The sequence below is a fragment of the Streptomyces sp. MS06 genome (assembly GCF_047200655.1).
Classification (GTDB): Bacteria; Actinomycetota; Actinomycetes; order Streptomycetales; family Streptomycetaceae; genus Streptomyces.
On sequence record NZ_JBJZOJ010000060.1, the window covers coordinates 1 to 48070 of the forward strand.

General features: G+C 73.9%; 42 protein-coding genes. 20 read left to right on the forward strand and 22 right to left on the reverse strand.

Annotated elements, in window-relative coordinates:
* Window positions 1-94: 94 nt before the first annotated feature.
* The 3 genes from opcA to tal are packed head-to-tail and all read right to left on the reverse strand — an operon-like array spanning window position 95 to window position 3725.
* Complete coding sequence (opcA, locus tag ACL02U_RS26335) at window positions 95-1021, reverse strand: glucose-6-phosphate dehydrogenase assembly protein OpcA (protein ID WP_412793432.1); 927 nt, start codon at window positions 1019-1021, stop codon at window positions 95-97.
* Window positions 1018-2580: a glucose-6-phosphate dehydrogenase gene (gene zwf / locus ACL02U_RS26340; RefSeq protein WP_412793433.1), complete on the reverse strand. Its 1563-nt coding sequence runs from the start codon at window positions 2578-2580 to the stop codon at window positions 1018-1020. The genes opcA and zwf overlap by 4 nt, the downstream gene beginning before the upstream one ends.
* Entirely contained in the window at window positions 2577-3725 is a 1149-nt protein-coding gene (gene tal, locus ACL02U_RS26345) for a transaldolase (protein ID WP_412793434.1), read from the reverse strand. The genes zwf and tal overlap by 4 nt, the downstream gene beginning before the upstream one ends.
* A gap of 1029 nt (window positions 3726-4754) precedes the next feature.
* Here tal and ACL02U_RS26350 point away from each other — a divergent pair.
* The 6 genes from ACL02U_RS26350 (at window position 4755) to ACL02U_RS26375 (ending at window position 9122) form a co-directional block, all read left to right on the forward strand.
* Window positions 4755-5660 carry a helix-turn-helix domain-containing protein gene (locus ACL02U_RS26350; protein ID WP_412793435.1) on the forward strand — a complete coding sequence of 302 codons (906 nt, stop codon included), beginning with the start codon at window positions 4755-4757 and terminating at the stop codon, window positions 5658-5660.
* A 151-nt stretch (window positions 5661-5811) separates the two neighbouring features.
* Entirely contained in the window at window positions 5812-6624 is an 813-nt protein-coding gene (locus ACL02U_RS26355) for an amidohydrolase family protein (protein WP_412793436.1), read from the forward strand.
* A 137-nt stretch (window positions 6625-6761) separates the two neighbouring features.
* On the forward strand, window positions 6762-7172 hold the full coding sequence (locus ACL02U_RS26360; protein ID WP_412793437.1) for a VOC family protein: 411 nt from the start codon (window positions 6762-6764) through the stop codon (window positions 7170-7172).
* A 143-nt stretch (window positions 7173-7315) separates the two neighbouring features.
* The gene (locus ACL02U_RS26365) at window positions 7316-7909 is read left to right on the forward strand and encodes a helix-turn-helix transcriptional regulator (protein WP_412793438.1); all 594 of its coding nucleotides are present in this window, start codon (window positions 7316-7318) and stop codon (window positions 7907-7909) included.
* A complete protein-coding gene (locus tag ACL02U_RS26370) occupies window positions 7909-8601 on the forward strand; it encodes a glyoxalase (protein WP_412793439.1) in 693 nt (230 codons plus the stop codon). The genes ACL02U_RS26365 and ACL02U_RS26370 overlap by 1 nt, the downstream gene beginning before the upstream one ends.
* A gap of 59 nt (window positions 8602-8660) precedes the next feature.
* Window positions 8661-9122 (forward strand): iron chaperone, encoded by a 462-nt coding sequence (locus tag ACL02U_RS26375; RefSeq protein ID WP_412793440.1) that lies wholly within the window; start codon window positions 8661-8663, stop codon window positions 9120-9122.
* A gap of 216 nt (window positions 9123-9338) precedes the next feature.
* Here ACL02U_RS26375 and ACL02U_RS26380 read toward each other — a convergent pair whose 3' ends face one another.
* The gene (locus ACL02U_RS26380) at window positions 9339-10736 is read right to left on the reverse strand and encodes a glycoside hydrolase family 16 protein (protein WP_412793441.1); all 1398 of its coding nucleotides are present in this window, start codon (window positions 10734-10736) and stop codon (window positions 9339-9341) included.
* Window positions 10737-11257: 521 nt separating this feature from the next.
* On the opposite strand from ACL02U_RS26380, the gene ACL02U_RS26385 reads away from it, so the two are divergent.
* Window positions 11258-12595, forward strand: a complete 1338-nt coding sequence (locus tag ACL02U_RS26385) for a 6-phospho-beta-glucosidase (protein ID WP_412793442.1) — start codon at window positions 11258-11260, stop codon at window positions 12593-12595.
* A 128-nt stretch (window positions 12596-12723) separates the two neighbouring features.
* Here ACL02U_RS26385 and ACL02U_RS26390 read toward each other — a convergent pair whose 3' ends face one another.
* Window positions 12724-14421: a carbohydrate binding domain-containing protein gene (locus ACL02U_RS26390; RefSeq protein ID WP_412793443.1), complete on the reverse strand. Its 1698-nt coding sequence runs from the start codon at window positions 14419-14421 to the stop codon at window positions 12724-12726.
* 180 nt (window positions 14422-14601) lie between these two features.
* On the reverse strand, window positions 14602-15744 hold the full coding sequence (locus ACL02U_RS26395; RefSeq protein ID WP_412793444.1) for an ATP-grasp domain-containing protein: 1143 nt from the start codon (window positions 15742-15744) through the stop codon (window positions 14602-14604).
* A gap of 266 nt (window positions 15745-16010) precedes the next feature.
* Here ACL02U_RS26395 and ACL02U_RS26400 point away from each other — a divergent pair, with 266 nt between their 5' ends.
* Together ACL02U_RS26400 and ACL02U_RS26405 are read left to right on the forward strand one after the other, a co-directional pair.
* Window positions 16011-16871: a metallophosphoesterase family protein gene (locus ACL02U_RS26400; protein ID WP_412793472.1), complete on the forward strand. Its 861-nt coding sequence runs from the start codon at window positions 16011-16013 to the stop codon at window positions 16869-16871.
* Window positions 16868-17557, forward strand: coding sequence for a 4'-phosphopantetheinyl transferase family protein (locus ACL02U_RS26405; protein ID WP_412793445.1), 690 nt, complete (start codon window positions 16868-16870; stop codon window positions 17555-17557). The genes ACL02U_RS26400 and ACL02U_RS26405 overlap by 4 nt, the downstream gene beginning before the upstream one ends.
* A 22-nt stretch (window positions 17558-17579) precedes the next feature.
* Here ACL02U_RS26405 and ACL02U_RS26410 read toward each other — a convergent pair whose 3' ends face one another.
* From ACL02U_RS26410 to ACL02U_RS26420, 3 genes are all read right to left on the reverse strand, one after another.
* Window positions 17580-17816 (reverse strand): hypothetical protein, encoded by a 237-nt coding sequence (locus tag ACL02U_RS26410; protein ID WP_412793446.1) that lies wholly within the window; start codon window positions 17814-17816, stop codon window positions 17580-17582.
* A gap of 226 nt (window positions 17817-18042) precedes the next feature.
* Complete coding sequence (locus ACL02U_RS26415; RefSeq protein ID WP_412793473.1) at window positions 18043-18570, reverse strand: toxin-antitoxin system, toxin component; 528 nt, start codon at window positions 18568-18570, stop codon at window positions 18043-18045.
* Between the two features lie 31 nt (window positions 18571-18601).
* Window positions 18602-19258 (reverse strand): helix-turn-helix domain-containing protein, encoded by a 657-nt coding sequence (locus ACL02U_RS26420; RefSeq protein WP_412793447.1) that lies wholly within the window; start codon window positions 19256-19258, stop codon window positions 18602-18604.
* 242 nt (window positions 19259-19500) lie between these two features.
* Between ACL02U_RS26420 and ACL02U_RS26425 the strand changes: the two genes are divergently transcribed.
* Window positions 19501-20166, forward strand: coding sequence for a hypothetical protein (locus ACL02U_RS26425; RefSeq protein WP_412793448.1), 666 nt, complete (start codon window positions 19501-19503; stop codon window positions 20164-20166).
* Between the two features lie 268 nt (window positions 20167-20434).
* Complete coding sequence (locus ACL02U_RS26430) at window positions 20435-21283, forward strand: phospholipid scramblase-related protein (protein WP_412793449.1); 849 nt, start codon at window positions 20435-20437, stop codon at window positions 21281-21283.
* Window positions 21284-21289: 6 nt separating this feature from the next.
* Here the strand turns inward: ACL02U_RS26430 and ACL02U_RS26435 are convergent, their stop codons facing one another.
* Together ACL02U_RS26435 and ACL02U_RS26440 are read right to left on the reverse strand one after the other, a co-directional pair.
* Window positions 21290-22297, reverse strand: a complete 1008-nt coding sequence (locus ACL02U_RS26435) for a DMT family transporter (RefSeq protein WP_412793450.1) — start codon at window positions 22295-22297, stop codon at window positions 21290-21292.
* Entirely contained in the window at window positions 22294-23121 is an 828-nt protein-coding gene (locus ACL02U_RS26440) for a phosphatase PAP2 family protein (protein ID WP_412793451.1), read from the reverse strand. The genes ACL02U_RS26435 and ACL02U_RS26440 overlap by 4 nt, the downstream gene beginning before the upstream one ends.
* 230 nt (window positions 23122-23351) lie before the next feature.
* On the opposite strand from ACL02U_RS26440, the gene ACL02U_RS26445 reads away from it, so the two are divergent.
* A complete protein-coding gene (locus ACL02U_RS26445; RefSeq protein ID WP_412793452.1) occupies window positions 23352-23966 on the forward strand; it encodes a TetR/AcrR family transcriptional regulator C-terminal ligand-binding domain-containing protein in 615 nt (204 codons plus the stop codon).
* A gap of 162 nt (window positions 23967-24128) precedes the next feature.
* Here the strand turns inward: ACL02U_RS26445 and ACL02U_RS26450 are convergent, their stop codons facing one another.
* Window positions 24129-25283 (reverse strand): DUF2510 domain-containing protein, encoded by a 1155-nt coding sequence (locus ACL02U_RS26450; protein WP_412793453.1) that lies wholly within the window; start codon window positions 25281-25283, stop codon window positions 24129-24131.
* A gap of 575 nt (window positions 25284-25858) precedes the next feature.
* On the opposite strand from ACL02U_RS26450, the gene ACL02U_RS26455 reads away from it, so the two are divergent.
* Window positions 25859-28534: an ATP-binding protein gene (locus ACL02U_RS26455; protein ID WP_412793454.1), complete on the forward strand. Its 2676-nt coding sequence runs from the start codon at window positions 25859-25861 to the stop codon at window positions 28532-28534.
* An 81-nt stretch (window positions 28535-28615) separates the two neighbouring features.
* Here ACL02U_RS26455 and ACL02U_RS26460 read toward each other — a convergent pair whose 3' ends face one another.
* Both ACL02U_RS26460 and ACL02U_RS26465 read right to left on the reverse strand, forming a co-directional pair.
* The gene (locus ACL02U_RS26460; RefSeq protein WP_412793455.1) at window positions 28616-29590 is read right to left on the reverse strand and encodes a DUF3048 domain-containing protein; all 975 of its coding nucleotides are present in this window, start codon (window positions 29588-29590) and stop codon (window positions 28616-28618) included.
* 443 nt (window positions 29591-30033) lie between these two features.
* Complete coding sequence (locus tag ACL02U_RS26465; RefSeq protein ID WP_412793456.1) at window positions 30034-31098, reverse strand: ATP-dependent DNA ligase; 1065 nt, start codon at window positions 31096-31098, stop codon at window positions 30034-30036.
* Window positions 31099-31208: 110 nt separating this feature from the next.
* Here ACL02U_RS26465 and ligD point away from each other — a divergent pair, with 110 nt between their 5' ends.
* Both ligD and ACL02U_RS26475 read left to right on the forward strand, forming a co-directional pair.
* A complete protein-coding gene (gene ligD / locus ACL02U_RS26470) occupies window positions 31209-32240 on the forward strand; it encodes a non-homologous end-joining DNA ligase (RefSeq protein WP_412793457.1) in 1032 nt (343 codons plus the stop codon).
* Between the two features lie 199 nt (window positions 32241-32439).
* The gene (locus tag ACL02U_RS26475; RefSeq protein WP_412793458.1) at window positions 32440-33477 is read left to right on the forward strand and encodes a LacI family DNA-binding transcriptional regulator; all 1038 of its coding nucleotides are present in this window, start codon (window positions 32440-32442) and stop codon (window positions 33475-33477) included.
* 151 nt (window positions 33478-33628) lie between these two features.
* Here ACL02U_RS26475 and ACL02U_RS26480 read toward each other — a convergent pair whose 3' ends face one another.
* Window positions 33629-34417, reverse strand: a complete 789-nt coding sequence (locus tag ACL02U_RS26480; protein ID WP_412793459.1) for a VOC family protein — start codon at window positions 34415-34417, stop codon at window positions 33629-33631.
* Between the two features lie 228 nt (window positions 34418-34645).
* On the opposite strand from ACL02U_RS26480, the gene ACL02U_RS26485 reads away from it, so the two are divergent.
* Window positions 34646-34891, forward strand: coding sequence for a WhiB family transcriptional regulator (locus ACL02U_RS26485; RefSeq protein ID WP_412793460.1), 246 nt, complete (start codon window positions 34646-34648; stop codon window positions 34889-34891).
* Between the two features lie 24 nt (window positions 34892-34915).
* Here the strand turns inward: ACL02U_RS26485 and ACL02U_RS26490 are convergent, their stop codons facing one another.
* The 5 genes from ACL02U_RS26490 to ACL02U_RS26510 all read right to left on the reverse strand — a co-directional run bounded on the left by ACL02U_RS26490 (window position 34916) and on the right by ACL02U_RS26510 (window position 40256).
* Window positions 34916-35890 (reverse strand): acyl-ACP desaturase, encoded by a 975-nt coding sequence (locus ACL02U_RS26490; protein WP_412793461.1) that lies wholly within the window; start codon window positions 35888-35890, stop codon window positions 34916-34918.
* A gap of 218 nt (window positions 35891-36108) precedes the next feature.
* Window positions 36109-36885, reverse strand: coding sequence for a dimethylargininase (gene ddaH, locus ACL02U_RS26495; RefSeq protein ID WP_412793462.1), 777 nt, complete (start codon window positions 36883-36885; stop codon window positions 36109-36111).
* Window positions 36886-36982: 97 nt separating this feature from the next.
* Window positions 36983-38638, reverse strand: a complete 1656-nt coding sequence (locus tag ACL02U_RS26500; protein ID WP_412793463.1) for an ABC-F family ATP-binding cassette domain-containing protein — start codon at window positions 38636-38638, stop codon at window positions 36983-36985.
* A 311-nt stretch (window positions 38639-38949) separates the two neighbouring features.
* Window positions 38950-39366 (reverse strand): SsgA family sporulation/cell division regulator, encoded by a 417-nt coding sequence (locus ACL02U_RS26505; RefSeq protein ID WP_412793464.1) that lies wholly within the window; start codon window positions 39364-39366, stop codon window positions 38950-38952.
* Window positions 39367-39959: 593 nt separating this feature from the next.
* A complete protein-coding gene (locus ACL02U_RS26510) occupies window positions 39960-40256 on the reverse strand; it encodes a YciI family protein (RefSeq protein WP_412793465.1) in 297 nt (98 codons plus the stop codon).
* A 51-nt stretch (window positions 40257-40307) separates the two neighbouring features.
* On the opposite strand from ACL02U_RS26510, the gene ACL02U_RS26515 reads away from it, so the two are divergent.
* Window positions 40308-41051 (forward strand): endonuclease V, encoded by a 744-nt coding sequence (locus tag ACL02U_RS26515; RefSeq protein WP_412793466.1) that lies wholly within the window; start codon window positions 40308-40310, stop codon window positions 41049-41051.
* Window positions 41052-41254: 203 nt separating this feature from the next.
* On the opposite strand, the gene ACL02U_RS26520 is transcribed toward ACL02U_RS26515, so the two are convergent.
* Entirely contained in the window at window positions 41255-42433 is a 1179-nt protein-coding gene (locus ACL02U_RS26520; RefSeq protein WP_412793467.1) for a saccharopine dehydrogenase family protein, read from the reverse strand.
* A gap of 217 nt (window positions 42434-42650) precedes the next feature.
* Here ACL02U_RS26520 and ACL02U_RS26525 point away from each other — a divergent pair, with 217 nt between their 5' ends.
* The 3 genes from ACL02U_RS26525 to ACL02U_RS26535 are packed head-to-tail and all read left to right on the forward strand — an operon-like array spanning window position 42651 to window position 47237.
* Complete coding sequence (locus ACL02U_RS26525) at window positions 42651-43796, forward strand: CaiB/BaiF CoA transferase family protein (protein WP_412793468.1); 1146 nt, start codon at window positions 42651-42653, stop codon at window positions 43794-43796.
* Window positions 43797-43807: 11 nt separating this feature from the next.
* Window positions 43808-45022: an acetyl-CoA C-acetyltransferase gene (locus ACL02U_RS26530; RefSeq protein WP_412793469.1), complete on the forward strand. Its 1215-nt coding sequence runs from the start codon at window positions 43808-43810 to the stop codon at window positions 45020-45022.
* A 34-nt stretch (window positions 45023-45056) separates the two neighbouring features.
* The gene (locus ACL02U_RS26535; protein ID WP_412793470.1) at window positions 45057-47237 is read left to right on the forward strand and encodes a 3-hydroxyacyl-CoA dehydrogenase NAD-binding domain-containing protein; all 2181 of its coding nucleotides are present in this window, start codon (window positions 45057-45059) and stop codon (window positions 47235-47237) included.
* Between the two features lie 11 nt (window positions 47238-47248).
* On the opposite strand, the gene ACL02U_RS26540 is transcribed toward ACL02U_RS26535, so the two are convergent.
* On the reverse strand, window positions 47249-47989 hold the full coding sequence (locus ACL02U_RS26540; protein WP_412793471.1) for a MerR family transcriptional regulator: 741 nt from the start codon (window positions 47987-47989) through the stop codon (window positions 47249-47251).
* Window positions 47990-48070: the final 81 nt, after the last annotated feature.

Here is a 48070-nt window from a genome sequence, read left to right on the forward strand (position 1 = left end):
CAGGTCCGGGGCCGTGTGGGCGAGGTGCTGCTCAAGGGCGATCCACTCGGGGCGCCGGGTCAGCCGGGGGGTACCGGACGTGGTGTCGGACATGTCAGACGGTCTCCTCGGTTGCCTCGCCGCTCAGGGCGACGGCGTACATCTCGTCGGCGTCGAGGCGGCGCAACTCCTCGGCGATCAGTTCGGAGGTGGGCCGCACCTTCAGCGCCATGCTCCGTGACGGCTGTCCCGGCAGGGACAGCGTGGCCAGCGGACCCTCGGGGCGGTCGATCACGATGTCGCCGTCCGCGGTGCCCAGCCGCACCGCGGTGACCACCGGCCCGGCGGTGACCACCCGTTCGACGGTCACGCCGAGCCGCGCTCCCAGCCAGCGGGCCAGGAGTTCCGCGCTCGGGTTCTCCGCCTCGCTCTCCACGGCCGCCGCGGTGATCTTCACGCGGGCCTGGTCCAGCGCCGCGGCGAGCATCGAACGCCAGGGGGTCAGCCGGGTCCAGGCGAGGTCGGTGTCGCCGGGGGCGTAGGAGCGCACCCGGGTCTGCAGGGCCTGCAGCGGATGCTCGACGGCGTACATGTCGGTGATCCGGCGCTGGGCGAGCGCGCCGAGCGGGTCCCGCGCCGGGTTGTCGGGCGCGTCCACCGGCCACCAGACCACCACGGGGGCGTCCGGCAGCAGCAGCGGCAGGACGACCGAGTCGGCGTGGTCGGACACCTCGCCGTAGGTGCGCAGCACGACCGTCTCGCCGGTGCCCGCCTCGGAACCGATGCGGACCTCCGCGTCCAGGCGGGGCTGGGTGCGCTCGCGCGGAGTGCGCGGATGGCGTTTGATCACGACCAGGGTGCGTGAGGGGTGCTCGTGGGAGGCCTCCTCGGACGCCTTGATCGAGTCGTAGGCGTTCTCCTCGTCCGTGACGACCACCATCGTCAGGACCATGCCCACGGCGGGCGTCCCGAGGGAGCGGCGGCCCTGCACCAGCGCCTTGTTGATACTGCTTGCCGTGGTGTCGGTCAGGTCGATCCTCATGGCCTGCGCCAGCTCCGTCCGTCTCGTGCGAGCATCTCGTCCGCCTCCTTCGGCCCCCAACTCCCCGACGGGTACTGCGCGGGCCTGCCGTGCGCCGCCCACTGCTCCTCGATCGGGTCGAGGATCCGCCAGGACTCCTCCACTTCCTGGTGGCGGGGGAACAGGTTGGCGTCGCCGAGGAGTACGTCCAGGATGAGCCGTTCGTACGCCTCCGGGCTGGACTCGGTGAACGACTCGCCGTAGGCGAAGTCCATCGACACGTCCCGGATCTCCATCGAGGTACCCGGCACCTTCGAACCGAACCGCACCGTCACGCCCTCGTCCGGCTGGACCCGGATCACGATCGCGTTCTTGCCCAGCTCCTCCGTGGCGGTGGAGTCGAACGGCGAGTGCGGCGCCCGCTGGAAGACCACCGCGATCTCCGTCACGCGCCGCCCGAGCCGCTTGCCGGTGCGCAGGTAGAAGGGCACCCCGGCCCACCGGCGGTTGTCGATGCCCAGCTTGATCGCGGCGTAGGTGTCGGTCGTGGACGACGGGTCGATGCCGTCCTCCTGGAGGTAGCCGCGCACCCTGGTGCCGCCCTGCCAGGCGGCCGCGTACTGGCCGCGCACCGAGTGCAGGGCGAGGTCCTCCGGCAGCCGCACCGCCCGCAGCACCTTCAGCTTCTCGGTGACCAGCGAGTCGGCGTCGAAGGCGGCCGGCTCCTCCATGGCCGTCAGCGCCATCAGCTGGAGCAGGTGGTTCTGGATGACGTCCCGGGCCGAGCCGATGCCGTCGTAGTAGCCGGCCCGGCCGCCGATACCGATGTCCTCGGCCATGGTGATCTGCACGTGGTCCACGTACGACCGGTTCCAGATCGGCTCGAACATCTGGTTGGCGAAGCGGAGCGCCATGATGTTCTGGACGGTCTCCTTGCCGAGGTAGTGGTCGATGCGGAACACCTGGTCCGGATCGAACACCTGGTGCACGATGGCGTTCAGTTCGCGGGCGCTGTCCAGGTCGCGGCCGAACGGCTTCTCGATCACCGCGCGGCGCCAGGAGCCGTCGGTGGCGTCGGCCAGACCGTGCTTCTTCAGCTGCTGCACGACCTTGGGGAAGAACCGCGGCGGCACGGACAGGTAGAAGGCGTGGTTGCCGCTGGTGCCGCGGGCCGCGTCCAGCTCCCGGACGGTGGCGCGCAACTGCTCGAACGCGGTGTCGTCGTCGAAGTCGCCGGGGATGAACCGCATGCCCTCGGCGAGCTGCTGCCACACCTCCTCCCGGAACGGCGTGCGCGAGTGCTCCTTCACCGCGTCGTGCACGACCTCCGCGAAGTCCTGGTCCGCCCAGTCCCGCCGGGCGAAGCCGACCAGCGAGAAACCCGGCGGCAGCAGACCGCGGTTGGCCAGGTCGTACACCGCGGGCATCAGCTTCTTGCGGGACAGGTCACCGGTCACGCCGAAGATGACGAGCCCGGACGGACCCGCGATCCTCGGCAGCCGCCGGTCGCGCGCGTCGCGCAGCGGGTTCGCCCAGCCCGCCGCGGGTGCCGTCGGTTCCCTCAGCGGAGTCGCGGTCATTCCGCGCTCACCCCCTTGCCGTCCAATGCCTTCGACACCGTGTCGAGCAGTTCCTGCCAGGCGGTCTCGACCTTGGCGAGGCCCTGGTCCTCCAGCCGCCGGACCACCTCGTCGTAGCTGATGCCCAGCTGTTCCACCGCGGCGAGCGCCGCCCGGGCCTGCGCGTAGCCGCCGGTGACCGTGCCACCGCCGATCTCGCCGTGCTCGGCGACGGCGTGCAGGGTCTCCTCCGGCATCGCGTTGACGCTGCCGGGGGCGACCAGGGAGTCGACGTACAGGGTGTCCCGGTACGCGGCGTCCTTCACTGCGGTGGAGGTGAACAGCGGCCGCTGCCGGTTGGCCCGCGCGCCGGCCAGGGCCACCCAGCGCGCCCCGGCGAAGACCTCCTCGTACGCCGCGTAGGCGAGCCGGGCGTTCGCCAGCGCCGCGCGTCCCCGCAGGGCGAGGGCCTCGTCGGTGCCGAGCACCGTCAGGCGCTTGTCGACCTCGGTGTCGACGGGGGAGACCGAGAACGAGGCGACGGAGTGGATGCCTGACAGGTCCAGGCCCCTGGCGGCCGCCTTCTCCAGGCCGGCGAGGTAGGCGTTCATGACCTCCCGGTAGCGCTCCAGGGAGAACACCAGCGTGACGTCGACGCCGATCCCCTCGGCAATCACCTCGGTGACGGCGGGCAGCCCCGCCCTGGTGGCCGGGATCCTCACCAGCACGTTGGGGCGGTCGACCAGCCAGGCGAGCTGCTTGGCCTCGGCGACGGTCGCGGCCGTGCGGTGGGCCGGCCGCGGGTCGAAGTCCACGGACACCCGGCCGTCCCGGCCGCCCGTGGCCTCGTGCACCGGGCGCAGCACGTCGGCGGCGGCCCGCGCGTCGGCGGCGGTCACCATGCGGACCGCCTCGTCGACCGTGACGCCCCGCGCGGCCAGTTCGGTGAGCTGCCGCGCGTACTCCGTGCCGGAGCCGACGGCGGCCCGAAGGGCGGACGGGTCGGTGGTGGCGCCGACGACGCCGCGCGTCGCGACCAGTTCGGCGAGGCCACCCGACTCGATCCGCCCGCGCGACAGACCGTCCAGCCAGACGGAGACGCCCTGGGCGGACAGCCGCTCCAGCGCCCCCGCCGCGGTGGCGATTGCTTCGGTCACAGTGATCATCTTCTTTCTGGCGAACGGGGCGACCGCGCTCGGCGGCCGGCGACTCCCCGGCGGCTGCGGTGACGCGACCGCGCGCGGGACCGGGTGCCGCGACCGGGCGGGACGGAACGGGTTCCGGCGCGGGCGGAGGTGCCGGAGCCCACCGCGCGGGCCCCGCATCCGGTGCCGCGGGCGCCGGGGCACCGCGTCGGGCCGCGGGCGGCGGCGTGCGCGGTCCCGGACCGCGAGCGAGGCCGCCCGCACGCGCGGGCACGGCGGTCCGGCCACCGGACGGGCGGAGGCGACGGCGGTCCGGCGCCGACTCCCGCCGGCTCCGGCAACCGGACCACGGGGGCGGTCCGCTGCACCTCGGGGCCGGTGGCGATGACGATCACCTCCGGTGGATCGGTGGACGACTCGCGCAGGACATGGCCGCCCCCGGCCGCGTCCGGGGGCGGGCGCGTCCGTCGGCACGCCCTGGCGGGTCGGCGCGAGCCCGTGCGGGGCGGGATCGGTGGCGTGCCCCTTCAGCATCCCGGCCCGGGCGACCGCGGTCGCGCTGGCATCGGCCGGGCGGACGATTCTCCGGGCCGGTTCGGCCCGCGAAGCCGCCGGTGCCCGGGTCGCCGGGCAGGCGGTTGCGGGGCCGGGGCCCGGCGCGGTGGCCGTCACGGGGCCGATGGCCGCAGGGGCTCCGGTTGGGCCGTCCGGGTGGCGCCGGCGGCGGCCCACCGTCCGGCAGGCGTGGTCGAAGGGGGACTCGCGGCCGGTGGTTCCCCTCACGTACCGGAAGCGCCCGCGGAGGGAGGCGGTCGCGCCGCCGGCGGCACGCCGTCGGGCCGGCCGGCGTCTTGTGCGGCCCGGTGTCTGCCTGCTCATGTTCAGGAAGTCCTCGATGTCGTCGGTTCCTCGTGCGGAGCGGTCTCGCAGGCTCGGTGGATCAGCGTGTTCAAACCTAAAAGTCTGACTTTTTTGGAGGAAGGTCTGCGTGTGTCAGCCTGTGGTGAATCTGGGACACCGGCAGGGCGAGTGGGGCGGTACGAGAAGGACATGGCGGGCGGAACCAGCCAAGGCGGCGCAGACGGCAGGCAACTGCACGCGATAAGAACCCTCCCCTTCCCCGTCGGACCGACCGCGGGCGGCGCGGGTATGCGGATCGGCCCGCTGCACACCGGGCGCCCCTGGCGGCCCGGGGCCCCGCTCGACCGTGTCCACCGCATCGACTTCCACGTCCTGATGCTGCTCGACGGCGGCCCCGTACGACACATGATCGACTTCGCGGAGTACGAGGCGGCGGAGGGCGACGTGCTCTGGATCCGCCCCGGCCAGGTCCACCGCTTCTCCCGGACGAGCGAGTACCGCGGAACCGTGCTGACCATGCAGCCCGGATTCCTCCCGTCCGCCACCGTGGAGGCGGCCGGCCTGTACCGCTACGACCTGCCGCCGCTGCTGAGCCCCGCTCCGGCCCGACTCGCCCCGCTCCGGGCGGCCCTGACGCGGCTGCAGAGCGAGTACGAGGACGCCGCCGCGCTGCCCCCTGGACTGCACGCGGAGGTGCTGAGGCACGCGCTGTCGGCGTTCCTGCTGCGCCTCGCCCACCTCGCCGCGAGTGCCCCCGGGGCCGCGGCGCCGGCCGGCACGCCCTTCGCCCGGTTCCGGGACGCGGTGGAGCGTGACTTCGCCACCGACCACGGCGTCAGCTCCTACGCCGACGCCCTCGGCTACTCCCGACGCACCCTGGGTCGCGCGGTCCGAGCGGCCACCGGCGCCACTCCCAAGGAGTTCATCGACCGGCGCGTCGTCCTGGAGGCCAAGCGCCTGCTGGCCCACACCGACCTGCCGATCGGCCGCGTCGGGGTGGCGGTGGGCTTCACCGACGCGGCGAACTTCTCCAAGTTCTTCCACCGCTACACCGACCTGACGCCGGCCCGGTTCCGATGGGAACTGCGGCGCTAGCGCCGTGCCGGGACCCGTCTCGCAGTGGTGCGGCGCGAGCCGGCCCGAGGGGTGGTCGTGCACGGCGCGCCCGGGTTAGGGTCCCGATAAGCGACCGCTTAGCCGTTGGGGCGGGTGTGGCCCGCGGCGTGGAGAAGAGGCAGGGAGCCGGATGCCGGTCATCGATGCGTGGATGCAGCACCCCACACTCCGTCACTCCAACCACGACATGTTCGCATCGTTGCGCCGGTGGACGGGACGGGGCCTGCTGGAGGAGCCGTTGCCGCTCAAGGCCACGGTGGCCGCCATGGCCGCAGCGGACGTCGAGATCGGTCTGTCGGCGGCCTGGTACGGGCCTCAAGAGCCCCTGATCAGCAACGATGAGGTGGCCGAGTTCGTCGCCCAGTCCGAGGGCCGGCTGCGCGGGGTGGCCGGAGCGGATCTCACCCGCCCCGTGCAGGCGGTGCGGGAACTGCGCCGAGCCGTCGAGGAACTCGGCTTCGTGGCCCTGAGGATCGTGCCCTGGCTGTGGCAGCTTCCGCCCACCGACCGGCTCTACTACCCGCTGTACGCCGCCTGCGTCGACCTCGGCATTCCCTTCTGCACCCAGGTGGGGCACACCGGCCCGCTGCGCCCGTCCGAGACCGGCCGCCCCATCCCCTACATCGACCAGGTCGCCCTGGACTTCCCCGAGCTGACCATCGTGTGCGGGCACATCGGGTACCCGTGGACCACGGAGATGATCGCGGTGGCCGACAAGCACGCCAACGTGTACATCGACACCAGCGCCTACACCGCCCGCCGTTACCCGCGCGAGCTGGTCGACTACATGCGCGGCCGGGGGCGCGGGAAAGTGCTGTTCGGTACCAACTACCCCATGATCACTGCCGGCCAGGCGCTGGAGCACCTCGGTGAACTGGACCTGGACGAGGAGGCCACCGAGCTGTTCCTGTCCGGCAACGCTCGACGGATCTTCAGCCTCTGAGCGCACCGAGCCCCGCCGGACCCGGAGGAGGGCACCGCGCGGCGACGGGCGGCCCGGGCTCCCCGGGCTCCCCGGGCTCCCCGGAATGGTCAGGAATCGAGAAGCGCGGTGCGGGAAACCGCCTCTACCCTGCCGTTATGGACATCACCATTCACACCAGTGTCCTCCCGCACGACGACCCGGACGCCTCGCTCGCCTTCTACCGCGACGTCCTCGGGTTCGAGGTCCGCAGCGACGTCGGGCAGGGCAGGATGCGCTGGATCACCGTCGGCCCGCCCGGTCAGCCCGACACCTGCATCCTCCTCGCCCCGCCGGCCGCCGATCCGGGCATCACCGAGGACGAACGCCGCACCATCACCGAGATGATGGCCAAGGGCACCTACGGCTGGATCCTGCTCGCCACCCCCGACCTCGACGCCACGTTCGAGAAGGTGCAGGCAGGGGACACCGACGTCGTGCAGGAGCCGACCGAGCAGCCCTACGGCATCCGCGACTGCGCCATCCGCGACCCCGCGGGCAACCTGGTCCGCATCCAGGAGCTCCGCTGAGCCGCACCGGACCGCCCCCGCCCGTCCCGCCGCCCGGGGCGCCCACCGCGCCGGCGCCGGCATCCGGGGTGCTCGCGCACGTGGACGGAGAACCGGGCGACCGGCCACCGGGAATCGAGGAACCAGCAGAGGGGAATGCTCCGATGTGCCAGTCCGGGTGGCGCCGTGCACGCGTCGAGACGCAGCGCCTGACCGATCTCGCCCGGCTGCGCCGCGTACGCGACCGGATCGACAGGGAGTACGCGCAGCCGCTGAACGTGGAGGCGCTCGCCCGCGAGGTGAACATGTCCGCCGGTCACCTCAGCCGGCAGTTCCGCGCCGCCTACGGTGAGCCGCCCTACGCCTATCTGATGACCCGGCGCATCGAGCGGGCGACCGCGCTGCTGCGCCGGGGCGACCTCAGCGTCACCGAGGTCTGCTTCGCGGTCGGCTGCGCCTCCCTGGGTACGTTCACCACCCGTTTCACCCAATTGGTCGGCATGTCGCCCGGGACGTTCCGGCGCCGGGCCGCGGAGGCGGCGGCCGACTCCGCCGACACCCGTACCCACGCCGGTGCCGACGCCCGCGCCGAAGCCGGTGACGGTGCCCGTACCGGCGCCGACGCCCACTCCGACGGCCCGGCCCGCGGCGCCGGATCACCGATCACGGTGGAGGGGATGCCCGCGTGCGTGGCGAAGCAGGTGACGAGACCCGTCAGGAATCGAGAAGCCCCCGCCTCGGACCGGCCCCTAGCGTGATGACCATGGCGAACACCACTCCCACCGCAGCCCGCACCTCCCTCGCATCCGTCACCCTGGAGGTGGCCGACCCCGACGCCGCCCACCGCTTCCACACCGCCCTCGGCGTGGACGCCCGCATCGGCCTGCGGGCGTCCGAGGCACCGAGCACCGGCTTCCGCGGCTTCACCCTGGCCCTCACGGTGTCCGGGCCCGCCACCGTCGACGCATTCCTCGGCGCCGCCACGGACGCCGGCGCCGCGGTGCTGAAGCCCGCCGAGAAGTCCCTGTGGGGCTACGGCGGCGTCGTCCGGGCCCCGGACGGGACGATCTGGAAGGTCGCCACCTCGGCGAGGAAGGACACCGGCCCAGCCACCCGGCAGATCGACGAGCTGGTCCTCCTGCTCGGCGTCGAGGACGTCAAGGCCAGCAAGCGGTTCTACGTCGGCCGGGGCCTGGCGGTGGGCAGGAGCTTCGGCGGCAAGTACGCCGAGTTCGCGTCCGAGGAGTCCGCCCCCGTCAAGCTGGCGCTGTACAAGCGGAGCGGACTCGCCAAGGACCTCGGCGTCCCCGCGGAGGGCACCGGATCGCACCGCATCGTGCTCGGCGGCACCGGCGGCACCGGCGGACCCTTCACCGACCCGGACGGATTCACCTGGGAGGCGGCCGCCCCGCTCCCCTCCGCACCGTCATCGAACCCCGCCCGCCCCTGACCCGCGGCCCGGCCCGCACACCCCGAACCGGCTCAACCCCGTACGAGAGGACACCCGCCATGCCGTCCACCGAGTCGTCCACCGAGCAGTACGACGGATTCACGGCCGAGGAGCGGGCCGCGATGAAGGAGCACGCCCGGGAGCAGAAGAAGTCCGCGTCGCGTCGCGGTTCGCGGGCCGAGAAGGAAGCGGCCGCCGAGCAGGACGTGCTCGCGAAGATCGCCGAGATGCCGGAAGCGGACCGGGTGCTCGCCGAACGCGTCCACGACATCGTCAGGACCGCCGCTCCGGACCTCAAACCCCGACTCTGGTACGGGATGCCCGCGTACGCCAAGGACGGGAAGGTCCTCTGCCACTTCCAGAGCGCGCAGAAGTTCAAGTCGCGCTACGCCACGCTCGGCTTCAGCGACCAGGCGGCACTCGACGACGGCTCCGTGTGGCCGACCGCCTTCGCCCTGACGGAGCTGACCCCGGCCGACGAGGAGCGCATCCGCGAGCTGGTCGGCAGGGCGGCCGGCTGACCACCGGCACCGATGCCGACCGCGGCACGGGCACGGGCAAGCCCCGGCCCCCGGCGCGGGCGCCGGTGGCGTACCGGCCGCCGACAGTGTCAGAGCCCAGGCCGCCGGGTGGCTTGGTCGCCACGCGGCCAGGTCGCCCGACGGCCTCGTGGCCGAGCGGCCCGACCCCATGCCAGGGAGTCCGGGCCGGGCCGCTCGGCGCGCGGCGCGGTTCGGTCAGTGACCGAAGTCGAACCAGTTCACGTTCACGAAGTCCGAGGGCTGCCCGCTGGAGAAGGTCAGGTAGACGTCGTGGGTGCCGGTCACCGAGCTGATGTTGGTCGGGATCGTCTGCCAGGACTGCCAGCCGCCCGTGTTGCCCACCGCGAAGCTGCCGATGGGCGCGTTGCTGCGGCTGTCCAGGCGCACCTCGACCAGACCGCTCACCCCGGAGGCGGCGCCGCTCGCGACCCGACCGTAGAACTGCGTGGCCGGTGAGGAGCCGAAGTCGACGCCCTTGTAGAGGGCCCAGTCGCCGTTGGCGATCCAGCCGATGTCCTGGCCGCCCCCGCTGTCGGTGGTGGTCTCGGTGCTGATGCCGGACTGGCTGTCGTAGGACTCGGCCTGGATGGCCTGGTAGGCGTCACGGCCGCCGCTCGGCGGCGGCGTCGTGGTGCTGCCGCCGCCGTCGGCGGACAGCACGCGGACGTAGTCGACCACCATGGGGTGGCCGGGCTCCGTCCCGCTGTCGGGGCCGCCGCCGAAGGCGTCCGGGAAGCCGCCGCCCATCGCCACGTTGAGGATGACGAAGAAGCCGTGGTTCGTGGCGTTGGCCCAGGTGGTCGCGTCCATCTGGTCCGCGGTGACGGTGTGGTACACGGTGCCGTCGACGGAGAAGTGGATCGCCTCGGGGGTGACCGAGCGGTCCCACTCCACCGCGTAGGTGTGGAAGCCGGCCTGGCAGGTGGTGCCGGGGCAGGACGTCGAGTTGCCGATGCCGGAGGTCTCGTTGCAGGGGCCGCCCGGGCTGGTGCCGCAGTGCATCGTGGCCCAGACGGTGTTCAGCCCCTGGACGTTCTCCATGACGTCCAACTCGCCGACCGAGGGCCAGTTCTGGTAGTCGCCCCGGTACGGCGCGCCGAGCATCCAGAACGCGGGCCAGTAGCCCTTGGCCGCGGCGCCGGTGACGTCGGGCATCTGGATGCGGGCCTCGACCCGCAGTTTGCCGCCGGCCGGGGGTTCGAAGTCGGTGCGGTTGGTCTCGATGCGGCCGGAGGTCCACTTGCCGCCGGTGCGCTGCGGTGTGATCAGCAGGTTCCCGTTGCCGTCGAGGGCGACGTTGCTGGTGTTCGAGGTCATCCTCTCGACCTCGCCGGTGCCCCAGTTGGCGGGGCCGCCGGGGTAGCCGACGCCGGTGTCGTAGCGCCAGTTGTCGGTGTTGACGCCGGAGCCGGCGGCGCCGTTGAAGTCGTCCAGGAAGACCTGGGACCAGCCGGACGGGGTCGCCGGGGCGGACGCGTTCGCGGGGAGGGTGGCGGCCGTGGCGGCGGCGGCCGCCAGGCCGACGGTGCCGAGCACGGCGACGAGGGCCCGCCGCAGCGGGTGCCGTCTGCGGGCGCCGGAGGGTGCACTCATGGGGGGAGCCTCTCGGTACGGAATGAGTGTGCGGGTGGTCGAGACGCCCTCGCCAGCGGCTGAGAGCGCTCTCAGAGTGGGCCCAATGTGCTCCCTGTCCCCGGGATCGTCAAGGCTTGAAGCAGTGAAAGTGTCTGCGGCCTCGATGAGTTCACCTCGTGAATGGTGCGAATCGGCAATACCGCCGCAACCCGTGGTGCCCCGGGTGGCAGGGGTGCCCGAGTGCCGCCCGCCCGGATGCCCGAGTGCCGCTGACCCGGGCGCCGGCGTGCCCCCGCGGCAGCGGCATGCCTCCGTGCGGCATGCCCCGGGACCGGTGCGCCCCCGCATGCGTGGTCGCCCTCGCCGCCGTCTGCCGTGTCCTGGTTCCTCGGGCGGACCGGCGGGGCGTGCCATGATCGGGCCCGTACCGGTGCCCGCCCGGCGGACGTCACCGGTACCCGCCCGGCGGACGTCCCGGGCGGGGAGCCGCCCCGGTCGGCCGTCGGCCCCGGGAGCGGGGCGACGGGAAGGGCGCGGACGTGCAACTGACGATTCTGGGCGGTGGCGGTTTCCGTGTGCCGCTGGTGTACGGGGCGCTGCTGGGGGACCGCGGCGCGGGCCGGGTGACCCGGGTGGTGCTGCACGATCCGGACACCGCACGCCTGGCCGCGGTGACCCGCGTCCTCGCCGAGCAGGCCGCCGGGGTCCCCGACGCTCCGGAGGTGACCGCCACCACCGACGTCGACGAGGCGCTGCGCGGCGCCGACTTCGTGTTCTCCGCGATCCGGGTCGGAGGCGCGGAGGGCCGGGCGGAGGACGAGCGGGTGGCGCTCGCCGAGGGCGTCCTCGGGCAGGAGACGGTCGGCGCGGGCGGCATCGCCTACGGCCTGCGCACGGTCCCGGTGGCCGTCGACATCGCCCGCCGGGTGGCCCGGCTGGCCCCCGAGGCCTGGGTCATCAACTTCACCAACCCCGCCGGCCTGGTCACCGAGGCGATGTCCCGCCATCTCGGCGACCGCGTCATCGGGATCTGCGACTCCCCGGTGGGACTCGGCCGCCGTGTCGCCCGGGTGCTCGGCGCGGATCCGGAGCGGGCGTGGATCGACTACGTGGGCCTCAACCACCTCGGCTGGGTGCGCGGCCTGCGCGTCGCCGGCCGCGACGAACTCCCGCGCCTGCTCGACGATCCCGTGCTGCTCGGCTCCTTCGAGGAAGGCCGGCTGTTCGGTGCCGAGTGGCTGCGGTCGCTGGGCGCCGTCCCCAACGAGTACCTGCACTACTACTACTTCAACCGGGAGACGGTCCGGGCCTACCGGGAGGCCGAGCAGACCCGCGGTGCCTTCCTGAGGGACCAGCAGGCCCGCTTCTACGCGCAGGCGGGCGATCCGTCCGTCTCCGCCCTCGCGGCGTGGCAGCGCACGCGCGCCGAACGCGAGTCCACCTACATGGCCGAGAACCGGGAGGCGGCCGGCGCCGGCGAGCGGGAACCGGAGGACCTGTCCGGCGGCTACGAGAAGGTGGCCCTGGCCCTGATGCGGGCCGTCGCCCGCAACGAGCGCACCACGCTGATCCTCAACGTCCGCAACCGCGCCACGCTCGCCGCGCTCGACGCGGAGGCCGTCATCGAGGTGCCCTGCCTGGTCGACGCGAGCGGCGCGCACCCGGTCGCCGCCGATCCGCTGCCCGGTCATGCCACCGGGCTGGTGTGCGCGGTCAAGGCGGTCGAGCGGGAGGTGCTGGCCACCGCCGCGTCGGGGGCGCGGGCGCAGGCGGTGAAGGCGTTCGCGCTGCACCCGCTGGTCGACTCGGTCGCCGTGGCGCGGCGCCTCGTGGACGCCTACACCGCCGTCCACCCCGGTCTCTCCTACCTCCGCTGAGGCCGGCCCGGCGTGATTCCGCCGGACCGGCGTGCCGGTAGCCGCAGGTGCGCCGGACCGCCCGCCCCGGATCAGGAGTTCCGCGGCGGGCGGCCCGGCTGCGGCCGCCGTGGGGGTGCGGCCGCCGGTCAGCCGGTGAACCCGGCCGTGATGGAGGTGAACTGCCAGTCGTTCTGGCTGATACCGGAGCAGTTGCTCACCACGCCGCCGCCCGGGCAGGGCCGGTCGCGGTTGACCGACCAGAAGGCGAGCCGGGCGATGTGGTGGGAGTTGGCCCAGTCGCGGATCTGGCTCCAGATCCCCGGGGTGGTGTTCTCCTGCTGGTCGGACAGGCCGTTCATGCCGGAGATGCCGATGTGCGCGTACGCGGTGGCGTCGTCCCAGCCGAAGGTGGACTTCAGCTTGGCCTTGAGCCCCTCGGCCGCGTTCACGGTGTTGCCGTACATGTCCGAGCCGCCGCCGAAGTCGAACGGCATGATGGTGAAGACGTCGATGCCGGCGCCGATCGAGTGGGCCTGCTCGATGAGCCGGTTGCCGTAGTACGTCGGACCGGTCGTCGAGGTGCCGAAGGTGACGATGGTGCGCAGGCCCGGGTTGTTCGCCTTGACCGTCTTCAGCGCGGTGAGGATCCTCGCCTGGACGGCCTCGTTCTCGAACTCGTCGGAGTTCTCGATGTCCATGTCGACGGCCTTCAGACCGAAGGCGTCGATCACCTTCTGGATCGCGCCGGCCAGCGCGCTCGCGGAGGAGCAGTTGGCGCCGAGCTTGCTGCCCTGCCAGCCGCCGAACGACGGGACGACGTCGCCGCCCGCGGAGCGGATGGCGTTGATCGCGCTCTGGTCCGCACCCCCGGTCAGCGGCCGGCTGCCGTCCCAGGCGGGCGTGCAGCCGCCGGAGTCGAGCACGAACGCCATGGTGAACCACTTGACGCCGGTCGCGTTCATCACCGTGGTGGGGTTCGGCGGGTCGCCCCAGCCCTCGTACAGGTAGGGTGCGGCCTGGGTGAAGCCCCCGCCGCCCCCGCCGCCGCTGCCCGCGTCGGTCGTCACGCTGACGGAGTTCGAGGCCGCGGAGACGTTCCCGGCCGCGTCCCGCGCCTTCACGGTGAACGTGTACGAGGTGCTCGCCGAGAGGCCCCCGACGGTGGCGGAGGTGCCGGACACGCTCAGCGTCCTGCTGCCGTTGCGGTAGACGTCGTACCCGGTGACGCCGGTGTCGTCGGTGGCGGCGTTCCAGCTCAGCGACACGCTCGACGAGGTCTTGCCGGTGGAGGTGAGGCCCGAGGGCGCCGAGGGCGCCTGGGTGTCTCCCCCGCCTCCTCCGCCGCCCGGGCCGTCGAGGCTGATGTCGTCCGCGTAGTAGGTGCCCTGGGCGTACCAGCCGTGGACGTAGATCTTGGCGCTGGTCTGCGCGGCGCCGGTGGTGAAGGACACGCTCAGGTGGCTGTACGCCGACGGGGACGTGGTCCATGTCGAGGCGCCGCCGTCGACGCCGAGGTAGACGTAGGAGCCGCGGACCCAGCCGCTGAGCGTGTAGGCGGTGCCGGGCTGCACGGCGACGGTCTGGCTGCAGGTGGCGTTGTCACTGGAACTGGCCGCACCGGCAAGTGCCTTGGTGCCGCCGTGCACGGGGGAGGAGACGACCGAGCCGAGGTTGCCGCTGCACGACCAGGGGGACAGGCCGCCGGATTCGAAACCGGCGTTGGTGAGGACGTTCGCCGCCTGCGCGGTGCCGGGCAGGGCGACGGCTCCGGCGAATGCCAGGGCCGCGGTGCCGAGCAGGGCCAGGAGCCGACGTGGGGAACGTCTGAGAACGGAGGTGCGCACACGATCTCCCTGGAGTATGGGGGGCGTTCGGGAGTGCACGGATGTGCTGGGGAGTGCTGGGGGTGCGCAACCAAGTTGGTATGGACCAATCGAGCTGTCAAGGCTTGCAGCGAGATTGGTCCATACCGGTGAGTCGAGAGGAGCGGCCGGAAACGGGGCGAAGGGGTCCGGCGCGCCGGGTCAGTGAGTCTGCAGCGGCAGCGCCCGAGCCGTCCCGGCGGGCCCGGCCGCTCCGGAAGCCGCGGGCGCCGGAGCCGCGGGTAGTGCTTCCGCCTCCTCCGCGCGCTGCTGCGGCAGCGACACCGGCCGCAGCGGGCGCGGCGCCGCGACGACGGTGTAGTCCTGGCCCAGGAACGGCGCCGCCATCTCCCCCGGATCCTCACCGAGCGCCAACCGCACCGCGGCCCAGGGCACGTTGACCCCGCAGAGGGAGAGCTGGTGCAGACCGCCGGCGGGCCGCGTGTTGACGTCCATCAGCACCGGCCGGTCGCCGTACATGCGGAACTGGATGTTGGACAGGTAGTGCAGCCCGAAGCGCTCCGCGATCCGCCGCGCCGGGTCGAGCCACTGCTCGTGCAGGGTGAAACCGCGCCGCCGGCCGTTCTTGGTGCGGCCGATCGCCAGTCGCACCGCGTTGTCCGGGCCGGTCAGGCAGTCCACGGACACCTCGGGCTGCTCCAACCGCGGCATCACCAGCCAGTCCACCGGCTCCTCGGCCCGCCGCAGCGCGTCCACCGCAAGGTCGAGCGGTACGTGCGGGCCGGGGAAACCGCTGAGGTGCGCCAGCGAGAAGGAGGTCCGGGTGACGACCCGGAAGCCCACGCCGCCGGCCCCGGACGCCGGTTTGAAGCAGGCCTTGTGCCCGTCGGCCTCCAGGGCGTCGACCGCCGCGACGAGTTCCTCGGCGGTCCGCACCCGCCACCACGGCGGCACCGGTACCCCGATCGCCTGCACCGCCTCGTAGGCGATCACCTTGTCCTGGAACACGGCCACCGCCTCGGGCGGCGGCGCCAGCAGTGCCGTGCCGGCGGCGGTGAACTCCGCGCGGTGCGCGACGAGGGCCGACTGGTGCAGCCGGGGCACGAACACGTCGATACCGCGGCGCCGGCACTGGTCGAGGGCGTACTCGACGTACCCGGCCGGGGAGAGGCCCTCCGGCTCCAGCTCGGCGGTGTCGGCCGCGGCCAGCACGGGCGAGTCCGCGTCCCCGTGCGTGGCATGGATCTCCACCGCCCGGTCGGCGGGATTTCGCCGCAGCTGATCCATGAAGAACACGTTCTCCGCGTACGTGCGGTTGAGCCAGACGCGTACGCGAGGAACCATGCAGGCCGCCTTTCACGGTTCGCGGGCAGGGCTCGGCGGCCCGTACCCGGGCAGAACGTAGGAGGGACACCGAACCGCCCCGCAGGAAGAGGAGTTCGGGCGGCGGTGCCGGGGCCGATCATAGGGGCTCCGGCGGGCCGCGCGTGCAACGCGGGTGTTACGGATGTCCCGCGTTTCCCGGCCTGCGGCCGCGGCGCCGCGCCCGCTTGTGGCACGATCACGCATGTGTTCTCGTGATGCCAGTCGTACGACCGGAGGGGGAGGACGTGACGTCGACGGCCGATGGCGCCGGGCAACTGCTCGCCATCAGCGATCTGCACATCGGCTACGCGGAGAACCGTGAGCTGGTGGAGCGGATGCACCCGCACAGCGACGACGACTGGCTGCTGGTCGCCGGTGACGTCTCGGAGACCGTGGCCGACGTCCAGTGGGCCCTGAAGACCCTTGCCGGCCGCTTCCGCCAAGTCGTGTGGGCGCCCGGCAACCACGAACTGTGGACGCACCCGAGCGACCCCGTCACCCTGCGGGGCGTCGCCCGCTACGAGCACCTCGTCGCCGTGTGCCGCGATCTCGGCGTGCTGACCCCGGAGGACCCCTACCCGGTCTGGGACGGGCCCGGTGGGCCGGTCGCCGTCGCCCCCCTCTTCCTGCTCTACGACTACTCCTTGCTTCCCGAGGGCTGCTCGACCAAGGAGGAGGGCCTGGCCTACGCGCAGTCCACCGGCATCGTCTGCACCGACGAGTACCTCCTCCACCCCGACCCCCACCCCACCCGCGAGGCCTGGTGCCGGGCCCGGGTCGCCGAGACCGAGCGCCGCCTGGCCGAACTGCCCGAGGACCTGCCGACCGTCCTGGTCAACCACTATCCGCTGGACCGTCACCCGACCGAGGTGCTGTGGCACCCCGAGTTCGCCCAGTGGTGCGGCACCCGGCTGACGGCCGACTGGCACCGCCGCTTCCGCGTCGCGGCCATGGTCTACGGACATCTCCACATCCCCCGCACCACCCACCACGAGGGCGTCCGCTTCGAGGAGGTCTCGGTGGGCTACCCGCGCGAGTGGCGCCGACGGTCCGAGCCGCCCGGCCGGCCGCGCCGCATCCTGCCCGAGGACGGAGGCCCGCGGTGATCGAGGAGCTGCTCCCGCGCACCGTCGTCGCCGTCGAGACGCACGGCGACGACGGTCTGCACGAGACCGCCGAGGCGCTGCTGTTCCCCGAGGAGGCGGAACGGGTGGCCCGGGCCGTGCCCAAGCGGCGCCGCGAGTACGCCGCGGTACGCGCCTGCGCCCGTCGCGCGATGGAGAAGCTCGGCGTGGCGCCCCAGCCGGTGCTGACCGGCGAACGCGGCGCGCCCCGCTGGCCGGAGGGGCTGGCCGGCAGCATGACCCACTGCGACGGCTACGCCGCGGCCGCCCTGGTCCGCGCGAGCGACCTGGCCTCCCTGGGCATCGACGCCGAGCCGCGGGGACCGCTGCCCGACGGCGTCCTGGCCTCCGTGGCCCTGCCCGCCGAGGTCCAGCGGCTGCGCCTGCTCGCCTCCGGCCACCCCGAGGTGCCGTGGGACCGGGTGCTGTTCAGCGCCAAGGAGTCCGTCTACAAGGCGTGGTTCCCGCTGACCGGCCGCTGGCTCGACTTCGCGGAGGCCGACATAGACCTCCGGCCCGACGCCGGGGAGGCGACGCGCGGCACCCTGCGTGCCGAACTGCTCGTCGCGGGCCCCCGGGTGGACGGCCGCACGGTGCAGGCGTTCGAGGGGCGGTGGACCGTGCGACGGGGTCTGGTGGCGACCGCCGTGACGGTCCCGCACACTTGAACGGACCCTCGTCCGTGCTCCGTCAGCGCTCTGGGCACCAACTCCTCAGCATCCGGAAGAACTCCTCCTCGTTCCCCGCGAGCCCGGCCTCGGTCAGCGCCTGTTCCGCCTCGGCGAGCACCGACGGCGGGAGCACGGCGGGCCGTGGCCCGTCCGGCGGCGCCCCGGCGCGCTCGAAGGCGGCTCGGACGGTGTGCAGCAGGCGCAGATAGGCCTGAACGGCGGTGCGTTCGCGGTCGGTCAGTACGGCGGTCGGCATCGCTCGGCTCTCCCCGTGTCGGCGTTGTCGTCTCCCGCGCCCGGGCGGCGCGTGCGCCCCGGTGCGGCGGCGCCACTCCAGCTTGCCGCCTCCCACTGACAATCGTCGGCGCCGACCCGCGCGCAGCCGGCCGTCCGGCGCCCCGCGCGGCAGCCGGCGCGGGGACGGCCGCCAAGGTGGGGGCCGTGCCGCGGAGGTGGGGGGCCGTGCCGCGGAGGCCGGCGGGTCAGTTCCCGCGATAGCCGAGCGACGCGCCGATACGGCCCGCCACGGGGTCGCCGCCGAGCGGGCCGCGACCGGTCGGCGGTGCAAGCCGGGTGCGGCACTTGCTGGCCAGCAGCAGTCCGAAGCTCTCCGCCTCCCGCTCGTCGTCGCGCGCGAAGTGGGTGCGCGCGGCCACCGCGCGGACGGCCGCCCCCAGGTCGGCGTCCTCTCCCAGCATCCTGGCGGCGGCCGGGGCACCCTCGTCGCCGCGGTGGGTGCGGTGCCCGGCCCACATGTGCCACAGCTCGTGACCGAGGATCACCAACTGGTGGTCGGGCGCGGTGCGTTCCTCGACCACCACCAGGTCCTGGTCGGCCAGGTCGAGCCACAGCCCGCTGGCGGTCCCGACCGGGAAGGGGGCGGTGCGGAAGCGGACGGGGCGGCCGCGGCGCCGGCTCATCGCCCCGCACAGCGCCGCGTGCAGGTCGCCGGGCGGCGCCGGAGCAGGCAGGTTCAGCTCGCCGACCAGCTCGCCGCACAGGCGGCGCATGTCCTTACCGATGCCCACGCTTCACCCCGGCTCACGACTCGGGCCGCTTGACGCTCTCCAGCAACATGTCGAGCCACTCGGCGACCTTGTCGCGGTGCTGGTCGGTGGGGAGCTGCGCGGCCCGCCAGGCGATGCCGCGCACGCCGTGGTCCTGGAGCAGCCGCTCCAGCGGGTCCTCGGCGGCCTCCGCGGCCTCCCGCTCCCGGTCGGCCAGCTTCTGCAGGAGTTCCTGCTCGGTGCGCTGGAGCGCACCTGCCAGCGCCTCCGGGTCCTCGGCGGTGAGGAAGCCGGCGTGGACCCGGAAGAACCGCTGCAGGGCGTCGCAGTGCTCCATGGTGGGGCGCCGGTCCCCGTTGATCAGGGCGCCCGCCTGCTGCCGCGACATACCCGCGCCGTCGGCGATCTCCTGCTGGGTGTACCTGCGCCCGTTCGGTTTCAGCCGGGTGCGGCGCAGCAGGTCCAGCCGCTGCAGGAAGCGCGCCTGCACATCGGGTTCGCCGGCCGGGCGGCCGCCGAGCAGCGCCCTGACCACGGGCTCGGGGATCCCGCAGGCGGTCGACAGGCGGGCGGTGTCGAAGACGTCCGCCTGCGGTACGCCGAGCCGGTCGGCGAGCGCGGCGACTCGGGCGACGGCGGTGGTCAGCGCGGACGCCGCCGCGGCGCCCGGAACCTCGAAGCCATCCGTCACCGACAGGTCTCCTACGTCTCTCACAGCCCTCTCACAGGAGGTCGCGCCGCGTACCGGCGGTGGGAGTGAACTGCCCGGAGATTATCCGGTCGTTCGAACTCACATCCAGGTCTCGCCACAACTGTGGCCAATTTCAGCCGTCAACGAGCCTGGAATGCCACGATAGTTGACACGACTTGTGCAGGGGCACCAGGATCGGGGCGCCGCGAGAAGGCCGCATAGGCAAGAGGGGTGACCTCCCGATGGCATTTCAGGCAGGAGGGCAGCGGCCGGAGCCGCGGCCGGTCCCCGAGGACGCCGAGGCGCAGGTGTATCTGCAGGACTACGCCGCCTTGGTGGAGGCGGTCCCCCATCCGTCGTTCGTCGTCGACCAACACTGGGACGTGGCGGCGGCCAACGACGCGTTCCGGACACTCTTCCGGAAGGTGGGCCCGCACCCGACGGCGATGCCGGCCGACAACTTCCTCCGGTTCGTGCTCTTCCATCCGGACGCCTCCCTCGTCCTGGACGAGCACGAGTCGGGCTGGTGCCTGCCGATGCTGGCGCACTTCCGGACCCTGCTGGAGCGGCACCCGCACGACTGCGAACTCCAGGCGATCCGCCGGGACATCGCCCAGGACCCGTTGATGGAGGCCGCGTACCGGCAGGGGCTGCCGCACTGGATCCGCGCGGTCGGCGAACAGGCCGTGGAGCAGGACGGCGCGGTCCGGCCGCTGTTCCACCCGGATCCGCGGCGGGGTGCCACGGAGTGCCGCATCGTCGACGAGACGTCACCGATGCTGAAGCAACTGGGCTGGACGCGCCTGACCCTGATCCTGCGCGAGCCCCGCCGCCCGATCCCGCCGCCCCACCGGCGCGCCCGCCGCCCGGCCGGCCATCTCAGCGTGGTCCCCGCCCCCGGGGCCTGAGCGGGCACCGTCGGCGTTCAGGTCGCCGACGGCGCCCCGGTCCGGCCGGGGAGAGCCGTCCGCTCCACCGCCCGGGCCGGGTGGTTCCCGCGCCGCGGCCGCGGCACCCCCGCTCATCGGCCGGCGGCCGGTTTCCGGACATGTCGCCAACAGTCGTACGGGCGTGTGCGATAGGGGCCGCTTCCGGGCGCCGGGACTGCCGCGGCCCGCTGAACCCGCGCTTCGGGGGGCTGGTCGGGGGTCGACCGGGTCGGGGTAGTGTGCCCCGGTGACCACGCAATCGAACACTCCTGCAGGCTGGTATCCCGATCCGCACGGAGCCGCGCAGACGCTCCGCTACTGGGACGGCTCCCAGTGGACCCAGCACACCAGCACGGACCAGCAGCAGGGTCCGGCGCAGGCCCCGCAGGCCCCTCACGTGCCGCAGCAGCAGGCCGGTCCCGACCCGCGCGTGCAGCACCAGGTGCAGCACCAGGTGCAGCAGCAGGCCGGGGTCGCCGCCGGCGGAGCCGGAGGCGGCACCCTCTTCTCCGAGCCGGTCCTGGTGGTGAACCAGAAGGCCAAGCTGATCGAGATGACCAACGAGTACAAGGTCATGGATCAGAACGGCAACCAGCTCGGCGCGGTCGTCCAGGTCGGGCAGAGCGTGCTGCGCAAGGTCGTGCGCTTCCTGTACAGCATCGACCAGTACATGAAGATCAAGCTGGAGATCCGGGACGCGCACGGCCGGCCCGTGCTGCTGCTCACCCGGCCGGGCAAGATATTCAAGTCCCGGGTGATCGTGGAGCGGCCCGACGGGCAGCCGGTCGGCGAGATCGTCCAGCAGAACGTCTTCGGGAAGATCAACTTCGCGATGATGGTGAACGGCCAGCAGGTCGGCGCGATCAAGGCGGAGAACTGGCGGGCCTGGAACTTCGCCATCGTCGACCACGCCGACAACGAGGTCGCCCGGATCACCAAGACCTGGGAAGGCCTCGCCAAGACCATGTTCACCACTGCGGACAACTACGTCCTGCAGATCCACTACCAGCTCCCCGAGCCGCTCCTGAGCCTGGTCGTCGCGACGGCGCTGACCGTCGACACGGCCCTCAAGCAGGACGCGCGCGGCCTGGGCTGACGGTCGTCACAGGCGTGTCAGGTGCCCCGCCCCCGACGGGCGGGGCACCGGCGCCTCCGCACCCGGCGCCGCCTCCCCGTCCAGGGCGAGCAGCGGCGCCGGACGGCGTTCCGCGGCGACCCGGTCGGCCGCACCGGGGCCGGCCGCAGCCGACCGGGTCGCGGCCGGGCCCGCCGCGGCCGCCCCGTGCCCGGCCCGGGTCAGCAGGATCACGCCCCGGGCGGCCAGGGCCGCCCCCGCGAGCGCGAGCAGCAGCCCCGCGGGGCCACCGCGCAGCCGCTCGCCCAGCAGTGCCACGCCGATGGCCGCGGCGGCCACCGGATTCGCCAGCGTCACCATGGCGAGCGGCGCACCGAGTCCGCCCCGGTAGGCGGTCTGCGACAGCAGCAGTCCGCCCGCCGCGAGCACGGCGACCAGCAGCGCCACCCCGGCGACCTGCATGCTCAGCAGCGGATCCGATCCGTCCGCCGCGGCGACCGTGACGGTCTGGGTGAGCGCCGAGGCCACGCCGGAGGCGACCCCGGACGCGGTCGCGTGCCGCAGGCCCGGGCGGGCGCCCGGCCGGGACAGCAGCCCGATCAGCGCCGCCGTCGCCCCCGTCACCACCAGAGCCTCCGGCACGCTCAGCACGTGGTCGGGTGCCGGGCCGGACGCGGTGACCAGCAGGGCGCCCAGCCCCAGCAGTGTGCAGCCGGTGCCCCGCCACTCGCCCGCGCCGACCCGCCGTCCCGCGAGGCGCGCGCCCATCGGCACCGCGGCGACCAGGGTGAGCGCGCCCAGCGGCTGCACCAGGGTGAGCGGGCCGTACCTCAGGGCCACTACGTGCAGCAGGGCCCCGGCGGCGTTCAGCACCACCGACCACCACCAGGCCCCGCTGCCCAGCAGCCGCAGCACCCGCCGGCCGGGAGACCGGGCGGCCAGCCGTTCCTGGGCCACGGCGGCGGCCGCGTAGGCGACGGCTGAGAACAGCGACAGCACCACGGCGATCGGCGCCGAACCCGCGGCGGCGCTCACCGGCCCGCCCCCACCGGCTGCCGCCCCCGGTCCGGCGTGCGCTGCCGCTGCCGCACCAGGGCGGGCAGCCGCCGTCCGGTGGTGCGGTCCGGCGCCGCCGGTGCGCGCCCGGGCGGGCGGAGCACCGCGAGCACCGCGCCGAGCAGTGCAGTGGCCACGAGTGCGTCCAGCCAGTAGTGGTTCGCCGTCCCGACGATCACCAGCAGGGTCAGCAGGGGGTGCAGCGCCCACAGCCACCGGTAGCGCGACCGGGTGGCCACGATCAGGCCCACGGCCACCATCAGCGCCCAGCCGAAGTGCAGGGACGGCATCGCGGCGAACTGGTTCGAGAGATGGTCGGTGCGCGGCGGGCCGTAGACCGACGGACCGTACACCCGGGCGGTGTCGACCAGACCGGTGGCCGCGACCATCCGGGGCGGTGCCAGCGGGAAGGCGAGGTGCAGCACCAGGGCCGCCGCGGTGAGGGCGGCGAGCGCCCGGCGGGTCCACACGTAGTGCGCGGGGCGCCGCAGGTACAGCCAGACCAGGAAGGCGACGGTGAGCGGGAAGTGCACGGCCGCGTAGTAGGTGTTCGCCCCGCGTACCAGGGCGTCGCCGTGCAGCAGCAGCGACTGCACCCGGCCCTCGCCGGGCAGGTGGACGGCCCGCTCGGCGTCCCAGACGCGGTGGGCGTTGCGGAAGGCCTCGCCGGTGTGGTCTGCGGCCAGTTGGCGGCCGACCTTGTAGACGAGGAAGAGCCCGGCGACGAGGAGGAGTTCGCGGACCACGGGTGGTCTCGCCGGTGTGCCGGGCTCCGTTTCTGCAGGCTCGGTGCGGGCAGTCATCCCCCGGCCCCTTCGCTGACGGTGGTGCGTGTGCTTGCTGGTCCGTGCGCGCCGTCCGCCGGGCGGCGCGCACATCGATACGGCTTCGTACCGATACGCCAGTGTACCGATACGGCGCGGTACCGGTACACTGGAGTATCGATCGACTCGGCGGACGTGGGGCGCACCCGGTTCGGCACACCGGAGCGCGGGCCCCGACGGACGCGGGACACCAGCGAGGAGAGGCACCGATGACGTCGCAGGCCGCGGACGGACCCGACCAGGTCGCCGCGTCGCGCCGCTCGAAGCTGACGCCCGAGCGGGAGCAGGAGTTCTTCGACGCCGTCCTGGAGCAGATACGGGAATGCGGGTACGACTCCGTGACCATGGAGGGCGTCGCCGCCTCCACCCGCTGCAGCAAGTCGACCCTGTACCGGCAGTGGCGGACCAAGCCGCAGTTCGTGGTCGCGGCGCTGCGCTCGCGCCGCCGCTCGCGGCTGGAGGGCATCGACACGGGCTCCCTGGCCGAGGACCTGCGCCGGGTGGCGGTCGCGGCGGGTGCCTGGTCGCAGAAGGACACCAAGCTGCTCCAGGCACTCGGGCACGCCGTCACCCAGGACGAGGAGCTGGCGCGGGCACTGCGGGAGGCGCTCGTCGATCCGGAGATCGCCGCGCTGAAGGAGATCCTGCGGCGCGGGGTGGAGCGCGGCGAGATCGCCGCCGACCACCCGGCACTGGACTACGTGCCCGCGCAGGTGTTCGGGGTGCTGCGGGCGCGGCCGATCCTCGAGGGGGAGTACGCCGACCCGGAGTACCTCGCCCGGTTCGTGGAGGCCGCCGTGCTGCCCGCACTCGGCCTGACCTGAGGACTCGGGCCGCCGTCCCCGGAATGACCGGACGGCGACCTGACCGCGCCGCACCGTGGGGACGGGGGCGGCGCGCACCCCCCGGCCGGGTGGGCCCCCCTTGAGCGGAGGGGGACCCGCCCGGCCGACCGGCGGGTGCGGTGCGGACGGGTTCCGGCCGGTTCAGACGCGCTGCCCGTTGCCGCCTCCCGTGTACACCTTGATGCTCCGGGTCAGCTCGTCCACGAGGGACGCCTTCTGGTCCGCGTCGACACCGATCCGGACCACGACCAGCTGCCGGGGGTGCGCCGGGGACGGGAAGACCAGGGACTCCACCACGCCGTCGGCGCCCTTGCTGGTGACCGCCTTCCAGCGGACGAGATACCCCTTCTCCCCGGCCACCGTGACCGCCTTGGAGGCCAGCACCTGGTGCGAGGTGACGGCCCCGTACGTGGAGCCGCCGTAGGACTCCTCCGTGTTGGCGGCGATGTCCGCCTTGGCGACCTCCTCCGGCGTGGAACCCTCGGTGCCCAGCGCGAACGCCGGTGCCGAGTACGCGCCGCCCTTCGTGCAGGTCTTGGAGGTGTCGCCGGGGCAGGCGTACGTCGAGTCGGAGCCCATCGCCGCGCCGGCCTCGGTCTCCTGCCCGCTCCAGCCGGAGGGCAGGGTGATGCTGATGCCGTTCCGGCTGTCGGGCACCGCGCCGCTCTTGATCACCGGAGCCCCCGACTCCCGCGGTGCGGGAGAGGCACCCCCGGAACCACCCGAGCCCCCGGAACCCCCGGAACCTCCGGAACCTCCGGAACCTCCCGAGTCTCCCGAGCCCCCGGAACCTCCCGGGCCGCCGAAGGGGCCGCCCCGGCCCCCCGCGCCACCGCCGCCGTTCCGGCCGCCGGCCGGGCCCTGGGCGGTGCCCGGACCGTCGTCGCCCTTGGTCAGCGCCCACACGCCGACCCCGATGCTCGCCAGCACCGCGACGGCCGCGGCGACGGCTATGCCCGTGCGCACCCTGCGCCGCGGGGGACCCGCGGCCGGCACACCCGGGTACCCGGGATGCGCCGGATAGGGCCCGTAACCGGGCTGCGCCGGGTGGGCGCCGTACCCCGGCTGAGGCTGCTGGGGGCCGTAGCCGGGCTGAGGCTGCTCGGGGCCGTAGCCCGGTCCCACCGGCTGCGCCCCGGCGGCCGGTGGCGGTCCCGCCTGCCCCCACCCGGCCGCCGAGTCCGCCGGCCGGGTCTGCTCCGTCCACGCCCTGCCGTCCCACCAGCGCTCGGTGGCGGGAGCCTCACTTGTCTGCCCCGGGTCGGGGTACCACCCGGGAGGAGTCACCTGCGTCATGGGCCAACCGTATGAGGCCTCTGTGAAAGGGCGATGAGAGCCCCCCACGGGGGAGCCCGTGACGACCGTTCCGGGACACCCCGAAGTCCCCTGCGCGAGTCCCTCGTGACGTCTTCCCGGGGCAGCCGGCGAAGTCTGCGTCTCGCCTCCGCCCGTCTCGCCTCCGCCCGTCTCGCCTCCGCCCGCATCGGATCCATCCCCCGGTCCGACCCCGCAGCCCGCGCCCGTCCTCCCCAGCCCGCAGCCCGCAGCGGTGCGCCGGCACCCGCAGTCCGCCGTCCCCCGTGGCGGCCGCCGTCGCGCGGATCCGTCCGCCCCGGCCCGTTACCCGGCGCGGACGTCGCTCCGCGGACGGGCGGATCGGGACCGGGCCGCCCGATCCGATGCACCGTCAGTTCCCGGACAACGCACAGGCGTCGGCGGCCAACCGGAACCGCCACCGGTCCCCGGGCAACGGCCCCTTACTCTCTTTCACCCATCACGGCAACAGGTGCGCCGACCGGTCACCGGGACCGCCGCGGGAAGGCTACCCTCGGGTTCTGTACGTCGTCCGGGCGACTTGGGGAGGTAGCGGGATGACGGAGGCCCGGCCCACGACGGCCGCCTCGGCTTCCCTGCGGGAGCGCGACCACGAGGTCGCCGACATCACGCGGGCGGTCGACGCCCTGTGCACGGACCGGTCCTCCTCGGGCGGCCTGCTGGTGTTCCGGGGCGAGGCCGGCCTCGGCAAGACCGCGTTGCTGGCCGAGACCCGCCGCATCGCGGAGAGCCGCGGCTGCACCGTGTGGTCGGCCCGCGGCGGCGAGACCCTGCGCTCCGTCCCCTTCAACGTCGTCCGGCGCCTGCTCCAGCCGGCCCTGGTGTCGCTGCTGCCCGAGGAGGCCCGCGAGTACCTCGGCGACTGGTACGACATCGCCGGCCCCGCCCTCGGCATAGCGGAACCCGGCGACCGCCGGGCCGACCCGCAGGGCGTCTGCGACGGCCTGGTCGCCGCCGTACGCCGACTCGCCAGACGCGACTGGCCCCTCGTCCTGCTGGTCGACGACGCCCACTGGGCGGACGAGGAGACGCTGCGCTGGCTCGCCGCCGTCACCGACCAGCTCCACGACCTGGCGGTCCTGCTCGTCATCGCCCGCCGCCCCGGCGAGATCCGCGGCGAAGGCGCCCGCCTGCTGGAGGCGGCCACCGCGGCCGGGCGCCCCGTCGGTGACCTCAGCGCCCTCACCCCGAAGGCCGTCGCCGACCTCACCCACGCCGCCGTCGGCGAGCACGCGGACGCCCCGTTCTGCCGCGAGGTCTGGGCCGTCACCGGCGGCAACCCCTACGAGACCGTCGAACTCCTCGCCAAGGTCCAGGACAGCGAGCTGGAACCCGTCGAGGCCTCGGCCGGGGAACTCCGCGCCCTGAACCGCTCCGCACGCGGCGGCGGACTCGTCGCCCGCCTGGAGGAACTCGGCGTCGACGCGACCCGGTTCGCCTGGGCCGCCGCCATCCTCGGCACCGGCATCAACGTCGACCTGGTGGCCCGCCTCGCCACCATGGCCCACGACGACGCCGTCCGCTGCGCCGCACTGCTGTGCAACGCCCGCATCCTCACCGCCCCCGATCCGGCCGGCAGCCGGGCCGACGACGGCGACCTGGAGTTCGTCCACCCGCTGATCGCGACCGCCGTCTACAACTCCATCCCCGACGCCCTGCGCCGCGCCATGCACGGAATCGCCGCCCAGGTCGTCGCGGACGCGGGCCTCGGTCTCGCGGCCGCCTCCCGGCACCTGCTGCAGGTCCACCCGGACGACGACGAGGAACTCGTCGAGCAGTTGCGCGAGGCCGCCCGCGAACACCTCGCCGTCGGCGCCCCCGACGCCGCCCGCCGCTGCCTCGAACGCGCACTGGAGGAGCCGCCCCCGCCCGAGGTGCACGCGCAGGTGCTGTACGAGCTCGGTCGCGCCACCCTCCTCACCGCGCCCGCCCGGACCATCGGCCATCTGCGGACCGCGCTGGCCATGCCCGGCCTCGACGGCGCGGACCGCGTCGACGCGGTCTACCGGCTCTCCCAGGCCCTGCTCCACAACGACCAACTGGAGGAGGCCGTACGCACCGTGGAGGCCGAGGCCGCCCGGCAAGGCGACGGGCCCGCCCGGCTGCGGCTCCAGGCCGTGCAGTACATGTGGGAGGGCATCTACGGCGAGTCCGCCTCACCCGGCCGCTCCGAGCGCCTCGCCCGGCTCGCCGGTACCTGCGCCGGCCGTGACAACTCCGAGCGAGCCCTGCTCATCCTGCGCGGATTCGACGCGATGACCCACGGCGAGAACGTCGAAGAGGTCGTCGAACTGTGCGACCGCGCAATGGTCAACGGCCGCCTCGCCCCCGGACTCGGCTGGACCGACCAGGAATGGGGCATCGAGCTGCTGATGATGCTGGGCAGCTGCTACGCCTACGCCGACCGGCTGGACCGCGCCGAAAGCCTCTTCGCCGAGGCCCTGCGCGCCTACACCTCGGCCGGCTGGAGCGGCGGCCACCTCGCCCTGGCGCACGCCTTCCTCGGCCTCGCCTACCGCAGGCAGGGCCGCCTGAAGGACGCCGAGAAGGTCCTGCGGGACTCGCTGCGCCTCGCCGAGCGGGTCGGCCGCGGCCTGCCCCTGTACTGGTCGGCCACCTGCGGACTGGTCGACACCCTGCTGGCCCGGGGCCGCGTGGACGAGGCCTGGACCGTCGCCGAGCAGTACGGGTTCGCGCCGCCCTACCCGTCGACCATCGTGCTGCCCGACACCCGCTCGGTGCGCGGCCGGCTGCTGCTCGCCGTGGGACGACTGGAGGACGGCATCAACGAACTGGAGGCCGCCGAGAAGGCGGCCGCGGCGCGCGGCGGCCACAACCCGGTGCTCGCCCCCTGGACCGTCGACCTGGCCGGTGCGCTCGCCGCCCAGGACCCGGCCCGCGCGGTGCGCCTCGCCTCGGACGCCCGCCGCCAGGCCGAACGTTTCGGTACCGACACCGCCATCGGGGAGGCCCTGCGCTGCGCCGCCGCGCTGGAGACCGGCAAGCGCGCGGTCAGCCTGGCCGGTCAGGCGGTCGCCTATCTGGAGTCCTCACCCTGCCAGTTCGAGCACGCCGCAGCCCGCGTGGAGTACGGCGTCGTCGCCCGCTCGGCCGCCGAGCTGCGGCGCGGACTGGCCCTGGCGCGGTCCTGCGGTGCCGACGGGCTCGCGGCCCGTGCGGAGCGGGTGCTGGACGGCGGCGACTTCCGCTGAGGCGCACGGGACGCGGTCCCGGGCGGGGCCCGGGGCGGCACGGCCACTCCGCCGGCCGCCTGCTCCCCGGCCGGCGCCCGCTCAGCGCTTCGCGAACACCACCCACACCTGGCCCGCCGCGAACGTCATCGGTGAGCCGTCCGGTGCGGTGAACTCGGTGCCCCCCGCGGCCTGCGGGCGATTCCAGGTGGCGTCGTAGGTGCGCCCGTCCCGCAGCACGAGCGCCTTTCCCGAGCCGACGGTCTCGGTGTACGGGGTGTGGTTGCCCAGGAAGTCCTGGTACTCGGACGGGCGGATCTCCACGTACTGCACCACCACCGTCGCCGGTGCCACCGGCTCGCCGCCGGGTGTCACCGCCCGCTTGCCGTCCATGTCGACCAGGTAGCGGTGCCGGCGGGCGGACCAGGTGAAGGCGAAGTCCGCGGACGGGTAGTCCACCGTGCGCCGGTCCTGCGCGGTGCCCCCCGAGGGGGCCGGGCCGTAGCGGAAGCCGGTGGTCAGGGCCGCCCTGCCCGCGGGGGAGGGCAGCAGCCCGTCCGGGTGCAGGTACAGGTTGTGCGGGGCCTGCCGGCCGGTGTCGCGGAACCACGCCCCGTCCGAGTCCGCAGGGGTTCGTGCCAGCAGCGGCGCCCGGTCGATCAGCGGCAGCAGTTTGCTCTGGGCCCCGGAGAAGGCCAGCGTCGGCCGGTCGAACTGGCGCAGCAGTTCGAGGTCCGACTCGCGGGCGCTGCGCACCGGGCCGACGACCTCCGGGAGCCTGGTCGCGTACACGGCCATCAGGCGGCTGAGTCCGCCCTCGACCTGCTCGACGTAGACGACGTCCGCGGCGTCCAGACCCGCCTGCGGCCGGGCCGCCCGCACGTTGTCGATCTTCACGGCGAGGACCGAGCCCTGCTCGGGTCCCCGGCTGCGTGCCGTGCCGCTGTCGTGGCCGCGCCCGTCGTCGGGGGTGCCACCCGACGTGGTGCAGCCCGCTGCCATCACGAGTGCCGTCGCCGCCGCGAGCAGCGCCGTCGTCACCGCGCGCCGTCCGCGCGCCCTGCGTCTCCCGCCCATCGTCGCCACCTCGTCCCTGTCGTCCCTCGCCCGGAGTGTCTTCCGCACCGTCCGCGCGCTGTCGTCCTCGCCGTGCCCGGCGTGTCCTCCGTGCCTGCCGTGTCCTCCGTGCCTGCCGTGTCCTCCGTGCCTGCCGTGTTCGTCTTCTCCGTTGCGTCCGTCGTGTCCGTCGCGCCTCCTGCGGTCGGACGTCCACCGCTCACCCTTCCCGCCCGCCGCCCGACGCGCGGGGAATGGGCCGGTCGGAGCACGGTCGGTGCCCCGCACGGGCGGCCGTGCCCCACTCGGGTACCCGGCGCCCGCCGACAGGCCGCCCCGGCGGGCGGGCGCGATGGATCCACCGCCCGCGCAGCGCCGCGGGCGGACCGGAGCCGGGAGGCGCTCCCGCGGCCCGGGGCGGGCAGGCGCCGTGCGGCCCCGGCCGGCATCGCGTCGCCCGCCCGTCAGGAGCCCAGCACGGCGGCCAGGTCGTAGCGGACCGGCTCCTGGAGCTGGGCGAAGGTGCAGCTCGACGGGGTACGGTCGGGACGCCAGCGGCGGAAGCGCGCGGTGTGCCGGAAACGGGCGCCGTTCTCCATGTGGTCGTAGGCCACCTCGGCGACCCGCTCCGGCCGCAGCGGTACCCAGGACAGGTCCTTCCCGCCCGACCAGCGGCTGGGCGCACCCGGCAGGCGCGCCCCCCGGTGGGCGGACTCCGCCGCCCACTCGGCCCACGGATGCCCCGCCACGTCGTCCATCCGCAGCGGCTCCAGCTCCTCGACCAGCCGGGCGCGCTGCTTCATGGGGAAGGCCGCCGACACGCCGACGTGCTGGAGAACGCCACGGTCGTCGTACAGGCCGAGCAGGAGCGAGCCGACGACCGGCCCGGACTTGTGGAAACGGAACCCGGCCACGACGACGTCGGCGGTCCGTTCGTGCTTGATCTTGAACATGGCCCGCTCGTCCTGCCGGTATCGCAGGTCGGGCGGTTTGGCGACGATTCCGTCCAGCCCCGCGCCCTCGTACTGCTCGAACCACCGCCGCGCCACCGCGAGGTCCGCCGTCGCCGGCGCCAGGTGCACCGGGGGAGCGGCCCCGGCCAGCGCCTCGGCCAGCAGCGCACGCCGTTCGGACAGCGGGGTGTCGAGCAGCGACTCGTCCCGCAGCGCCAGCGTGTCGAAGGCGACGAAGGAGGCCGGATTCCGCTCGGCCAGCAGCCGCACCCGGGACGCGGCCGGGTGGATGCGCTCGGTCAGCGCGTCGAAGTCCAGGCGGCCCTCCCGTGCCACCACGATCTCCCCGTCCAGTACGCAGCGCTCCGGCAGCCGCTCCGCCAACGCCGCCACCAGTTCGGGGAAGTACCTGGTCAGCGGCTTTGCGGTGCGGCTGCCGAGCTCCACCTCGGGGCCGTCGCGGAACACGATCGCCCGGAAGCCGTCCCACTTCGCCTCGTACTGCATGTCCGCCGGGATCGTCGGCACCGACTTGGCGAGCATGGGTTTCACGGGCGGCATCACCGGAAGATCCATGGTTCCGATTCTGCGCGCGATGCGCCGCTCGTGCCCGGTGTGCGCAGACCCTGCGACGACCCCCGCGAAGTCGCCGTGCGAAGTGGCCGGGGCGCGCCTACGGTGTCCGCATGGGCGACGCGGTGGAACTCGAAGCGGCCGGCAGGACCGTGCGGCTGTCCCATCCGGACAAGGTGTACTTCCCGGAACGCGGCTTCACCAAGCTGGACCTCGCCCGCTACTACCGGGCCGTCGGACCGGGCATCCTGCGCGCGCTGCGCGACCGCCCCACCACCCTGGAGCGCTACCCGGACGGCGTGACCGGCGAGTGGTTCTACCAGAAGCGTGCGCCCAGGAACATGCCCGACTGGATCCCCAGGGCCCACATCACCTTCCCCAGCGGCCGCAGCGCCGACGAGATGTGCCCCACCGAGGAGGCCGCCGTCGTGTGGGCCGCCCAGTACGGCACCCTCACCTTCCACCCGTGGCCGGTGCGCCGTCAGGACGTCGACCATCCCGACGAACTCCGCATCGACCTGGACCCGCAGCCCGGCACCGACTACACCGACGCCGTCCGTGCCACCGGTGAACTGCGCGCCGTGCTCGACGAGTTCGGCGGACTGCGGGGCTGGCCCAAGACGTCCGGCGGGCGCGGGCTGCACGTCTTCGTGCCGATCGAACCCCGCTGGACCTTCACCCAGGTGCGGCGGGCGGCGATCGCCGTGGGCCGCGAACTGGAGCGGCGGATGCCCGACCTGGTGACGACCAGGTGGTGGAAGGAGGAGCGCGGTGAGCGCGTCTTCCTCGACTACAACCAGACCGCCCGCGACCGCACCATCGCCTCCGCCTACTCGGTACGCCCCCACCCCCACGCCCCGGTCTCCGCCCCACTGCGCTGGGAGGAGGTCGGCGACGCGCGCCCCCGGGACTTCGACCTGGCGACCATGCCAGCCCGCTTCGCCGAACTCGGCGACGTGCACGCCGACATGGACCGGCACGCCTACTCGCTCCAGGCCCTGCTGGACCTGGCAGCCCGGGACGAGCGCGACCACGGACTCGCCGATCTGCCGTACCCGCCGGAGCACCCGAAGATGCCCGGCGAGCCGATGCGGGTGCAGCCGAGCCGGGCGCGGAGGGCGCGGCCCGCGCCGGGCGGCTCCTGAACACCGGTCGGCTCCCGGTGCCGCGCCGCGGGCCCGAAGCCCGTCCCGCCGGCCGAGCCTCCCGCCCGCAGACCACCCGGCCTTGCAGACCATCCGGCCCTGCAGACCGCAGACCACCCGGCCCACGCTCCCACCGCCCGCCGCGGCTGCCTGCGACCCGCGGCTATCCTGAGCGGCAATCGCCGGTGAGGAGCCCCAAGTGACCGAGACTGCCCCGCGTCCCACGTTGGAGGCCGTGGCCGAGCGGGCCGGCGTGTCCCGGGCCACCGCGTCCCGCGTCGTGAACGGCGGATTCGGGGTCAGGCGGCCGCTCGTCGAGCGGGTGCTGCGGGCGGTGGACGAGCTAGGCTACGTCCCCAACCAGGCCGCGCGCAGCCTGGTCACCCGGCGGCACGACGCCGTGGCCGTGGTCATCGCGGAACCGGAGACCCGGGTCTTCACCGACCCCTTCTTCGCCCTCCAGTTGCGCGGCATCAGCAAGGAACTGGCAGCCCACGACAACCAGCTCGTGCTGCTGCTGACCGAGGGCCGCGACGACCACACGCGCGTCGGCCGCTACCTCGCGGGCGGTCACGTCGACGGGGCGCTGGTCTTCTCGCTGCACCTGGACGACCCGCTGCCCGGTCTGATCCGGGGCGCCGGACTGCCGACCGTGTTCGGCGGGCGGCCCGGCTGGGCCGAACCCGGGGCGGAGCCCCTCCACGTCGACAGCGACAACCGCGGCGGCGCCCGTGACGCCGTACGGCACCTCGCCGGGCTCGGCCGCACCCGCATCGCGCACATCACCGGCCCGCTCGACCAGACCTCCGCCGTGGACCGGCTCGCCGGCTACCGCGACGTCATGACCGGTGCCGACGAGGGACTGGTCGAGGAGGCCGACTTCACCCCGGCCGGCGGGGAGCGGGCGATGGGCGCGCTCCTCGACCGCCGCCCCGACCTGGACGCCGTGTTCGCCGCGAACGACCTCACCGCCTCCGCGGCGCTGCGCGTGCTGCGTGCCCGCGGGCGGCGCGTGCCCGAGGACGTGGCCGTGATCGGCTTCGACGACATGCTGCCGCTCGCCGAGCAGACCGACCCGCCGCTGACCACGGTCCGCCAGCCCATCGAGGAGATGGGCCGGCTCATGGCGCGCCTGCTGCTGCGCCGCGTCAAGGACGGCACGACCGGCCCCGGCGCCCCGGACGCGCCGTCCGGCATGGTGCTGCCGACGACGCTGGTCCGCCGCGGCTCGGCCTGAGCGGCCCGACGCCGGTCACCCCCCGTGCCGGGAGCCGGGAGCCGGGAGCCGGGAGCGGGGGGCGGGGAGCCGGGAGCCGGAAGCCGGGCAGGCCGGCACGGGCGCCGGCGCCGGCTGGCGCGGCGGGCGCGGGTCCGGCAGCGGCAGGGTCTCAGGCCTGCGCCGCGGCGCTCCTGATCACCGCGAAGCGCGCGCCGTACGGGTCGGCCAGTCTGGCCATCCGTCCGACGCCTTCGACATCGGCGGCGGGCACCCGGACGGTGCCGCCCAGCCTCTCCGCCGCGGTGACCACCGCGTCCACGTCGGGCGTCTCGAAGTACGGCAGCCAGTACGCCGCGGACTCCGCCGGGTCGTCGGCCAGCGGGACCATGCCGCCGAACATGGCCTCCTCGCCGCCCTCGGCGGGGTTCACGCAGGTGTAGGTGGCGCCCCCGAACGGCACCGCCGAGGTCTCCAGGCCCAGCACCGCGTGGTAGAAGGCGGCCGCGGCCGCGATGTCCGCCGTGTACAGCTCGACCCAGCACAGGGAGCCGGCTTCGCCGGCCACGTCCACGCCCCTGGTCTCCTCCGGCTGCCACAGCCCGAACGGCACCCCCGCCTCGTCGGCGAGGACCGCCACCCGGCCCTGGCCCATCACGTCCGTCGGCTGCATCAGCACGCGCCCGTGCGCCCGCTCGGCCGCGTCGGCCGTGGCCCGGGCGTCCGGGGTGCGGAAGTACACCGTCCACGAGGGAGGGCTGCCCTGTCCCGGCGGGGTCTGCATGGCACCCGCGGCGGTGCGGCCCTCGTGCTGGAGGAATCCGTAGCCGCCGGCGTCGGGGCCCGCCGACACGAAGTGCCAGCCGAACAGCTCGCCGTAGAAGCGGGTGGCTCCGTCCAGGTCAGAAGTGCCGAGGTCGATCCAGTTCGGGGCGCCGTCGACGAATCGGGTGGTGAGCATCGTCGCCCTCCTTGTGCCGGGGAGGTCTCGTTGTCCGCTCTGCCGAGTCTGGCACCCGCCACCGACATCCGCCGCCGCACGCGTGCCGCAGCGTGCCGCCGTGACGGGGGCGCGCTCGGTGCGGAACCATGGACCCCGCCGGTCCCGCGGACTCCGCCGGGCCCCGGCGGAGTCCGCGTTGATCGCGCGTTGATCGAACGTTTCGCGCCGCGCGGCAGGCTTCCGGCCATGCTCATCGACACGATCCCCGCACCCGACCTCGTCTGGCAGGAGGAGGCCCTGTGCGCACAGACCGGAGGAGAATTCTTCTTCCCCGAGCCGGGCAGTTCGGTACGGGAGGCGAAGCGGATCTGCGGGCTGTGCCCGATCCGTGCCGCCTGCCTGGAGTACGCCCTCGACCACGACGAACGCTTCGGCGTCTGGGGCGGCCTGTCCGAGAAGGAGCGCCTGGCCCTCCGGCGCTCGTCCGGCTGACGGCGGCTCCGGAGGGCGGGGAGGTCAGGCTTTCCCGCGGGCCTCCATGCGCGCCCGCCGCGCCGCGAGCCGCTCGTCGAACTTGGCGGCCTCGCCGTCCAGGCCGTCCAGGAACAGGCCCAGTTCCTCCTGCGCGCCGCGCCCTTCGGGGCCGAGCCCGTCGATGTCCATGACCTTCAGGAAGCGCAGGACGGGCTGGAGTACGTCGTCGTGGTGGATGCGCAGGTTGTACACGCCGCCGATCGCCATCTGCGCGGCGGCCCGCTCGAAGCCGGGGATGCCGTGCCCGGGCATGCGGAAGTTCACCACCACGTCCCGCACCGCGGACATCGTGGGGTCGGGGGCGATCTCGAACGCCGCCCGGAGGAGGTTCCGGTAGAACACCATGTGCAGGTTCTCGTCGGTCGCGATGCGGGCCAGCATGCGGTCGCAGACCGGGTCGCCGGACTGGTGGCCGGTGTTCCGGTGGGAGATGCGGGTGGCCAGCTCCTGGAAGGCGACGTAGGCCACCGAGTGCAGCATCGAGTGCCGGTTGTCCGACTGGAAGCCCTCGCTCATGTGCGTCATGCGGAAACGTTCGAGCTGGTCGGGGTCGACGGCGCGGGAGGCGAGCAGGTAGTCGCGCATCACGATGCCGTGCCGGCCCTCCTCCGCCGTCCAGCGGTGCACCCAGGTGCCCCAGGCGCCGTCCCGGCCGAACAGGGTGGCGATCTCGTGGTGGTAGCTGGGCAGGTTGTCCTCGGTCAGCAGGTTGACCACCAGGGCGGTCCGCCCGACGTCGGTGACCCGGGACTGCTCCTTGTCCCAGGCCTCGCCGTCCGGGAAGAGGCCGGGGAAGTTGCGCCCGTCGCTCCAGGGGACGTACTCGTGCGGCATCCAGTCCTTGGCGACCTTCAGATGCCGGTTGAGTTCCTGCTCGACCACTTCCTCCAGGGCATACAGCAGCCGGGCGTCGGTCCAGGCGGCGGGGCTGCCCAGGGCGGGGGAGGTGAGCGACACGGAGAACTCCAGGGGGACGCGAAGCGGAGCGGAAGCCTCCGGCGGCCGGCGCCGGAACTTACGGGATCGTAGGCTACGAGTCCGTAGGTTACGAGTCCGTAGGTTAAGGGTGATGTAAAGATCGCTGATCAGCGCAGGTGGAACGGCTTCCTCCGGCTCATTCCGACAGCCCCGGGACCCGCAGGTCCCGGGGCTGGAAGAGGGAGGGGATCACCCGTTCAGGCGTAGAGCCCCCGCATGCGCACGGAGAGGCATGTCACACAGCCCTCCAGCTTCTCGAACTCGCTGATGTCCACCACGGTCACCTCGAAGCCGAGATCGGTGAGCAGCTCCGCCGTCTTCGGTGCGCTCGCCGCGATGAGCAGCCGGTCCCCGCCCAGCAGCACCACGTGCCCGCCGGACTCCTCCGGAGCGGACAGGAAGCGCGGGAACAGCGAGGGCCGGTCCACATGCGGGATGTGCCCGATGACCGTGCCGTCCGGCAGCGCGGTCACCGCCGACTTCAGGTGCAGCACCTTGCTCACCGGAACCGCGACGATGCGCGCCCCGAGCGGTTCGAAGGCGGCCCGCAGCTGCTGGATACCCGCGGCGTTGGTACGGCCGCCGCGGCCGACGTACAGCGTGTCGCCGATCTTCAGGACGTCGCCGCCGTCCAGCGTGCCCGGCTCCCAGATCCAGTTCACCGAGCAGCCCAGGCGGGCCACGGCCTGCTCGACTCCGGGGGTCTCCTCACGCCGGGACTCGGCCCCCGGCCGCGTGATCAGCGCCACGTTCCGGTACATCACCACCGTGTCCTCCACGAACACGGAGTCCGGGCAGTCGTCGGCCGGTTCCACCTCGACCGTCTCCCAGCCGTGGGCGGCCAGCGCCGCGACGTAGGCCTCCCACTGCTCGACGGCGAGCCCGACGTCCACCGTCTCCCGCTCGACATGGGTCACCAGGCCTTCGGCCAGGCGCGGGCTGGGACGGCGGACGAGGGCTTTCTGGCTGGGCACGAGCAGGTCTCCGGATCGGCGGAACGGTTCTGTGGGCCATCATGCGGCACCGGTGGGCCATGATGCAGGCCGGGAGGGCGCTGCGGAACCCCCACCGTCAGGCGGTGCTCCCGGGCGGGCGCTCCGCTCCGGCCCGGCCCAGCCGCCCCGGCTCGGTCTCCTCCAGTTCCCCTCCCTCCAGCAGCAGCCAGCGGGTGATGCCCACGGACTCCAGGAACGGCAGGTCGTGGCTGGCCACGACGAGTGCGCCCCGGTACGACTCCAGCGCGGTGGTGAGCTGCTTCACGCTCGCCATGTCGAGGTTGTTGGTGGGCTCGTCGAGGAGCAGCAGCTGCGGAGCGGGTTCGGCCAGCATCAGCGCCGCCAGCGCCGCCCGGAAGCGCTCGCCCCCCGACAGGCCGGCCACCCTGCGGTCCGCGCGGGCGCCCCGGAACAGGAAGCGGGCCAGGCGGGCCCGGACCCGGTTGGCGGTGGCCTCCGGAGCGAACCTGGCGGCGTTCTCGGCGACCGTCAACCGGTCGTCGAGAACGTCCAGCCGCTGCGGCAGGAACCGCAGCGGAACGTGCGCCCGCACCTCGCCGGCGACCGGCGGCAGCTCCCCGGCGATGGTGCGCAGCAGCGTCGTCTTGCCCGCTCCGTTCCGCCCGACCAGAGCCACCCGCTCCGGCCCGCGCAGATCGAGACCGCCCCGGATCCGGGCACCGTGGGCCGGCTGCAGATCCAGCAGGGTCAGCACGGTCCGGCCGGCCGGGACGGCCGTGTGCGGGAGGTCGACACGGATCTCGTCGTCGTCCCGCACGGCCTCCACCGCCTCGTCGAGCCGTTCCCTGGCCCCGGCGAGGCGCTCCTCGTGCACGGCGCGGTGCCGGCCCGCGGACACCTGGGCGGCCCGTTTGCGCGCCCCCATCACGATCTTCGGCTCGCGTTTCTCCTCGGCCATCTTCTGGCCGTAGCGCCTGCGGCGGGCCAGTTTGACCTGCGCCTCCACCAGTTCGCGCTTCTGGCGGCGCAGGTCGGCCTCCGCCGCGCGGACCGTGCGCTCGGCCGCCTCCTGCTCCACGGCCAGGGCCTCCCGGTATTCCGAGAACGTGCCGCCGAACCAGGTGATCTCCCCGGAGTGCAGGTCGGCGATCTGGTCGACCTGATCCAGCAGTTCCCGGTCGTGGCTGACCACGACCAGGACGCCGGTCCAGGCCGCGACGGCGGCGTGCAGCCTGCGCCGGGCGTACAGGTCCAGGTTGTTGGTCGGCTCGTCGAGCAGCAGGACGTCCGGGCGGCGCAACAGCAGCGCGGCCAGCCGCAGCAGCACCGACTCGCCGCCCGAGACCTCGCCGACGGTGCGGTCCAGGCCGATGTGGCCGAGGCCGACTTCGCCGAGGGCGGCGAGAGCCCGCTCCTCGACGTCCCAGTCGTCGCCGACGGCCTCGAAGTGCGCCTCGGACACCTCGCCCGCCTCGATGGCGTGCAGTGCGGTGCGCCGTGCGGCGATGCCGAGCACTTCGTCGACCCGCAGCGCGGTGTCGAGGGTGACGTTCTGCGGGAGCATGCCCACCTCGCCGGTCACGCGGACGGAGCCGCCGGATGGGGTGAGCTCTCCGGCCACGATTCTCAGCAGGGTCGACTTGCCGGAGCCGTTGGCGCCGACGAGACCGGTCCGGCCGGTGCCGAAGGCGGCGTCGAGCCCGTCGAACACGGGGGTGCCGTCGGGCCATTCGAAGCTCAGGGACGTGCAGGTGAGGGATGAAGCGGACACGAGACCTCGCGGTGGTGTGATGCGGTGGGATCGAACGCGTGTCGAGACACCGCGAGGCGGTCACCGTACGAGGCGGGTCCGGGAGCAGGTCCGGAAGGCGAGGCAGCCGCAGAGGGATGGGCCTGCGCCGGGGGAGGGGCTCGGTCGCCGAGATCGCACGCCACGCCGACACCCCACGGGGTGTGACGCGGTGTCCCAAGACCTCAGACGAGCAACGTCCTTCTCCTGTCGACGGCAGCAGAACCGTCTCCACCGTAGGAGGGGGTCCGTGGGCGGTCAATCGGATTAATCGCCGCCCGGGCGCGGCCGGTTCAGAGCGGGTCGCGCATCAGTTCCGCCAGACCGCGGTCGATGTCCAGGCGCAGATACTCCAGTCCGGTCGGCACCAGGCTCTCTGCGGCGTCGAGGAAGCTGCGGACGTCCGTGGAGTGGAGGTGGACGACGGCGGCGCCCTCGGGGGCGTGGAACTCCAGTACCGTGCGCCCGAACCCGTAGGGGCGCACCCGCACGTCGCCCTGCCCCTCGGTGCGTTCCAGGCCGGCCGCGAGCAGTTCCCTGGCGAAGGTCCAGCACACCTCCACTCCTTCCAGGGTGGCCGGAGCCGGGAAGGTGATGCGCACCGCGAAGGGGTCGCGCGGGTCGTACTGCAGCGTCGCGGAGATGGTCGGCACACGTGGCGCGGCGGCGACGAGCCGAGCCTCGACGAGCTGCTCGATGACGGTGGACAACGCCTTGCTCCCTTGGAACGGCGGGACGGGGGGAGGGGGTTGGGCTTTTCGGGACGAGTGGGGCGGAACTGCGGACGGGCGGATCCGTGCGGGACGGCTGGACCGTCGCCCCGGGGGCGGGGCGGCCGACGGGACCGGCACTGGAAGAGACGTCGGAAAGGGCCCCCGAGTGCACACGAAATCCGAGTGACCTCAGTCACCGTGTTCATGCACGCGAGGCGTCCCCCGGTTCCATCGGGACGCCTGAGGTGTTCGCGGGGTCGCCCTGCAGCCGTCGGCCGCGGGGCGGGCAGAGGTGCGTCGGGGCGGGACGAACCGAGGTGACGGGCATCGGTCCGGACGCGGTCCGGCGGGCGCGGCGGCGCGGGACCGGCGGTGCGCACGGCGGCGGTCCGGGCGCGGCGTACCGCTTCGGCGCGGGCGGCTCGTCGGAGGGGCCAGAGGGAGGGTCCGGGGGGCCGGGGCAGGGCCACGGAGGAGGTGGAGGCCGGGGGGGAAGCGACCGGGGCGGGGGAGGGGCGGTGGGCACCGGGGCCGGTCCGCGGGCCGCGCGCGCCGGAGGCGGTCGCCCCGCGGCGTGCGCGGCGGGTGGCTCAGGCAGGCGTCTCGCGGTGGTCCGCCAGCGCGGGGGCGGTCTTGGTCGCCGCGAACTCGGTGATGCGGTAGGCGCAGACGCCCGCGCTGCGGAACGGGTCGCTCGCGGCGATCTCCTCGATCCGGGCCCTGCTCTCCGCGACGGCGAGGATCACCCCGCCGTCGCGGGGGTTCTTGCGGCCGGAGGCCAGGAAGACACCGTCGGCGTACTGCTCGTCCAGCCATGCGCGGTGGGCGTCGAGCAGGGCGTCGACGGCATGGAGCGGTGCGGTGTAGGTGAGTTCCAGGACGAACATGATCCGAAGTGTAGTCCCGCGGGCGACCCGGACCGTACGCTCGATCCCGACATGGCGACCGTACCCGTTCCCGCGGCTCCCCTCGCGGACTGGCCCGCGACAGAGGAGCAGGCCCGCGAGGTCCAGGACGCCCTGCGGGCCCGGGTGGTCCTGGACGAGACGGGTCCGCCGCCCCGCACCGGTACCGTCGCGGGCGTCGACGTCGCCTACGACGACGAGCGGGACCTGGTGGCGGCCGCGGCCGTCGTGCTGGACGCGGACACCCTCGACGTCGTCGCGGAGGCCGCGGCGGTCGGCCGGAACTCCTTCCCCTACGTGCCGGGGCTGCTTGCCTTCCGGGAGATCCCCGCGGTCCTGGCCGCCCTCGATGCGCTGCGCCGCCCGCCGGGACTGGTCGTCTGCGACGGCTACGGCCTCGCCCACCCCCGCCGCTTCGGCCTCGCCTCCCACCTCGGGGTGCTCACCGGACTGCCGTCCATCGGCGTCGCCAAGACCCCGTTCGCCTTCGCCCACCGCGATCCCGGACACGTACGCGGCAGCACCTCGCCGCTGACGGACGGCGGGGAGGTGGTCGGCCGCGCGCTGCGCACCAGGGACGGCGTCAAGCCGGTGTTCGTCTCGGTGGGCCACCGGGTCGGCCTCGACAACGCCTGCGCGCACGTCCTCGCGCTCACCCCGCGCTACCGCGTGCCGGAGACCACCCGCAGGGCGGACGCCCTCTGCCGGCGCGTCCTGCGCGAGGAGATCGGCCGGCGCGCGTCGGCCGAGGGCACCGGGGAGCGGGGAGCCGGCTGAGCGGAGTCCGGGGAAGGTCCGGGCGGACCCCGGGCGCGGGCCGGGCGCCCGCCCGCTCGCGACGAGTCCAACCCGCCGCAGCGGCCGGGTGAGCGGGCGCCCGCCCGTCCGCCCGGTGCCCGCCCGTCCGCCCGGTGCCCGCCCGTCCGCCCGGTGCCCGCCCGTCCGCCCGGTGCCCGCCCGGCCACCCGCGAGCGGGGAGGTCAGCGCCCGGCGACCACCCGGAAGCGGATGCCCGCCCCGCTCAGCCGTTCGATCAGCGCGTCCCCCATCGCCACCGCCGTGGTGACCTGCCCGGAGGTCGGCGGCAGCTCGTCGAAGGCCAGGCAGAGGGCCGCCTCGGCGAACATCTTCGCCGTCTCGTCGTAGCCGGGGTCGCCGCCCGAGACCTCGGTGCGCACACGCCTCCCGCCCCCCTCGCCGACGAATCGCACCGAGAACCAGCTCCGCGCCCGCTTCTGCGCGCTCGGTCCGTCGCCCGGGCGCAGGCGTCCGGACAGCCAGCGCCGTGCGGGCGGCACCTGGGCGGCCGTCAGGACGGCACCGGCGGCGGCGATGCCGCCGACCGCGACGGGCAGGTGCCGCACGGCCGCGTAGTGCCGGTAGCGGAAGTCCGGTCCGTAGCGGGGGAGCGCGCGCGCCGAGCGCTTCACGATCTGCGGGTCGATGGTCGGCAGCGGCAGGGCCCACGCGCCGACCTCGCCGGCGAACCGGGGCGCGCCCGTCGGTGCCGCCGCGCGGCGGCCCGGCACCCGCGGCTCGTGCCGGCGGCGGTCGCGTGCGGCGGCCCGCATCGGGCGCAGCCGGGCGAACTGGTTCAGCGCCGAGGCCAGGGTGCCGCCGGAGAACGCCGCGTCGGCCGTGACGAAGCCGTCCACGGTGAGGGGCACCGCTTCCGGCAGCTGCCGGACCGTGAACAGCACACCCAGATCGTGCGGTACGGAGTCGAAGCCGCAGGCGTGCACCAGCCGTGCTCCGGTCTCCCGGGCGCGTGCGTCGTGGCGCACGTACATCAGGTCCACGAACTCCGGCTCGCCGGTGAGGTCGACGTAGTCCGTTCCGGCGTCGGCGCAGGCGGCGACGAGTTCCTCCCCGTACCGCACGTACGGGCCCACCGTGGTCGCCACGACACGTGCCTGCCCGGCGAGCGCGCGCAGCGAGGCGGGGTCGGACACGTCCGCCCGCAACTCGCCGATCCGGTCGCCGCCCGGCAGTCGGTCGCGCAGCTCGGCCAGCCGGCGCCGGTCGCGCCCGGCGATCGCCCAGCGCAGGTTCCCGGGCGCGTGCGCGGCGAGGTACTCCGCGGTCAGGGTCCCGACGAATCCGGTGGCCCCGAAGAGCACGATGTCGTACGGACGATCCGTCTTTTTCAGCCTGTTCATGACACCCCTCGCTCGTACGGCCGGGCCGCTGTCGGTGGCCGAGGCTAGCGCGACCGGCGGGCGGCCGGGACGCGGGCCCGCCCTGTCGGCACGCCGGATCGGGCACCCGCGTGGCCATAATGGGCTAAGCGCTTGCTCGCCCAGGTCTTGTGCACTGTGCGAGGCCTTCTTAGCATCACTGGTGTTACATCGGTTGTGTCACAGCAAGGGGGCTGGATTGAGCACGGCACCGACACCCGGGCACGGCCCGCTGACCGGCGTGCGCGTGCTGGAGCTGGCGGGCATCGGCCCCGGGCCGTTCGCCGCCATGCTGCTCGCCGACCTCGGCGCCGACGTCGTCCGCGTGGACCGGCCCGGCGGCCAGGGCCTCGCCGTCGACCCGGCCTGCGACGTCACCAACCGCAACAAGCGCTCGGTGGTCGTCGACCTGAAGTCCGCCGACGGCCCCGGCCTCGTCCTCGACCTGGTCTCGCGCGCCGACATCCTCGTCGAGGGCTACCGCCCCGGCGTCGCCGAACGCCTCGGCGTCGGTCCCGCCGACTGCCACGCCCGCAACCCGCGGCTCGTCTACGGCCGGATGACCGGCTGGGGCCAGGACGGGCCGCTCGCCCACCGCGCCGGCCACGACATCTCCTACCTCGCGCCCACCGGCGCCCTCGGCATGATCGGCCCGGCCGACGCGCCGCCCCCGCCCCCGGCCAACCTCCTCGGCGACTACGCCGGCGGCTCCCTCTACCTCGTCGTCGGCGTCCTCGCCGCCCTCCACCACGCCCGCGCCACCGGCACCGGCCAGGTCGTCGACGCCGCCATCGTGGACGGCGCCGCCCACCTGACCGCGATGATCCACGGCATGCTCGCGGCCGGCGCCTGGCAGGACCGGCGCGGCGCCAACCTCCTGGACGGCGGCTGCCCCTTCTACGGCACCTACGAGACGGCCGACGGGCGCTACATGGCGGTCGGCGCGCTGGAGCCGCAGTTCTACGAGGAGTTCGCCGAGCTGCTCGGACTCGGCGACCGGGCCGCGGCACGCACCGACCCGGCCCGCTGGGGCGAGCTCCGCCGGGCGATCGCCAGCCGCTTCCGCACCCGGACCCGCGCGGAGTGGACGGCCGTCTTCGAGGACTCCGACGCCTGCGTGGCCCCCGTGCTGTCCCTCGGCGAGGGCCCGCACCATCCGCACCTGGCCGCCCGCGGGACCTTCACCGACCACGGCGGCCTCACCCAGCCCGCGCCCGCCCCCCGCTTCTCCGCGACCCCGACCGCCGTCCGCACCGGACCCGCACGGCCCGGCGCCGACACCGCGGAAGTCGCCCGCGACTGGGCCGTGCCCGGCCTGCCGACCGCACCCGAAAACCCTCAGTGAAAGGTCTCCCCGTGAGCACCGAAGCGTACGTGTACGACGCGATCCGCACCCCGCGCGGACGCGGCAAGGCGACCGGAGCCCTGCACGGCACGAAACCGATCGACCTCGTCGTCGGCCTCATCCACGAACTGCGCGACCGCTTCCCGGACCTGGACCCGGCGGCCGTGGACGACATCGTGCTCGGCGTCGTCGGCCCGGTCGGCGACCAGGGCTCCGACATCGCGCGCATCGCCGCGATCGCCGCCGGACTCCCGGACACCGTGGCGGGCGTCCAGGAGAACCGCTTCTGCGCCTCCGGCCTGGAAGCCGTCAACCTCGCCGCCGCCAAGATCCGTTCCGGCTGGGAGGACCTCGTCCTCGCGGGCGGCGTCGAATCCATGTCCCGGGTGCCGATGGCCTCCGACGGCGGAGCCTGGTTCAACGACCCGATGACCAACCTGGCCGTCGACTTCGTGCCGCAGGGCATCGGCGCCGACCTGATCGCCACCGTCGAGGGCTTCTCCCGCCGCGACGTCGACGAGTACGCCGCCCTCTCCCAGGAGCGGGCCGCCGCCGCCTGGAAGGAGGGCCGCTTCGACCGGTCCGTCGTGCCGGTGAGGGACCGCAGCGGACTGGTCGTCCTCGACCACGACGAGCACCCGCGCCCCGGCACCACCGCCGACTCCCTCGCCGGCCTCAAGCCCTCCTTCGCCGACATCGGCGAACTCGGCGGCTTCGACGCCGTGGCCCTGCAGAAGTACCACTGGGTGGAGGCCATCGACCACGTCCACCACGCGGGCAACTCCTCCGGCATCGTCGACGGCGCCGCCCTGGTCGCCATCGGCTCCAGGGAGGCCGGCGAGCGCAACGGCCTGCGCCCGCGCGCGCGGATCGTCTCCGCCGCCGTCTCCGGCTCCGAGCCGACCATCATGCTCACCGGCCCGGCACCCGCCACCCGCAAGGCCCTCGCCAAGGCCGGTCTGACCATCGAGGACATCGACCTCGTGGAGATCAACGAGGCGTTCGCCGCGGTCGTGCTCCGCTTCGCCAAGGACATGGGCCTGCCCCTGGACAAGGTCAACGTCAACGGCGGCGCCATCGCCCTCGGCCACCCGCTCGGTGCCACCGGCGCGATGATCCTCGGCACCCTCGTCGACGAACTGGAACGCCAGGACAAGCGCTACGGCCTCGCCACGCTGTGCGTGGGCGGCGGCATGGGCGTCGCCACCGTCGTCGAGCGCATCTGACCCCCTCCCCCCGGATCACACGGAGCATCTCCCCATGAGCACTGAGCCCACCGCCATCCGCTGGGAGCAGGACGACACCGGCGTCGTCACCCTCGTCCTGGACGACCCCGACCAGTCCGCCAACACCATGAACCAGGCGTTCCGCGACTCCCTCGCCGCGGTCGTCGACCGGCTGGAGGCCGAGCGGGACACCGTCCGCGGCGTCATCGTCACCTCCGCCAAGAAGACCTTCTTCGCCGGAGGCGACCTGCGCGACCTGATCCGGGCCACCCCGGAGACCGCCCAGGACCTCCTCGACGGCGGACTGGCGATCAAGCGCAACCTGCGCCGCCTGGAGACCCTCGGCAAGCCGGTGGTCGCCGCGCTCAACGGCGCGGCCCTCGGCGGCGGCTACGAGATCGCCCTCGCCTGCCACCACCGCGTCGCCCTCGACGCCCCCGGCTCCAAGATCGGCTGCCCCGAGGTCACCCTCGGCCTGCTGCCCGGCGGAGGCGGCGTCGTCCGCACCGTGCGCCTGCTCGGCATCACCGACGCGCTGCTGAAGGTGCTCCTCCAGGGCACCCAGTACAGCCCCCGCCGCGCCCTCGACAACGGACTGGTCGACGAGGTCGCCGACACCCCCGAGGACCTGCTCGCCCGCGCCCGCGCCTTCGTCGACGCCCACCCCGAGGCACAGCAGCCCTGGGACCGGCCCGGCTACCGGATCCCCGGCGGCACCCCGGCCAACCCGAAGTTCGCCGCGAACCTCCCCGCCTTCCCGGCCAACCTGCGCAAGCAGACCGGCGGCGCCCCCTACCCCGCGCCCCGCAACATCCTCGCCGCCGCGGTCGAGGGCGCCCAGGTCGACTTCGAGACCGCCCAGGTCATCGAGGCCCGCTACTTCGTGGAACTGGCCGCCGGACAGACCTCGAAGAACATGATCCAGGCGTTCTTCTTCGACCTCCAGGCCGTCAACGCCGGAGCCAACCGGCCCCGGGGCGTCGAACCCCGCAGGGTCCGCAGGGTCGCCGTGCTCGGCGCCGGGATGATGGGAGCCGGCATCGCCTACGCCTGCGCCCGCGCCGGCATAGACGTCGTACTCAAGGACGTCACCCCCGAATCCGCCGCCAAGGGCAAGGGCTACTCCGAGAAGCTGTGCGCCAAGGCCGTCGCCAAGGGCCGCACCAGCCAGGAGAAGGCCGACGCGCTCCTCGCCCGCATCACCCCCACCGCCGAGGTCGCCGACCTGGCCGGCTGCGACGCCGTCATCGAGGCCGTGTTCGAGGACACCGCGCTCAAGCACAAGGTCTTCCAGGAGGTGCAGCAGGTCGTCGCGCCGGACGCGCTGCTCTGCTCCAACACCTCCACCCTGCCCATCACCGGGCTCGCCGAGGGAGTGGAGCGGCAGGCCGACTTCATCGGCCTGCACTTCTTCTCCCCGGTCGACAGAATGCCCCTGGTGGAGATCATCAAGGGCGAGCGAACCGGCGACGAGGCCCTCGCCCGCGCCTTCGACCTGGTCCGGCAGATCAACAAGACCCCCATCGTGGTCAACGACTCCCGCGGCTTCTTCACCTCCCGCGTCATCGGCCACTTCATCAACGAGGGCGTCGCCATGGTCGGCGAGGGCGTCGAACCCGCCTCCGTGGAGCAGGCCGCCGCGCAGGCCGGCTACCCGGCCAAGGTGCTGTCGCTGATGGACGACCTCACCCTCACCCTGCCCCGCAGGATCCGCAAGGAGACCAGGCAGGCCGTGGAGGAGTCCGGCGGCACCTGGACCCCGCACCCCGCCGACGCCGTCGTCGACCGCATGGTCGACGAGTTCGGCCGTACCGGCCGCAGCGGCGGCGCCGGCTTCTACGAGTACGGCGAGGACGGCAAGCGGCTGCGCCTGTGGCCGGGCCTCCGCGAGCACTTCACCCGGCCGGGCACCGAGATCCCCTTCCGGGACATGCAGGAGCGCATGCTCTTCGCCGAGGCGCTGGACACCGTCCGGCTCATGGAGGAAGGCGTGCTGACCTCGGTGGCCGACGCCAACATCGGCTCGATCCTGGGCATCGGCTTCCCCGGCTGGACCGGCGGCGTCCTGCAGTACGTCAACGGCTACGACGGGGGCCTGCCCGGCTTCGTGGCCCGCGCACGGGAACTCGCCGCCCGCTACGGCGACCGCTTCGCCCCGCCCGCGCTGCTCGTCCGCAAGGCCGAACAGGGCGAGACCTTCACCGACGCGCGCTGACCCGCACCACCTCAGCGGCCGCTCCCCGCAGGCCCCGCCCCCGGGGAGCGGCCCTCGTCCAGCCAGCCGCGCAGCTCCTGGCGCAGAGAGCGCTGGAAACTCGTCAGCAGTGCCTGCACCACCAGCGGATGCATGTGGGCGGAGAGGGACTTCACGTCCTGCGTGCCGCGGTCGGCCACCGCTTCGCGCAGCAGCCGCGACATCTCCTGCGCGGCCGCCCGGCCGTGCTCGACCAGCGCCGCGCGGGCCGCGAGGACCGTCTCCTGCGACAGCGGCACGTCCAGCAGTTCGGCCCCGAGCCGCAGCAGGCCGGCGTCCACGCGGAAACCGTCGCCGTCCGGCGCGACCACGTCCATCGCCGCCAGCCGGGCCACGTCCTCCTCGCTCAGCGTCCGCCCGGCCCGGCGGTCGAGGTCCTCCCGGTCCACCGTCTCCACCGCCTCGGGAGCCCCGGACGCCACCACCGCGCGGTGCAGCGCGAGGTCCCGGGCGCTCAGGTCCGGCGGCAGCTGCCGCAGGTGACGCTCGATCGCGGCCAGCGTCATGCCCTGGTGCTGCAACTCCTCGATCAGCTCCAGCCGCCCCAGGTGCTCCGGGCCGTAGTGGCCGACCCGGCGCGGACCGAGCACCGGCGGCGGCAGCAGCCCCCTGGTGCCGTAGAAGCGGACGGTGCGCACCGTGACGCCCGCCCGCGCCGCCAGCTCGTCGATGGTGAGGGTCGGCGCCGTCGGCTGCTCGGTCTCGGTCGTCATGCACAGCAGTATCGCTGTCCCACCAGCGCTGTGACACCTCTCCCGGCACTCCCTGCGCCGCACCCGGGCGCCCCCGGCGAG

Bases quoted from the DNA above. Each gene is read 5' to 3' on its own strand.
- ACL02U_RS26465 (WP_412793456.1), bottom strand. From the start codon at position 31,098: ATGGATCTTCCGGTGATGCCGCCCGTGAAACCCATGCTCGCCAAGTCG.
- ACL02U_RS26370 (WP_412793439.1), top strand. From the start codon at position 7,909: ATGACCATGGCGAACACCACTCCCACCGCAGCCCGCACCTCCCTCGCA.
- ACL02U_RS26540 (WP_412793471.1), bottom strand. From the start codon at position 47,989: ATGACGACCGAGACCGAGCAGCCGACGGCGCCGACCCTCACCATCGAC.
- ACL02U_RS26410 (WP_412793446.1), bottom strand. From the start codon at position 17,816: ATGCCGACCGCCGTACTGACCGACCGCGAACGCACCGCCGTTCAGGCC.
- ACL02U_RS26365 (WP_412793438.1), top strand. From the start codon at position 7,316: ATGTGCCAGTCCGGGTGGCGCCGTGCACGCGTCGAGACGCAGCGCCTG.
- tal (WP_412793434.1), bottom strand. From the start codon at position 3,725: ATGATCACTGTGACCGAAGCAATCGCCACCGCGGCGGGGGCGCTGGAG.
- ACL02U_RS26440 (WP_412793451.1), bottom strand. From the start codon at position 23,121: ATGACTGCCCGCACCGAGCCTGCAGAAACGGAGCCCGGCACACCGGCG.
- ACL02U_RS26425 (WP_412793448.1), top strand. From the start codon at position 19,501: ATGGCATTTCAGGCAGGAGGGCAGCGGCCGGAGCCGCGGCCGGTCCCC.
- ACL02U_RS26460 (WP_412793455.1), bottom strand. From the start codon at position 29,590: ATGGGCGGGAGACGCAGGGCGCGCGGACGGCGCGCGGTGACGACGGCG.
- opcA (WP_412793432.1), bottom strand. From the start codon at position 1,021: ATGAGGATCGACCTGACCGACACCACGGCAAGCAGTATCAACAAGGCG.
- ACL02U_RS26515 (WP_412793466.1), top strand. From the start codon at position 40,308: ATGGCGACCGTACCCGTTCCCGCGGCTCCCCTCGCGGACTGGCCCGCG.
- ACL02U_RS26535 (WP_412793470.1), top strand. From the start codon at position 45,057: ATGAGCACTGAGCCCACCGCCATCCGCTGGGAGCAGGACGACACCGGC.
- ACL02U_RS26455 (WP_412793454.1), top strand. From the start codon at position 25,859: ATGACGGAGGCCCGGCCCACGACGGCCGCCTCGGCTTCCCTGCGGGAG.
- ACL02U_RS26450 (WP_412793453.1), bottom strand. From the start codon at position 25,283: ATGACGCAGGTGACTCCTCCCGGGTGGTACCCCGACCCGGGGCAGACA.
- ACL02U_RS26380 (WP_412793441.1), bottom strand. From the start codon at position 10,736: ATGAGTGCACCCTCCGGCGCCCGCAGACGGCACCCGCTGCGGCGGGCC.
- ACL02U_RS26360 (WP_412793437.1), top strand. From the start codon at position 6,762: ATGGACATCACCATTCACACCAGTGTCCTCCCGCACGACGACCCGGAC.
- ACL02U_RS26445 (WP_412793452.1), top strand. From the start codon at position 23,352: ATGACGTCGCAGGCCGCGGACGGACCCGACCAGGTCGCCGCGTCGCGC.
- ACL02U_RS26355 (WP_412793436.1), top strand. From the start codon at position 5,812: ATGCCGGTCATCGATGCGTGGATGCAGCACCCCACACTCCGTCACTCC.
- ACL02U_RS26485 (WP_412793460.1), top strand. From the start codon at position 34,646: ATGCTCATCGACACGATCCCCGCACCCGACCTCGTCTGGCAGGAGGAG.
- ACL02U_RS26375 (WP_412793440.1), top strand. From the start codon at position 8,661: ATGCCGTCCACCGAGTCGTCCACCGAGCAGTACGACGGATTCACGGCC.
- zwf (WP_412793433.1), bottom strand. From the start codon at position 2,580: ATGACCGCGACTCCGCTGAGGGAACCGACGGCACCCGCGGCGGGCTGG.
- ACL02U_RS26395 (WP_412793444.1), bottom strand. From the start codon at position 15,744: ATGGTTCCTCGCGTACGCGTCTGGCTCAACCGCACGTACGCGGAGAAC.
- ACL02U_RS26510 (WP_412793465.1), bottom strand. From the start codon at position 40,256: ATGTTCGTCCTGGAACTCACCTACACCGCACCGCTCCATGCCGTCGAC.
- ACL02U_RS26415 (WP_412793473.1), bottom strand. From the start codon at position 18,570: ATGCGCCGCCTGTGCGGCGAGCTGGTCGGCGAGCTGAACCTGCCTGCT.
- ACL02U_RS26350 (WP_412793435.1), top strand. From the start codon at position 4,755: ATGGCGGGCGGAACCAGCCAAGGCGGCGCAGACGGCAGGCAACTGCAC.
- ACL02U_RS26480 (WP_412793459.1), bottom strand. From the start codon at position 34,417: ATGCTCACCACCCGATTCGTCGACGGCGCCCCGAACTGGATCGACCTC.
- ligD (WP_412793457.1), top strand. From the start codon at position 31,209: ATGGGCGACGCGGTGGAACTCGAAGCGGCCGGCAGGACCGTGCGGCTG.
- ACL02U_RS26520 (WP_412793467.1), bottom strand. From the start codon at position 42,433: ATGAACAGGCTGAAAAAGACGGATCGTCCGTACGACATCGTGCTCTTC.